Origin of the sequence: Micromonospora sp. NPDC047187 (assembly GCF_040643355.1) — a bacterium.
Taxonomy (GTDB): domain Bacteria; phylum Actinomycetota; class Actinomycetes; order Mycobacteriales; family Micromonosporaceae; genus Micromonospora; species Micromonospora salmantinae.
The window spans coordinates 57,031-114,701 of the sequence record NZ_JBEYUF010000019.1; the positions used below are offsets into that span (position 1 = coordinate 57,031).

Annotated in this window: 49 protein-coding genes and 1 pseudogene (2 of these 50 only partly in view); 28 read left to right on the top strand and 22 right to left on the bottom strand. The window is 72.2% G+C overall.

Annotated elements, in window-relative coordinates; translation table 11 throughout:
• Positions 1-891: the 5' portion of a glycerate kinase gene (locus tag ABZ794_RS25135; RefSeq protein WP_357517904.1), read on the bottom strand. It extends 249 nt beyond the left edge of the window; only the first 891 of its 1,140 coding nucleotides appear in the window; it begins with the start codon at positions 889-891; the stop codon falls past the left edge of the window.
• Positions 892-959: 68 nt separating this feature from the next.
• On the opposite strand from ABZ794_RS25135, the gene nadA reads away from it, so the two are divergent.
• The 6 genes from nadA (at position 960) to ABZ794_RS25165 (ending at position 11,310) form a co-directional block, all read left to right on the top strand.
• Positions 960-2,159 carry a quinolinate synthase NadA gene (nadA, locus tag ABZ794_RS25140; protein ID WP_210785098.1) on the top strand — a complete coding sequence of 400 codons (1,200 nt, stop codon included), beginning with the start codon at positions 960-962 and terminating at the stop codon, positions 2,157-2,159.
• A 212-nt stretch (positions 2,160-2,371) separates the two neighbouring features.
• Positions 2,372-3,727, top strand: coding sequence for a UDP-N-acetylglucosamine 1-carboxyvinyltransferase (gene murA, locus ABZ794_RS25145; RefSeq protein WP_110564159.1), 1,356 nt, complete (start codon positions 2,372-2,374; stop codon positions 3,725-3,727).
• Between the two features lie 112 nt (positions 3,728-3,839).
• Positions 3,840-4,433: a DUF3043 domain-containing protein gene (locus tag ABZ794_RS25150; RefSeq protein ID WP_091407492.1), complete on the top strand. Its 594-nt coding sequence runs from the start codon at positions 3,840-3,842 to the stop codon at positions 4,431-4,433.
• Between the two features lie 174 nt (positions 4,434-4,607).
• Positions 4,608-5,168 (top strand): XRE family transcriptional regulator, encoded by a 561-nt coding sequence (locus ABZ794_RS25155; protein WP_357517832.1) that lies wholly within the window; start codon positions 4,608-4,610, stop codon positions 5,166-5,168.
• A 383-nt stretch (positions 5,169-5,551) separates the two neighbouring features.
• Positions 5,552-10,267, top strand: coding sequence for a WG repeat-containing protein (locus ABZ794_RS25160; RefSeq protein ID WP_357517834.1), 4,716 nt, complete (start codon positions 5,552-5,554; stop codon positions 10,265-10,267).
• A 44-nt stretch (positions 10,268-10,311) separates the two neighbouring features.
• Positions 10,312-11,310 (top strand): aldo/keto reductase family protein, encoded by a 999-nt coding sequence (locus ABZ794_RS25165; protein WP_112589150.1) that lies wholly within the window; start codon positions 10,312-10,314, stop codon positions 11,308-11,310.
• Positions 11,311-11,412: 102 nt separating this feature from the next.
• Here ABZ794_RS25165 and ABZ794_RS25170 read toward each other — a convergent pair whose 3' ends face one another.
• Positions 11,413-12,207 carry a site-2 protease family protein gene (locus ABZ794_RS25170; RefSeq protein WP_357517836.1) on the bottom strand — a complete coding sequence of 265 codons (795 nt, stop codon included), beginning with the start codon at positions 12,205-12,207 and terminating at the stop codon, positions 11,413-11,415.
• Positions 12,207-12,407 (bottom strand): hypothetical protein, encoded by a 201-nt coding sequence (locus ABZ794_RS25175; protein WP_357517837.1) that lies wholly within the window; start codon positions 12,405-12,407, stop codon positions 12,207-12,209. Before ABZ794_RS25175 ends, ABZ794_RS25170 begins: the two co-directional genes overlap by 1 nt.
• 145 nt (positions 12,408-12,552) lie before the next feature.
• Here ABZ794_RS25175 and ABZ794_RS25180 point away from each other — a divergent pair, with 145 nt between their 5' ends.
• Complete coding sequence (locus ABZ794_RS25180) at positions 12,553-14,301, top strand: protein kinase (RefSeq protein WP_357517839.1); 1,749 nt, start codon at positions 12,553-12,555, stop codon at positions 14,299-14,301.
• 261 nt (positions 14,302-14,562) lie between these two features.
• Here the strand turns inward: ABZ794_RS25180 and ABZ794_RS25185 are convergent, their stop codons facing one another.
• Positions 14,563-14,793 (bottom strand): GntR family transcriptional regulator, encoded by a 231-nt coding sequence (locus ABZ794_RS25185; RefSeq protein ID WP_279518097.1) that lies wholly within the window; start codon positions 14,791-14,793, stop codon positions 14,563-14,565.
• A gap of 310 nt (positions 14,794-15,103) precedes the next feature.
• Between ABZ794_RS25185 and ABZ794_RS25190 the strand changes: the two genes are divergently transcribed.
• The 7 genes from ABZ794_RS25190 to ABZ794_RS25220 all read left to right on the top strand — a co-directional run bounded on the left by ABZ794_RS25190 (position 15,104) and on the right by ABZ794_RS25220 (position 21,762).
• Positions 15,104-15,322 (top strand): hypothetical protein, encoded by a 219-nt coding sequence (locus tag ABZ794_RS25190; protein WP_357517841.1) that lies wholly within the window; start codon positions 15,104-15,106, stop codon positions 15,320-15,322.
• Entirely contained in the window at positions 15,319-15,609 is a 291-nt protein-coding gene (locus ABZ794_RS25195) for a hypothetical protein (protein WP_357517842.1), read from the top strand. Before ABZ794_RS25190 ends, ABZ794_RS25195 begins: the two co-directional genes overlap by 4 nt.
• Before the next feature lie 359 nt (positions 15,610-15,968).
• A complete protein-coding gene (locus ABZ794_RS25200) occupies positions 15,969-16,607 on the top strand; it encodes a hypothetical protein (protein ID WP_357517844.1) in 639 nt (212 codons plus the stop codon).
• Positions 16,608-16,635: 28 nt separating this feature from the next.
• A complete protein-coding gene (locus ABZ794_RS25205; RefSeq protein ID WP_357517846.1) occupies positions 16,636-17,331 on the top strand; it encodes a hypothetical protein in 696 nt (231 codons plus the stop codon).
• Positions 17,332-17,707: 376 nt separating this feature from the next.
• Entirely contained in the window at positions 17,708-19,636 is a 1,929-nt protein-coding gene (locus ABZ794_RS25210) for a bifunctional adenosylcobinamide kinase/adenosylcobinamide-phosphate guanylyltransferase (protein WP_357517848.1), read from the top strand.
• Positions 19,626-20,399: an adenosylcobinamide-GDP ribazoletransferase gene (locus ABZ794_RS25215; RefSeq protein ID WP_357517850.1), complete on the top strand. Its 774-nt coding sequence runs from the start codon at positions 19,626-19,628 to the stop codon at positions 20,397-20,399. Before ABZ794_RS25210 ends, ABZ794_RS25215 begins: the two co-directional genes overlap by 11 nt.
• Positions 20,400-20,466: 67 nt before the next feature.
• Entirely contained in the window at positions 20,467-21,762 is a 1,296-nt protein-coding gene (locus tag ABZ794_RS25220; RefSeq protein ID WP_357517851.1) for a DUF2314 domain-containing protein, read from the top strand.
• A gap of 147 nt (positions 21,763-21,909) precedes the next feature.
• On the opposite strand, the gene gcvT is transcribed toward ABZ794_RS25220, so the two are convergent.
• On the bottom strand, positions 21,910-23,040 hold the full coding sequence (gcvT, locus tag ABZ794_RS25225; protein WP_357517853.1) for a glycine cleavage system aminomethyltransferase GcvT: 1,131 nt from the start codon (positions 23,038-23,040) through the stop codon (positions 21,910-21,912).
• Between the two features lie 163 nt (positions 23,041-23,203).
• Between gcvT and ABZ794_RS25230 the strand changes: the two genes are divergently transcribed.
• The gene (locus ABZ794_RS25230) at positions 23,204-24,778 is read left to right on the top strand and encodes a leucyl aminopeptidase (RefSeq protein WP_357517855.1); all 1,575 of its coding nucleotides are present in this window, start codon (positions 23,204-23,206) and stop codon (positions 24,776-24,778) included.
• A gap of 73 nt (positions 24,779-24,851) precedes the next feature.
• Here ABZ794_RS25230 and ABZ794_RS25235 read toward each other — a convergent pair whose 3' ends face one another.
• The gene (locus ABZ794_RS25235) at positions 24,852-25,181 is read right to left on the bottom strand and encodes a hypothetical protein (RefSeq protein WP_210787508.1); all 330 of its coding nucleotides are present in this window, start codon (positions 25,179-25,181) and stop codon (positions 24,852-24,854) included.
• Positions 25,182-25,359: 178 nt separating this feature from the next.
• On the opposite strand from ABZ794_RS25235, the gene lpdA reads away from it, so the two are divergent.
• Both lpdA and sucB read left to right on the top strand, forming a co-directional pair.
• Entirely contained in the window at positions 25,360-26,751 is a 1,392-nt protein-coding gene (gene lpdA, locus ABZ794_RS25240; protein WP_210787507.1) for a dihydrolipoyl dehydrogenase, read from the top strand.
• A 67-nt stretch (positions 26,752-26,818) separates the two neighbouring features.
• Positions 26,819-28,657: a 2-oxoglutarate dehydrogenase, E2 component, dihydrolipoamide succinyltransferase gene (gene sucB / locus ABZ794_RS25245; RefSeq protein WP_357517858.1), complete on the top strand. Its 1,839-nt coding sequence runs from the start codon at positions 26,819-26,821 to the stop codon at positions 28,655-28,657.
• A 63-nt stretch (positions 28,658-28,720) separates the two neighbouring features.
• Here the strand turns inward: sucB and ABZ794_RS25250 are convergent, their stop codons facing one another.
• Entirely contained in the window at positions 28,721-29,656 is a 936-nt protein-coding gene (locus ABZ794_RS25250) for an SDR family NAD(P)-dependent oxidoreductase (RefSeq protein ID WP_238690590.1), read from the bottom strand.
• 152 nt (positions 29,657-29,808) lie between these two features.
• Here ABZ794_RS25250 and ABZ794_RS25255 point away from each other — a divergent pair, with 152 nt between their 5' ends.
• Both ABZ794_RS25255 and ABZ794_RS25260 read left to right on the top strand, forming a co-directional pair.
• On the top strand, positions 29,809-31,146 hold the full coding sequence (locus ABZ794_RS25255; RefSeq protein ID WP_210787465.1) for a low temperature requirement protein A: 1,338 nt from the start codon (positions 29,809-29,811) through the stop codon (positions 31,144-31,146).
• 121 nt (positions 31,147-31,267) lie between these two features.
• Positions 31,268-31,750 (top strand): hemerythrin domain-containing protein, encoded by a 483-nt coding sequence (locus ABZ794_RS25260; RefSeq protein WP_357517860.1) that lies wholly within the window; start codon positions 31,268-31,270, stop codon positions 31,748-31,750.
• On the opposite strand, the gene ABZ794_RS25265 is transcribed toward ABZ794_RS25260, so the two are convergent.
• Entirely contained in the window at positions 31,747-32,133 is a 387-nt protein-coding gene (locus ABZ794_RS25265) for a MerR family transcriptional regulator (RefSeq protein ID WP_357517862.1), read from the bottom strand. The genes ABZ794_RS25260 and ABZ794_RS25265 overlap by 4 nt on opposite strands.
• A gap of 56 nt (positions 32,134-32,189) precedes the next feature.
• Between ABZ794_RS25265 and ABZ794_RS25270 the strand changes: the two genes are divergently transcribed.
• The gene (locus tag ABZ794_RS25270) at positions 32,190-33,188 is read left to right on the top strand and encodes an aldo/keto reductase (RefSeq protein WP_357517864.1); all 999 of its coding nucleotides are present in this window, start codon (positions 32,190-32,192) and stop codon (positions 33,186-33,188) included.
• Between the two features lie 30 nt (positions 33,189-33,218).
• Here ABZ794_RS25270 and ABZ794_RS25275 read toward each other — a convergent pair whose 3' ends face one another.
• Positions 33,219-34,070, bottom strand: a complete 852-nt coding sequence (locus tag ABZ794_RS25275) for an NmrA family NAD(P)-binding protein (RefSeq protein WP_357517865.1) — start codon at positions 34,068-34,070, stop codon at positions 33,219-33,221.
• Between the two features lie 311 nt (positions 34,071-34,381).
• Between ABZ794_RS25275 and ABZ794_RS25280 the strand changes: the two genes are divergently transcribed.
• Both ABZ794_RS25280 and ABZ794_RS25285 read left to right on the top strand, forming a co-directional pair.
• Entirely contained in the window at positions 34,382-35,284 is a 903-nt protein-coding gene (locus ABZ794_RS25280; RefSeq protein WP_238690587.1) for a TIGR01777 family oxidoreductase, read from the top strand.
• Positions 35,285-35,381: 97 nt separating this feature from the next.
• Positions 35,382-36,296, top strand: a complete 915-nt coding sequence (locus ABZ794_RS25285; RefSeq protein WP_357517867.1) for an LLM class flavin-dependent oxidoreductase — start codon at positions 35,382-35,384, stop codon at positions 36,294-36,296.
• Positions 36,297-36,394: 98 nt separating this feature from the next.
• Here the strand turns inward: ABZ794_RS25285 and ABZ794_RS25290 are convergent, their stop codons facing one another.
• Positions 36,395-37,618 (bottom strand): PHB depolymerase family esterase, encoded by a 1,224-nt coding sequence (locus ABZ794_RS25290; protein WP_238690585.1) that lies wholly within the window; start codon positions 37,616-37,618, stop codon positions 36,395-36,397.
• A gap of 217 nt (positions 37,619-37,835) precedes the next feature.
• On the opposite strand from ABZ794_RS25290, the gene ABZ794_RS25295 reads away from it, so the two are divergent.
• On the top strand, positions 37,836-39,668 hold the full coding sequence (locus tag ABZ794_RS25295) for a DUF2079 domain-containing protein (protein ID WP_357517869.1): 1,833 nt from the start codon (positions 37,836-37,838) through the stop codon (positions 39,666-39,668).
• Between the two features lie 69 nt (positions 39,669-39,737).
• Positions 39,738-40,379 carry a lipoyl(octanoyl) transferase LipB gene (gene lipB, locus ABZ794_RS25300; protein WP_210787391.1) on the top strand — a complete coding sequence of 214 codons (642 nt, stop codon included), beginning with the start codon at positions 39,738-39,740 and terminating at the stop codon, positions 40,377-40,379.
• Positions 40,380-40,419: 40 nt separating this feature from the next.
• On the opposite strand, the gene aspS is transcribed toward lipB, so the two are convergent.
• A complete protein-coding gene (aspS, locus tag ABZ794_RS25305; protein ID WP_357517872.1) occupies positions 40,420-41,706 on the bottom strand; it encodes an aspartate--tRNA(Asn) ligase in 1,287 nt (428 codons plus the stop codon).
• A gap of 453 nt (positions 41,707-42,159) precedes the next feature.
• Here aspS and lipA point away from each other — a divergent pair, with 453 nt between their 5' ends.
• Complete coding sequence (gene lipA / locus ABZ794_RS25310) at positions 42,160-43,155, top strand: lipoyl synthase (RefSeq protein WP_112589194.1); 996 nt, start codon at positions 42,160-42,162, stop codon at positions 43,153-43,155.
• 53 nt (positions 43,156-43,208) lie between these two features.
• Complete coding sequence (locus ABZ794_RS25315) at positions 43,209-44,915, top strand: hypothetical protein (protein WP_357517874.1); 1,707 nt, start codon at positions 43,209-43,211, stop codon at positions 44,913-44,915.
• Positions 44,916-45,010: 95 nt separating this feature from the next.
• Here ABZ794_RS25315 and ABZ794_RS25320 read toward each other — a convergent pair whose 3' ends face one another.
• Positions 45,011-47,902: an AAA family ATPase gene (locus ABZ794_RS25320; RefSeq protein ID WP_357517876.1), complete on the bottom strand. Its 2,892-nt coding sequence runs from the start codon at positions 47,900-47,902 to the stop codon at positions 45,011-45,013.
• A 185-nt stretch (positions 47,903-48,087) separates the two neighbouring features.
• Positions 48,088-48,258, bottom strand: coding sequence for a hypothetical protein (locus ABZ794_RS25325; protein WP_167362519.1), 171 nt, complete (start codon positions 48,256-48,258; stop codon positions 48,088-48,090).
• Between the two features lie 207 nt (positions 48,259-48,465).
• Here ABZ794_RS25325 and ABZ794_RS25330 point away from each other — a divergent pair, with 207 nt between their 5' ends.
• A complete protein-coding gene (locus ABZ794_RS25330) occupies positions 48,466-49,152 on the top strand; it encodes a DUF4191 domain-containing protein (protein ID WP_091407420.1) in 687 nt (228 codons plus the stop codon).
• Between the two features lie 228 nt (positions 49,153-49,380).
• Here ABZ794_RS25330 and ABZ794_RS25335 read toward each other — a convergent pair whose 3' ends face one another.
• On the bottom strand, positions 49,381-49,779 hold the full coding sequence (locus ABZ794_RS25335) for an RDD family protein (RefSeq protein ID WP_307850694.1): 399 nt from the start codon (positions 49,777-49,779) through the stop codon (positions 49,381-49,383).
• A 263-nt stretch (positions 49,780-50,042) separates the two neighbouring features.
• On the opposite strand from ABZ794_RS25335, the gene glnA reads away from it, so the two are divergent.
• A complete protein-coding gene (gene glnA / locus ABZ794_RS25340) occupies positions 50,043-51,467 on the top strand; it encodes a type I glutamate--ammonia ligase (protein WP_112671701.1) in 1,425 nt (474 codons plus the stop codon).
• Positions 51,468-51,548: 81 nt separating this feature from the next.
• On the opposite strand, the gene ABZ794_RS25345 is transcribed toward glnA, so the two are convergent.
• From ABZ794_RS25345 to ABZ794_RS25380, 8 genes and pseudogenes are all read right to left on the bottom strand, one after another.
• Positions 51,549-52,754, bottom strand: a complete 1,206-nt coding sequence (locus tag ABZ794_RS25345) for a site-specific integrase (RefSeq protein WP_357517878.1) — start codon at positions 52,752-52,754, stop codon at positions 51,549-51,551.
• Positions 52,755-52,757: 3 nt separating this feature from the next.
• Complete coding sequence (locus ABZ794_RS25350; protein WP_110565749.1) at positions 52,758-52,955, bottom strand: helix-turn-helix domain-containing protein; 198 nt, start codon at positions 52,953-52,955, stop codon at positions 52,758-52,760.
• Between the two features lie 83 nt (positions 52,956-53,038).
• Positions 53,039-54,505: a replication initiator gene (locus tag ABZ794_RS25355; protein WP_357517906.1), complete on the bottom strand. Its 1,467-nt coding sequence runs from the start codon at positions 54,503-54,505 to the stop codon at positions 53,039-53,041.
• A gap of 98 nt (positions 54,506-54,603) precedes the next feature.
• Entirely contained in the window at positions 54,604-55,668 is a 1,065-nt protein-coding gene (locus ABZ794_RS25360) for a hypothetical protein (RefSeq protein ID WP_357517880.1), read from the bottom strand.
• Between the two features lie 374 nt (positions 55,669-56,042).
• A pseudogene (locus ABZ794_RS25365) lies at positions 56,043-56,315 on the bottom strand (hypothetical protein); the annotation flags it as partial.
• A 26-nt stretch (positions 56,316-56,341) separates the two neighbouring features.
• Positions 56,342-56,758 carry a hypothetical protein gene (locus ABZ794_RS25370; RefSeq protein ID WP_357517882.1) on the bottom strand — a complete coding sequence of 139 codons (417 nt, stop codon included), beginning with the start codon at positions 56,756-56,758 and terminating at the stop codon, positions 56,342-56,344.
• 90 nt (positions 56,759-56,848) lie between these two features.
• Positions 56,849-57,181, bottom strand: coding sequence for a hypothetical protein (locus ABZ794_RS25375; RefSeq protein ID WP_357517884.1), 333 nt, complete (start codon positions 57,179-57,181; stop codon positions 56,849-56,851).
• Positions 57,178-57,671 carry the 3' portion of an FtsK/SpoIIIE domain-containing protein gene (locus ABZ794_RS25380; protein WP_357517886.1) on the bottom strand. The gene runs 292 nt beyond the window's last position, so only the last 494 of its 786 coding nucleotides appear in the window; the start codon falls outside the window, past its right edge — the gene reads right to left on this strand; it ends in the stop codon at positions 57,178-57,180. The genes ABZ794_RS25375 and ABZ794_RS25380 overlap by 4 nt, the downstream gene beginning before the upstream one ends.

Here is a 57,671-nt window from a genome sequence, read left to right on the forward strand (position 1 = left end):
CTGGTGGTCGAACGACCCCTCACCGGTGATCACCAGGTCGGCGGTGTCCAGCGCGGTGTCGAGTCGGGTGGCCCGGGTGACCAGACCGATCCCCGACTCGCAGTCGCCGCCCAGGGCGAGCAGCGCCGCGCCGATGCCACCGGCGGCCCCGCCCCCGGGCAGCGAGCCGAGCCCCGCCGGGCAGCCGGCCAGATCCCGTTCCAGCACCGCCGCGAACCGCTCCAGGGCGGCGTCGAGCAGCAGAACGTCGGCCCGGTCGGCGCCCTTCTGCGGGCCGAACACGTTGCTGGCGCCGTGCAGGCCGAGCAGGGGGTTGTCCACGTCGGTGGCCGCGACCAGCCGGACGCCGCGCAGCCGGGCCGCGCCGTCCAGCGCGTCGACCGCGGCGAGCGCCGCCCCGCCGTACGGCAGCGCGGCGCCGCCCTGGTCGAGGGGGGTCACGCCCAGCGCGGCGAGCATTCCGGCGCCGCCGTCGTTGGTGCCGGAGCCGCCCAGCCCGATCACCACAGCGCGGGCACCGCTCTCCACAGCGGCGGCCACCAACAGACCCAGCCCGTACGAGGTGGTGGTCTTCGGGTCGCGCTCGGCCGCGTAGAGCAGGTGCAGGCCGCACGCCTGTGCGCTCTCCAGGTAGGCGGTCGCGCCGTCGGCGGTGAGCAGGATCTCACCGGCTGCCGGGCGGCCCAGCGGATCGACGGTCGACACCGGCACCCGCCGGCCGCCGAGGGCCTCGGCGAGCACCTCCACGAAGCCCGGTCCGCCGTCCGCGAGGGGCCGGATCAGCAGATCGTCTCCGTCGGTGACGGTGCGCCAACCGGCGGCGACGGCGGCGGCCACCTCCGGTGCGGACAGGGTGCCGGCGAACTTGTCCGGGCAGAGCAGCACGCGCATGCCGAGCAGTGTGGCAGCCCACACCGAGCGAGGCTGCGTCGCGCTCGCGCTGTGGGACCATGGGCTACGTGACTTCGACCTGGGTGGAACCCTCCAACACGGCGACGGCTCTGCTGCTGCTCGGCCGGGGCAGCGACCCCGACACCGAGCGCGGCGTCGAGTGTCCGGGCGACCTGCCGGCGCCCAGCGATCCGGATCTGGTGGCCCGTGCCACCGCCGCGAAGGCGAAGCTGGGCAGCAAGGTCTTCGTGCTGGGGCACCACTACCAGCGCGACGAGGTGATCCAGTTCGCCGACGTGACGGGCGACTCGTTCAAGCTGGCCCGGGAGGCCGCGGCCCGTCCGGACGCGGAGTACATCGTCTTCTGCGGCGTGCACTTCATGGCCGAGAGCGCCGACATCCTCACCACCGACACCCAGCGGGTGATCCTGCCGGACCTCGCGGCGGGTTGCTCGATGGCGGACATGGCCGTGCTGGGCCAGGTCGAGGCCGCCTGGGACACGCTGACCGAGTTGGGCATCGCCGGCGAGACCGTGCCGGTGACGTACATGAACTCCTCGGCCGACATCAAGGGTTTCGTGGGCCGCAACGGCGGCGTGGTCTGCACCTCGTCCAACGCCAAGCGCGCCCTGGACTGGGCCTTCGAGCAGGGGTCGAAGGTGCTCTTCCTGCCGGATCAGCACCTGGGCCGCAACACCGCGGTGCTGGAGATGGGCCTGTCGCTGGACGACTGCGTGCTCTACGACCCGCACAAGCCCGGTGGCGGGCTCACGCCGGAGCAGTTGCGCGACGCCAAGATGATCCTGTGGCGGGGGCACTGCTCGGTGCACGGCCGGTTCACCCTGGAGAGCGTCAACGACGTACGGGAGCGGGTGCCCGGGGTCAACGTCCTGGTCCACCCGGAGTGCCGGCACGAGGTGGTCACGGCCTCCGACTACGTCGGGTCCACCGAATACATCATCAAGACCATCGAGGCGGCTCCGGCCGGCTCGGCGTGGGCGCTCGGCACCGAGCTGAACCTGGTCCGCCGGCTCGCGCTGGCGCACCCGGACAAGCAGATCATGTTCCTGGACAAGGCCGTCTGCTACTGCTCGACGATGAACCGGATCGATCTGCCGCACCTGGTCTGGGCCCTGGAGGAGCTGGTCGCGGGCCGGGTCGTCAACCAGATCACTGTCGACACCGACACCGCGCACCACGCCCGGGTGGCGCTTGATCAGATGCTCGCGTTGCCCGGCGCGGACACTCCGCCGCCGACGGTGCCCTGATCACGATCCGTAGCGCTCTTGGTACGCAAAAGTGCCGGATCACCGATTAATGCCACACACGCCGATGTGACCGAGTCCTTTTTCGTCACCGAGGGCTATGCTGCCCAAGCGACGACACACGCGGGCCGTTTCGACATGGCCGCATCCGGGGTAGCGACAACGTTCAGGCGCCCCACCATCAACACGGCAGCACCGACGCGCTGGAGGTTGCGTTGACCGACGACGTCCTGGTTGTGCACGGAGGTACTCCGCTCGAAGGGCGGATCCGCGTGCGCGGCGCGAAGAACCTGGTATCGAAGGCGATGGTCGCCGCGTTGCTCGGCGACAGCCCGAGCCGGCTGTTCGACGTGCCCAAGATCCGCGATGTCGAGGTGGTGCGAGGTCTGCTCGGCCTGCACGGCGTCAAGGTCACCGACGGCACCGAGGACGGCGAGCTCGTCTTCGACCCGGCGAACGTGGAGAGCGCCAGCACCGACCAGATCAACGTGCACGCCGGTTCCAGCCGGATCCCGATCCTGTTCTGCGGCCCGCTGCTGCACCGCCTCGGGCACGCGTTCATCCCGGATCTGGGTGGCTGCCACATCGGCCCGCGCCCGATCGACTTCCACCTCCAGGCGCTGCGCGAGTTCGGCGCCACTGTCGAAAAGCGGCCCGAGGGTCTGCACCTGTCCGCGCCGAACGGGCTGCACGGCACCAAGTTCGCGCTGCCGTACCCGAGCGTCGGCGCCACCGAGCAGGTGCTGCTGACCGCTGTGATGGCCGAGGGCGTCACCGAGCTGCGCAACGCCGCTGTGGAGCCGGAGATCATCGACCTGATCTGCATCCTGCAGAAGATGGGCGCGATCATCAAGGTCCACACCGACCGGGTGATCGAGATTCAGGGCGTGCCCAAGCTGCACGGCTACACCCACCGGCCGATCCCGGACCGGATCGAGGCGGCGAGCTGGGCGGCCGCCGCCCTGGCGACCCGTGGTCACGTCGAGGTGCTGGGCGCGCAGCAGGCCGACATGATGACCTTCCTGAACATCTTCCGATCGGTCGGCGGCGAGTACGAGGTCACCGACGCCCGCGCGCCGAAGCTGGGCGACCCCGGTCAAGAGGGCGGCATCCGCTTCTGGCACCCGGGTGGCGAGCTGAACGCTGTGGCGCTGGAGACCGACGTGCACCCCGGCTTCATGACCGACTGGCAGCAGCCGCTGGTCGTGGCGCTGACCCAGGCCCGCGGCCTGTCGATCGTCCACGAGACGGTCTACGAGCAGCGGCTGGGCTACACCGAGGCCCTCAACTCGATGGGCGCCAACATCCAGGTCTACCGGGACTGCCTCGGCGGCACCCCGTGCCGCTTCGGCCGGCGTAACTTCAAGCACTCCGCAGTGATCGCCGGGCCGAGCAAGCTGCACGCCGCCGACCTGGTCATCCCGGACCTGCGGGCCGGGTTCAGCCACCTGATCGCGGCACTCGCGGCCGAGGGCACCTCCCGGGTGTACGGCGTGGACCTGATCAACCGGGGCTACGAGGACTTCGAGGCGAAGCTCGCCGACCTGGGCGCGCACGCCGAGCGTCCGTAACCTCGGTCACCATCGTTCGGATACGACGGCTCCGGGTCGCGCTGCGACCTGGAGCCGTCGGCCGTTGTACCGCGATGTGCACCGGGCGCGGACCGTTGGCTACCCTTGCCGCGTGCCGTCGCTCTTTCGCCGCAAGTCCACCGACCTCGTCGACGAGGCCGTCACCTCGGTGACCCCCGAGGAGACCGCTGAGCGGTCCCGGGGTTACACCCCGGCCAAGGGTCGGGAGACGCCCAAGCGGCCGACCGTCGGCCGTCGCCCGGCCGGCCCCACGCGTCCCCTCACCAAGGAGGAGGAGCGGGAGCGTCGCCGTCAACTGCGCGCCGAGGCGGCGTCGGAGTTCCGCCGCGAGGGTGGCCCCCGCGACCGCGGCCCGGAGCGGCTGCTGGCCCGCAACGTGGTCGACTCCCGGCGTACCGTCGGCACCTGGTTCTTCGGCGGCGCGCTGATCGTGCTGGTCGGGTCGAACGCGGCAATGCCGCCGCTGGTCCGGCTGATCTCCAACGTGCTCTGGGGCGCGCTGGCGCTGGGTGTGGTCGTCGACTCGGTGCTGATCTGCCGCAAGATCAGCAAGTTGGTCCGGGAGCGCTTCCCGAAGACCGACCAGCGGATGGGCTCGCTCTTCCTCTACGCGGTCATGCGGTCGATCACCTTCCGGCGGATGCGCGCTCCGGCGCCCCAGGTCAAGCTGGGCGACAAGGTCTGACCCCCGGGCTCCGGCTCCCGCACCTCCAAGATCCGCGCAACATCAGCGAAACTGCTGCCTCAGGCATCTCCGAGGCAGCAGTTTCGCCGTAACTGCGCGGATCTTGTCGTGCGTTCAGCATGCTGAACCGGTCGTTGTTCGACAGACCGAACGTTTGACCAATGGAGCAAAGGCATGCCTTCGGAACCTGCTGCCCCCCTGGCCACCATCGCCGCCGCCCTGCGCCGGGAGCGGGATCGGGTCGGCATCTCGCTGACCGAGCTGGCCCGCCGGGCGGGGGTGGCCAAGTCCACCCTCTCTCAACTGGAGTCGGGCACCGGAAACCCGAGCGTGGAGACGCTCTGGGCGCTGGGCGTCGCGCTCGGTGTGCCGTTCAGCCGGCTGGTGGAACCCGTCGACGACGGCGTACGGGTCGTCCGGGCCGGGGACGGGCCGCACGTCCGCTCGGAGCAGGCCGACTTCAGCGGAACGCTGCTCAGCGCCGGTGCGGCGCACCTGCGCCGGGACGTCTACCTGATCAGGCTCGAACCCGGCGCGGTCCGAGCCGGGCAGGGACACACCCCGCGCAGTATCGAGCACGTGGTGGTCGCCGCCGGCCGGCTGCGGGTGGGGCCCGAGGCGGCACCGGTCGAACTCGACCCCGGCGACTACGCCACGTTCCCCGGCGACGCCCCGCACCGTTACGAGGCGCTCGCTCCCGGTACGTTCGCCGTCCTCATCATGGAACACCCCTGAACGAGGACGGCGATCCCGCCACAGCCGGGTGGTCTTCGAGTGCGGTATGGTCGGAGGCCAGATTCGCTTATAGGACCAAATGTCCGAAACCAATGGGATAACGTTTGCGCCGGTGGGCGGCACCACAGTGGCGGTGAGCGAGCCCACGCCGTTACCCTCCATCCGCAGCCACGGCCTGCCGGAGCGGCGATCTGACCGGCATGTGCGGCCCCAGCGCGACAATTTGCAACGAGGTGACAACGCGTGAGCGAGCGGACGCGAGCCGGCCACCGGGGCGTGGCAGGCGGCGACCGGACGCCCAGCGGTCACCCGGCGGCGGCTGCGGACACCTCACCCCCGTCGAGAATCGGCCCGGCGGCCGGGTGCGGCGACGGGCTCGACGGATGAACGGCCGCTACACCGACCGGTGGTCAGACCCGAACGAACCGTCCTGGGTGGTCGAGCCGACCACCGAGTGGCACCCCCAGTTCCCCGGCCAGCGTTACGCCGGCGACATCGGCATGCCGCACCAGCCGCCACCGCGCGGCCGCGCGACGGTGTCCGGTCGCGCCGAGGTGCCACCGCTGGCGCCCACCCGCCCGGACGGCACCTACCTCGGCCGGTCCTGGTCCGACGAACCACCGGCGGAACACGCACCTCAGGGCCGTTCCTGGGTGGACGACGAGCCGGGCGAGGCAGCTGCCTACGGCCGACTCCGCGGCGACGAGCGCTCGGCGGACACGCCCGCCTACGGCCGGCCCGACAACGCCGACTCCCGCCACTACGACCACGAGCCGTACCGTCGTCCGCTGCCGGAGCCACCCCGCCGCGACGACCGCCGCTCGCCCGAGTCGGACCGACGTACCGCCTGGTCCGACCGACGCCCCGCCGACGAGCGGGGGCCCGCGCGGGAGGCCGCCTGGCACCGGGACCAGCCCACCCCCGAGCGGTACGACAGCCGCCGTCCCCGGCAGGAGCCCACCGAGCGGGATCGGGGTTACCGGGGCTCTCCGCCGGTCTCCCCCGCGCCCCGGCCCGAACCTGGCTGGGTGTCGGAGCCGGACGACACACCACGTCGGCGCGGCACACCGGAACGACCGGCCGCCGGTTACGAACGGCACACCGGCGACGGGTACGGCGTCCGACCCACCCGCGACCCTGACGGTCGCATCGCCGACGCGGTCGACCCGTGGGCACCCGTGGACGGCCGCACGCGATACCGCGCCGACGGGTACCCGGACCGGGCCGCCGACGACCTGCGCCGCCCGGAGCCGCGTTACCGCGCGGACGAGGGGAACGGCGCAGCGCCCTCACCCAACGGTGGACGGCGGCGTCGCCCCGAGGCGGACCTGCCCGACCAGCCGCGCCTCGACGACGACCGGCGGCGGCCCGACACCGAGCCGCACCGGCAGCAGCCCCGTGAGGCGGCGGCCCGCGCCGAGGCGTACCCGGACCGGCGACCCCGCGAGCAGACCCGCCCGGACACCTACCGCGACAACGGGTACCGCGAGGACGCGCCTCGTGAGGACGCCTACCGCGAGCCCCGGCCACAGCCGGGCCAACGGTCGGACGGCAGTCTGCCCTGGCCAGCACCGGGTCCGGTGCGCCAGGACCGCAGCCCGGACCGCACCCGGGAGCCCGGCCACCGCACCGATCCGCACCGCACCACGGACCCGCACCGCACCACCGACCCGCACCGCACCGACCCACACGGCAGCCCCGACCCGCACCGCCCGACCGAGCCGCATCGCAGCACGGACCCGCACCGCAGCCCCGACCCGTACCGCAGCGCCGAGCCGGGCATCGCGTCGCGGCCGGCCGCCCGGCCCGACCGGCCGGCGGCCACGCCGTCCCGGCCAGACGAGCGCCCGGCGGCCACTCCGGCACGGTACGACGAGCGACAGGTACGTCCGGCCGCGACGGCGCCGCCCGCCTCCGGCCGTGCCATGCCGGTCCCACCGGTCTCCCCGGAGCGACCGGTGTCGCCAGCACCCGTGTCCCCCGGCTGGGACCGACCGGTGTCATCCGCCCCGGCCGCCCCGGAGCGACCGGTGTCGCCGGCACCCGACTCCCCCGGCTGGGACCGACCGGTGTCGCCAGCACCCGTCTCCCCCGGCTGGGACCGGCCGGTGTCGGCCGCCCCCGTCTCCCCCGCCTCCGACCGGCCCGTCTCCGGGCCACCCGCCGCGCGCCTGCGGCTGGAGTACCTGCCCGCGCCGGTGGACCCGCCCGGCGCCGACGAACGCTCGGATGCCCCGCCAGCATCGGGCCGCCGGTCGCTGGCCGAACCGCCACCGGCGTCCGGCGCGCATCCCGCCCCGCCGCGTTACCCCGGCCCGGACACCAGGGACCGTCCGGCGGACCAACGGCGCGGCGAGGAGCCGGACCCGGACCGCCGTAGGGTCGGCGACCCGTTGGCCGGCACCCCACCGACCGACCGCCGCCCGACCTCCCCCGACCGCTCGCCCCCGGCGGAGCGGCCGCACCCCGCCGATCGCCCGGCCGCGCAGCAGCGCCCGTACTCGCCGGAGCGACTGGCCCCGACGGCGGACGCGCGCCCGTCGGTGGCCCCGCCACCCACCTGGCAGGCACCGCCGCCACCGGCGACCCGTCCCGACCCGACCCCGGCCGACCCGACCCCGGAGGTTCCGGCTCCGGCGGCCCCGCAGCCACCGGCGGCGGAAGTCGCGCCGGCGCTCCCGCCGGCCCCCGGTACGCCGCGCCGCTACGTACCCCCAGCGCCCTCGGAAGAGCCGGTGGCGGCCGTTCACGAGCCGGACGACGTTCCGGGCACCCGCGGGCCGGAGGCGTGGTTCAGCCCCGCTCAGCCCGCCGAATCCGACCAGGCCGAGCCGGCGACGGACCAGCGGTCGTTCGACCCGGTCGACGACGAGTCGACGGTCGGCGACCCCGACCTCTCCGCGACACCGGTCGCACCGGACGCGCAGACGTCGACGGCCGACATCCACCTCGACGTGGCCGACGGGCACACCAGCGGGTCGACACCAGACGAGGCGTTCGACCCGGTCTCCGGGCCGCCCGCCCACCCCGTCTCCGGTGCCCCTCGGCTCTGGGCGGACGACCTGGACGACGACCCGCAGCCCGCTTTCGACACGGGAGCGCTGGACGGCGACCAGCCCGTCTCCGGCGCACCTGTCGTCGCGATGCCCCACCAGCGGACCGAAGCCGACCTCGAAGCCGAGGGCGAGGCCGACCAGCAGCCAGTCGCCGATTCGCCCGGCGAGGACACCGATCCGGTCGAGTACGACCCGACGGACGAACTCACGCCGCCCGACGAGCCGACGGACGCGATCGACGATGCGAGCGCGGGCCCGCCGGACGGCTCGCGATTCGACGACTGGCGGGACGACGCGGCGCAGCACGTCACGGCTGCGGACGACACGAGCCGGCCCGTCTCGGCACCGCCGGTCCCGGTCACGCCGGTCTCCGCACCTCCGGCACCGCCGGTATCCGCCCCGCCCGCAGCCCCCGTCTCCGCGCCGCCAGCATCCGCCGCGGCGCCCGTCTCCACACCGCCAGCGCCGACCGCAGCCCCGGTGTCCGCACCGCCCGCGTCAGCGCAGCCGTACTCCGTAGCGCCCGTCTCCGCGCCGCCAGCCGCCACGCCCATGACCGCACCGCCGGCCTCGACCCCGCCGCCCGCCGCAGCGCCCGTCTCCGGGCCGCCGGCTTCGGTGGTGCCGACGTCCGGGCCACCCGCCTCCGCTGTACCCGGCCCGAGGAGCGGCTCGGACGGGGAGAACGAGCCGGTGTCCGCGCCACCACCCGACGACGCACCGCCGGTGGTGACCCGCCCGTCGCTGGCCGACCCGGGCGACCCGGAGCAGGTGCTGGCCGCGTACCGGTGGCGGTTGGACCCGGTCACCCTGCGCGAGGAGCTGACGGAGCCGGACGACCTGCGGGCCATTCGGCGGCGGCTGACCGAGAAGTTGGGCTCGGCGGTCGACAACCGTGCCCGCGCCCGGCTGCTCAGCCTGCGGGCGGTGGCCTCGCGGATTCTCGGCGACCTGGACGACGCGCTGGCCGACGGTCGGCTCGCCCTCACCTACGCAGAGGCCACCGGCGAGCTGCGCCGGACCGCGCTGGCCCAGGCCCGGCTGGCCCACGTGCTGCGCTGGCGCGGCGACTTCGCCGAGGCCGACCAGCTCTTCGCCCAGGCCAACTCGGTCGAGTTGCCCGACCGGCTGCGGGCCGCGCTGCACGAGCACGCCGGACGGTCGTGTTACGACCAGGGGCGGCTCATGGAGGCCTGCGAGCACTTCGAGAAGGCGCTCGACCTGCGCGGCGCGGGCGACGCCGAACTGCTGGACCGGGTCCGGGTGGCCCTCGACGCGGTCACCGTCCGGGCCGAGGCGGATGGCTTCGGGGCGTACCCCCGGGGTCGGGACGAGGTGCTCGACCGGGACCGACCCCCGTTGCCGGACCGGGACGGGTCGCTGTGGGGTTACACCAGCCAGGACGGCGACGTGGTCGTCCCCGCCCGGTACGCCGAGGCGCAGCCCTTCCACGACGGGTTGGCCTGGGTCCGCCGGCCGGACACCGACCGCTGGTCGCTGATCAACCTGCTCGGTACGACGGTGATCCCGCCGTCCTTCCGGGCCGCACAGCCGTTCAGCGACGGCCTGGCCTGGGTGGTCGGCGAGGGTGGTTGGACGGCGATCGACGCGACCGGGGCAGTGCAGGTCGCGCCCAACTTCGCCGAGGTACGACCGTTCCGGCGTGGGCTGGCCGCGGTACGGCGCGAGGGGTGGGGGGCGGTCGACCGGACCGGTCGGGTCATCGTGCCCACCCGCTACCACGGCTTCGTCACCGAGTTGGCCGATGGCCAGCAGATCGACGGTTTCACCGACGAGGGGCTCGCCGTGGTCGACGTCGGGGGTCGGCGGGGCGTGGTGGACCGCACCGGCACGGTGCTGGTCCCGCCGGCGCACCGGATGCTGGTCGTCCACCCGGTGGCGTTCCTGATCGAGAGCGACAACGGGCGGTGGGGCGCGCTGGACCGGCGCGGCGTGCCGCTCATCGATCCGGTGCACCGCGATCGCACCGAGGTGCTGGAGGACATCGACCGGCTACTCACCGACGCCAACCCGGTGCTCTGAGTCACCGGTCGCCGGTGTTGATCCACTGGAGCTAGGGTCGGTGCATGGAATTCCGACACCTGGGCCGTTCCGGCCTGATGGTCAGCGAGATCTCGTACGGCAACTGGATCACCCACGGTTCGCAGGTCGAGGAGGACGCGGCGTTCGCCTGCGTCCGGGCCGCCCTCGATGCGGGGATCACGACCTTCGACACCGCCGACGTGTACGCCGGCACGCGCGCCGAGGACGTGCTCGGCCGGGCGCTGCAGAACGAGCGCCGCGAGGGCCTGGAGATCTTCACCAAGGTCTACTGGCCGACCGGGCCCGGCCGCAACGACCGTGGCCTGTCCCGCAAGCACATCATGGAGTCGATCAACGGCTCGCTGCGCCGGCTGCGTACCGACTACGTGGACCTCTACCAGGCCCACCGGTACGACTACAGCACGCCACTGGAAGAGACGATGGAGGCGTTCGCCGACGTCGTGCACTCCGGCAAGGCGCACTACATCGGGGTCTCCGAGTGGACCGCCGAGCAGCTGCGCGCCGCGCACCCGCTCGCCCGGGAGCTGCACATCCCGCTGGTCTCCAACCAACCTCAGTATTCGATGCTCTGGCGGGTCATCGAGACCGAGGTCGTACCGGCCAGCGAGGAGCTGGGCATCGGGCAGATCGTCTGGTCGCCGATGGCCCAGGGTGTGCTCTCCGGCAAGTACCTGCCGGGCCAGCCGCCGCCGGCCGGTTCCCGGGCCACCGACGAGAAGTCGGGCGCGGGCTTCATCTCCCGGTTCATGAACGACGACGTGCTCACCCGGGTCCAGCAGCTCAAGCCCCTCGCGGAGCAGGCCGGGCTCACCATGGCCCAGCTCGCCGTCGCGTGGGTGTTGCAGAACCCGAACGTCTCGTCGGCGATCATCGGCGCGTCCCGCCCCGAGCAGGTGCACGACAACGTGAAGGCGGCCGGGGTGAAGCTCGACGCCGAACTGCTCAAGGCGATCGACGACATCATCGAGCCGATCACCGAGCGGGACGCGGCGAAGACCGAGTCCCCCGCGCAGCGTCCCTGACGTCGTTCCGGCCCGGCCGGCGCGAGAGTTTCGCGCCGACCGGGCCGGGTCAGGTCAGGTCCGTCTGGTCGCCGGGTCAGGTCAACTGCGCCCGGTCGCCGGTCACTGCCAGAAGCGGATCAGCTCCAGGCCGGTGGCGTAGAGCCACGACGGCAGACCGAGCAGGTCACCGACCGCGAAGACCGCGTCGAAGAACCAGCCGCCGATGGGCGGGTTCCACAGCAGCGCGAAGAGCAGGATGAAGCCGTACGGCGCGAACAGGTCGTACATCTTGCGCCACTGCGGGTTGAGCCACGGCTGGATCATGTTGCCGCCGTCCAGGCCGGGCACCGGCAGCAGATTCAGCACACTGGCGGTGAGCTGGAGGAAGGCGAGCAGCGCCACCCCGGCCCAGAACTCCACCGGACCATCCGACTGGGTGCCGAACCGCACCGCCGCCACCAGCACCAGCGTGAACAGCACGTTGGTCGCCGGGCCGGCGAGGCTGACCAGGGTGTGCCGCAGTCGACCCGGGATGGCGTGCCGGTCCACCCAGACCGCGCCACCCGGCAGGCCGATGCCGCCGAGCAGCACCACCACCACCGGCAGCACGATCGACAGCAACGGGTGGGTGTACTTCAACGGGTTGAGCGTCAGGTAGCCGCGATGGGCGATGTCCCGGTCGCCGGCCCGGTAGGCCACCACCGCGTGGGCGTACTCGTGCAGGCAGAGCGACACCAGCCAGCCGGACACCACGAACAGGAACACGTTGAACCGGACGCTGCCGTACCCGTTCCAGGTCAGCACCCCGCTGACCGCGAAGAGCGCGACCAGGCCGAGGAAGACCGGGCTGGGCCGGAACGCCGCCTTGGGCACGCCGAGGACCAGCCCGTCACCGCCCGGGCGGTCGTAGGCCATCACTCGGCCGTGGGCATCAGGCTCATCCGGTACTCCACCCGGTCGTCCTCCACGAGCGCGACCGAGGTGACGCCGGACGCCGCGAGCTCCCGCCAGGTCTGACCGATCCAGGATTCGGCGTCGGCCTGGCTGCCGAACGACTCCGCCGGTCCCTCGACCGTCTGACCGTCCGTGCCCTCGTACCGCCAGCTCCACGCCATGCCGCGTCTCCCCTCGCCGCTGAAGTCCCCGTGGGACGAACCCTCGCCAGCGTAGTCGGCCCGGCGCGCAACGGCCGCTCGCTCGCCCCGGCGGGGGCCCACGGGGTGGATCAATCCGATCGACGCCGGCCGGTACGGTGGCTTGGTGCTGACACGGGGAGTGCTGCTCGGCGACCGGTACCGGCTGGGCGAGCGGGTGGCGACGGGTGGGATGGGCGCGGTCTGGCGCGGCACTGACGTGCTGCTGGAACGCGAGGTCGCCGTGAAGGTGCTGCTGCCGTCGCTGGTCGCCGATCCGGAGTTCACCGCCCGCTTCCGGGCCGAGGCGCGGATGCTGGCCGCGCTGCGGCACCCCGGCGTGGTGCCGGTGCACGACGTGGGGCAGGCCACGCTCGACGACGGCAGCCAGGTCGACTACCTGGTGATGGAGTACGTCGACGGCGAACCGTTGTCCGCCCGGGTGCGCGCGGTCACGCGGCTGGATCCGGCCACCACCATGTCGGTGCTGGCCCAGGCCGCCGACGCGCTGCACACCGCCCACCTCGCCGGCATCGTGCACCGGGACGTGAAGCCGGGCAACCTGCTGGTCAAGGACGACGGCACTGTGGTGCTCGTCGACTTCGGCATCGCCCGGTCCCGCACCATGGCCGGGCTCACCGCCGCGAACATGGTGCTCGGCACCGCCTCGTACATGTCTCCCGAGCAGGCCACCGGGCAGCCGGTCTCGGCCGCCACCGACATCTACGCGCTCGGCGCGGTGGCGTACTTCTGCCTTGCCGGGCAGCCGCCCTTCCACGGTGACAACCCCCTCGCGGTGGCGCTGCGGCACGCCCAGGAGGACCCGGCGGCGCTACCGGCGGACACCCCACCGGCGGTTGCCGCAGTGGTGAGCCGCGCGCTGGCCAAGCGTCCGGAGGACCGGTTCGGCAGCGCCGCCGAGTTGGCCGCTGCCGCCGCCGACGCCCGCGACGCGACTCTGGCGAGCATTCCGGTCTCGGCCCGCCCACCGTGGGCGCTGGCCGTACCCACTCCGGGCCTCGCGGCCCCCGCAGTTCCCCCCACGCCGCCGGCCGGCTTGGCTGCCGCGCCGGTGTCGGCTGGGCCCGCCGCGCCGCGCCCGCCGGCGAGCGTCGCGCCCGAACCGACGACCGAGCCGAAGCCGACCCGGGAGGACGCGCTCGGAAGCGGGCCGTCGAGCCGACGCCGTGCACTGCTTGTCGGGGCCGGCGCGGTCGTCCTCGTCGCGGTGGCCGTGGTGGCCGTGATCGCGCTGCGACCCGGAGCCGACCCGGATGCAGCGGACCGTCCACCCGCGCTGGCCGGCGAGTCGGCGGCGGCCGCCGACGCTCCGCTGCCGCCCGGAGACGCGACCACCACCGGGCCGCGGCCCAGCGCGACGCCGGGCGCCAGCCGCACCGCGACGGCCGACCCGGCCGGGTCCCCCACCGACGCGACGACCAGCGGCGATCCCGCCCGCACCGGGGCACCGGGCGGCACGCCGACCGGTACGGCCAGCAGCCGACCGACGCCCACCCGCACCCCGTCGAGCCGGCCCAACCCGTACACGGCGGCACAGGCGTGCGGCAGCGGCTACCAGGTGATCGACTCGGCGACGCTGACCGGCGGGGACGGGCAGCGCAAGGGCCGGGTCTTCCTGCTGTACCACGCGGGCACCGGCACCAACTGCGTGGTGACCCTGAAGGACACCGCGGTCGGCGCGAAGTCGGCCGCCTCGGCGTACCTGGAGGTGCAGGGGCGGGCACGCAGCACCGACAGCGGGTCCTTTGACTACTACGCCGGGCCGGTCCGGGCCAGCGCCGCCGGGACGTGCGTCAAGTGGGGCGGCTCCACCGGTGGGGTCAGTTACGGCAGCGGGTTCGAACACTGCGACTGAACGACGGGCCGGCAGGCACCGCCACCCCGGGCGGCCTTAAGGTACGGATAGGTTTTGTGCAGATATGGCCTCGGCTAACGGTCCGCCGTTCCGGCTGGTCGCGACTCCGCGCTTTGCAGTTTCCCCAGTTCAGGGGCCATTTCTGCAAGCCCTGGCGCGTCAACTCACGCCTCCCTAGCTGCCGGGCCTCCGGCGCACCTCCGGATGCTCGCCGGACTTCCGCCCCGGCAGTCGCCGTACGGGGTAGAGGTACCAGCCGGCCTAGCGCTCCGCGACGAACGTCCCGCGACCGGTGAACGTGACGACCAGTCCGCGCTCGCGCAGCAGCCGCACCGCCGCTCGGACCGTCCCGCGAGCCACGCCGTATTCCTGCTGGAGCGTCGATTCACTCGGGAGCGGCTGGCGCGGCTTCAACTTCCCGCTCTCGATCTGCTTGGCGAGGGCATCCGCGAGCTGAACGTAAAACGGCACCGGGGACATCTCGTCAACCATGATCGGCAGCCTATGGACGGCCCATACGGGTTGAGCGTTGGGTACGGGCTGCCTGAGCTAGACGGACTATACAGGATGTACAGGTTGGTCTACGGTCGGTTGCAGAAAGGCGACGGATTGTAGGAGGCCAGGTGCGAAGAGTCCGATTTGACGATTACCTGCTGTCAGTGGCGATGACCCTCGCCCGCCGTCACCGCCCGGCGTGGAGCTGGGTTCGTTGGCGCTACGTCTGCCGCTGCGGCGCGCAGCTTCCCTGCCGATCCCGCCACCGCATCCCGATCAACCGGGGGCACTGGCCGGGTGAGGGCCGATGACGCAACACGGGCCGGTCCTGCCCCTCTGGCTGTGTGAGACGTGCGAGCTGCCGTGGCCCTGCGTCGTCCGCCGCGAGGAGCTGTTGGGTGAGTACGCCGACGCCTCATTCACGCTCGCGGTCTACATGGGCACGCTCCTGCTGTCCGCTGAGCGGGACATGAGCTGGGCTCCGCCGAGCACCCTCCGCCTCCGCTTCTTGGGGTGGGTGCCGTGACCACACTCAACATCGGGGACCTGCTGCTGATTGGGCCGGCGTGCTCGCCACAGTTCACCGGGACCCGGGCGCTGCGGCTCCGGCTGGTGTCCGTCGGAGAGGTCGACCCGTACAACGGCTGGATGTGGTTGGCGGGCTACGTCCTCGATCCGAAGGGCAACGCCACCGACAAGCGGGAGGTCTACGTCCAGCGCGCCGGCATCGGGGTTGCAGATAGGGCTCCCGCTCCAACGCTCGCGGGCCGGAGGCTGCCCACCCAGCCTCGCCCCAGGCCCACCCGCGCCTGAGCCGCCTAGGGCCACGAGAGACACCGCAGCCCTCGCCCGGTCGACCCCGAGCGGGACTGGTGTGCGGACCGGGCTAGCTGGCCTCTGCGATCCGGCGGAGAGCGGCAGAGACGGTGAGAATCTTTTTAGCTCCCACCCGGCTGGCCTTGTCGACTTCTCCTCGGAGTTGATCTTTTCGGGACCGACCATCGACCAACTTGATGTCAACGGGAACCGTTTCATCAAGGTTTCTGGAACAAGACTCGGGATCCAGCGTGTCACTAGCCGGGACGGTCCTGCTCGTTCCTACGATCGGACGCGCCGGCTGTGGGTTGGGTCGCCCACGGGGAAGGGCCGCGCACACCAGTCACGGGAGAGCTGTGGACATCAACGCCAAGCGGAAGCTCCGGACCGCCTTCATGAACTGGCTGTTCGAGACCACCGGCGGCAGCGAGTGGGACGACCAAGATGCATCGGAATTTCGTGTGCCTGACGGTTGGACAGGTGAGCCGCCAACTGAGCAGGACGTTGAGGATGCGGTGCGCTACCTGGAGGGCGAACATCTGGTCAAGGCCCACTGGACCTTTGACGGCCCAATGGCGATCCAGCTTACGCACGCGGGGATCCGGGAGATGGAGCAGCTGCTTTCGGAGCCGAACGAGCGCACCGAGCACTTCGTGCCGTTGGTCAACATCACCAACATCCACGGCTCGGTGATCGGCTCGCAGATCCAGCAGGGCAGTCCAGGCGCGACGCAGACCGGGCATATCGAGGTCAACCAGCGGGACAACGTGGAGGCTTTTATCACCGCCGCGCGGAAGGTCCTGGGGAGCGACAGCCTAGACGCCGACGCACGGGCGCGGGCGGAGGCGGATCTCGCAATCATGAGCCGCGAGCTGGAAAGCGCGACTCCTCGGTGGCCGATCCTCCACGCGTTTGGCACATCCGTCCGCGACGCTCTGGCCACGGCGGCCGGCACCGCTGCTGCCGCTGGCGTTCTAAGCCTTCCCTGGCCGTAGGTCGACGAGGCTTGCCGGGAGGGGTCACATGGACACGTCGGAAGCCATCACCCTGCTGATCGCGGTCGTGGGCGCAGGAACCGCCATCGTGGCGGCGCTCTTCGCCGGATCTCAGGCAGTCGCAGCAACCCACCAGGCTCGGTACGCCCAAGAGCAACTGAACCTCGCCGAGCAGGTCCGCAAGGACCAGGCCCAACCGTACGTCTTTGCTGACCTCCGCCCGGACGAGCAAGAGCCGGTGAAGGTCATGTTGGTCATCCAAAACACGGGCTCGACGGTAGCCAAGAACGTCCGAGTGAAGTTCGATCCGCCCCTGTCCTCCGTAGCAATGCCCGAGTTCGCCGACGAGATGGAGGTGCTCAACAGCCCCATCGCAACAATCCCGCCCGGCCGAGCGCTCAAGTGGTTCTTTGACATCAGCTTCCAACTCTTTGGAGCGCCGGACGCTCCTCGCCGCTACAACGTCACGATCAACGCCGATGGCCCTTTCGGTCCGGTAGAGGAGTTGGTCTACGACATCGACCTCAACGACATCGGGCGGAGCGACGCGGCTGCTCCCTTGGGCAAAAAGATTGCGGATGAACTTGAGAAGGCACGGAAGGCTCTGGAGGGGATTGCCAAAGGCAATCGCAGCGCTCCGAATCTGCCTCACTGGATAACGCACCCGCCTTCGCCACGGCCAGAGCCGCCGACGGAAGGCGATGCGGAGCCGCCTCAGGGGTGACATGCGCTGCACCCCCGACCATCTGGGATCGAGGGTACGAGCGGCTAGCCAATGTTAGGTGCGGACGTTGCGTCGGCGAACGTCAGAACCAGCTTCTGCCCGGGCGGGCCAACGTCGTACGTGGTCACCACCTTCGCGCTGACCAGCGTGACGTTCAGTTGGCCTCTCCTCGGGTCAGGTGAAGAGTTCATCGCGCGAATGTCGGGAGCGTGAGTCGGAGGGGTGCAGGGACGGCTGGTCTGCAATCGGTACACGCCGGGGTATTGGCTCCCGGAAACGACCCTCTGGCCTGCAACGGACGCAGGACGGGCTTTCGAGCTTCGAGAGGGCTGGGGCGACGTGCCCAGACACAAGGCGCGCGAACTAAGGTACGGGCATGTCCGTAGACGGGTGGAACACGGTCCTGGTGCTCGGCGGTATCCGGTCCGGCAAGTCCGAGTTCGCCGAGTCCCTGGTCACCGACGCGCCGGTGGTCCGCTACGTCGCCACCGCGCCCGAGGGCGACCCGGAGGACACCGAGTGGGCGACCCGGCTGGCGGCGCACCGCGCCCGACGGCCGGGCAGCTGGACCACCGAGGAGACCACCGAGGACCCGCGCCGGCTGGCCGACGTGCTCGAGTCCGCCGAGCCCAACGAGATGCTGCTCGTCGACGACCTGGGCGGCTGGGTGACGGTGCTGCTCGACCCGGACCACCAGCCCGCCGACGACGTGGCGACCATCACCGAGCTGGCCGAGGCGATCCGCGGGTGTGCCGCCCGGGTGGTGCTGGTGAGCCCCGAGGTGGGGCTGTCGCTGGTGCCGACCACCCCGCTGGGCCGGGCGTTCACCGACGCGTTGGGCGCGGCCAACCGCGCGGTCGCCGACGCCTGCGACGCGGTCGTACTGGTCGTCGCCGGCCAGCCGGTCTGGCTCAAGCCGGCCACCACCGCGACCGAACCGTCCGTTCCCGCCACCGCGACCGCGCCGACGGCTGCCGCCACCGCACCGGTCGTGGCGAGCCTGGCCGACAGCGAGCCCACCCCCGAGGTGCAGCTGCCCGACGTGCTGACTCCCACGCCGCCGGCCGCCCCGACCGGGGAGCCGGGCAACCCGTGGGCCGCGCCGACAATGGCGCTGCCGATGGTGTCCACCGGGCTGGTCATCCAGCCCGGCATGGAGCTGCCGATGCCCGACGAGTACGCCGGCCCGCAGGCGGTCGACCGGCTGGCCACGCTGGACGTACCGGGTGCCGGGCTGGGCGTGCTGGACCGGGTGGTGGGCTTCGCCGCCGCCACCCAGGGCACCTCGACCCCCGCCGCCTGGGGCTCGGTTCGGGTGCTGCTGCTGCACGGCGACCACGCCGGCGGGGCGGCGGCCGGCACCGTCGCCGGTGACTCGGCGCGCCGCGCCGCACAGGCCCGCGCCGGCCAGGGCGCGTTGGCGCGGCTGGCCGCCGAGAGCGGCGCGAGTCTCCAGGTGGTGGACACTCCGGCCTCCGCGCCGATCGAAGACCAGCCGGCCCTCGCGCCGGAACAGGTGGAGTCCGCGCTGCGCTACGGCTGGCGGTTGGCCGAGCAGGCCGCCGACGCCGGCGTACAACTGCTGGTGCTCGGCGCGTGCGGCGCCGGCACCGAGGCGGCGGCCGCGGCGGTGCTCGCGGCGACAGCGGGCGCGGAGCCGCCCGCCGTGCTGGGCCGGGTGATCACCGACTCCGGCGAGATCGACGACGCGGCGTGGATGATCCGCTGCGCGGCGGTACGCGATGCGCTGCACCGCACCCGACGCTCGTCGCGCGGCGCCAAGGACATCCTGGCCGAACTGGGCGGTGGCGACGTGGCGGTGGCCACCGGTGTGCTGCTCGGCGCGACCGCCCGCCGGGTGCCGGTGCTGCTCGACGGGCCGGTCGGGTTGGCCGCCGGCATGGTGAGCCGTGACCTGGCCGGGCAGGCCCGGCACTGGTGCCTGCTGGCCGACCACGGCGGGCACCCCGCCGTGCGGCTCGCCGCCGACGTACTGGGCCTCACCCCGCTGCTCGACCTGCGGATGGATCTCGGCGAGGGCGCGAACGCGCTGGTCGCGCTGCCGCTGCTGCGCTCGGTGCTGGCGCTGTCCGCCGCGCTGCCGGTGCACCCGTCGCTGGCCGGCACCGACGACACCGACCCGGCCGCCGACGAGCCGGAGTCCACCGACCCGAGCTACGCCGACCCGGCTCTCACCGAGCCCGACTCGACCGAGCCCGACTTCGCCGAGCCGGAGCCGGCCGGGCCGGGCCCGGCCAGCACGGGGGCGGACGAGCAGCCGGCGTCTGGCTGGCGTGCCGGCTGAGCCACGGCTGCTCGCGGGAGCCCGGCTGGCGGTCACCACGTTCACCACGCTGCCGGTGCGGGCCGGGCGCATCGACCGCCCGGTCGCCGGCACGGCGATGGCCCTCGCCCCGGTGGTCGGCGCGCTGCTCGGCGCCCTGCTGGCCGGTGTGCTGCTGCTGGCCGGGGCGCTCGCCCCACCGCTGGTGGCGGCCGGTGTGACAGTCGGCGTCGCCGCGCTGCTCACCAGGGGGCTGCACCTGGACGGGCTGGCCGACACCGTGGACGCGCTCGGCTCGTACCGCCGGGGCGCTGCCGCCCTGGAGATCATGAAGAAGCCGGACGTCGGCCCGTTCGGGGTGGTCGCCCTGGTGGTCGTACTCCTGGTGCAGGCCGCGGCGCTCGCCGACCTCGCCGGTCGGTCCTGGCCGGCATGCGTCGCGGCGGTGGTCGCGGCGACCGCGGCCGGGCGACTCGGTGTCACTGTGGCCTGCCGGCGGGGAGTGCCGGCGGCCCGGCCCGACGGGCTGGGCGCGCTGGTCGCCGGCACGGTCGGCCCGGTCGCGGTGGCCGCCGGCGCGATCGCCGTCGTGCTGCTTGCGGTGCCCGCGGTGCCGGGCCGTCCGTGGCAGGGGCCGCTGGCCGTCGTCGCCGCGATCGCCGTCGCGCTACCGCTGCTCAACCACGTGGTACGCCGCCTCGGCGGGATCACCGGCGACGTCCTCGGCGCGACCGTCGAGGTGGTCACCACGCTGGTCTACCTGGGTCTGGTGCTGTCCGGCTGAACCGGGCCCGGCGGGCCGGGTAGCGTTCGGCTCGACAACACCGGCGCGGCCACCGGGGGATCCCACAATGCTCATCACGGACGACTTCCTGCCCGTACCGGTGCCGGAGTCGCTCAGCGCGACCTACCTGGTGCCGATGGCGGGGCTACCGAAGGTCAGTGCGAAGACAGCGGTGACGGCCCTGACCGGCCGACTGGCCGAGCCGGTGCACGGGCTGGCCCGGCAGATGCTCGACAGCCCGCTGATGAGCGTCGACACCCGGCCGATCGCCGAGTTCCCCGAGCTGCCACCGGACCTGCTCACCGCGTTCGGTGCCACCAAGGAGCAGCTGGACCGGCTGGCGGCGGCGACGCACCTGGTGGTCGTACAGGCCGAGTACCGGCCCGGTTGGCCACCCGCGCACGAGTGGACCGCCCGGGCGGTCGCCGCCGCCGTGGCGGAATCCGTCGACAGCGACGTGGTGGACGTCTTCGGCCTCCAGTTCCTCGACCCGGCGACCGCGCTGCGCTCCCTCCCCGACGAGCAGGGCCGCATCCGGCTTGTCGACTGGGTGCTGGTGCCGTACTCCTCGGACACCGAGGGCCTGTGGTTCACCACCAAGGGCCTGCGCCGCTTCGGTCTGCTGGAGTTGCAGACCCAGGGGGTGCCCGACCACCTCACCCGCGCCTGGGGTGCGGTGATGACCGGGGCGGCCCGCCGACTGCTGCGGGACTGGACCGACGGGCTCACCGGCGAGGAGGTGCCGGCGTTCGTGCAACTGCCGGTGCTGGCCACGGTCACCGGGCACGACATCGCGGTGGCGTACGGCAACCCGGAGCAGCACGGCGCCACCGCCCCGGTGCTGCTCCGCCTCGAACTGGACCCGGCGACCGACCCGGAGGCCGACTCGTTCCTCAGCCTGCGCCCGCCGGCCGGGCACCCCGGCCCGGACGGGCGTTACTACGCCGCCGCCTGCGCGACCCTGTTCTCCGGGATCCAGCCGGACGTGCGCTACGCCCGCTCGGGTGACGCGATGAGCCGTGCGGTCGCCACCGCCCGGGCCGCGCTGGATGACGCGCGGGCCCGGTTCGTCGCCGGCCTTCTCCCCACCGAGTCGCAACTGGTGGTCAAGTACGGCCTGCCCGGAGACGACGGCCCGGAGTACGTCTGGGCGGGCGTCACCTCGTGGGAGGCCCCGGAACGCATCGTCGGCGTGAGCGCCAGCGACGCGAACACCGACCAGAGCGTGCGCATCGGCGCCCCGGTGGTCGTGGAGGCGTCCGACGTGGTCGACTGGGCCGTCCTGGACGCCACAGGCGTCATAGAGGGCGGCTGGACCCAAGCAGTCCTGGACTCAGGCGAACCCCCAACCCCCTCCCGCTAACCCCCCACCCCCGCCCCCGTCCCCGGGCCGCCCACCCGCGTTGATCATGAAGTTATTGCCATCGCCGTCGGCGTGTCGTGGCAATAACTTCATGATCAACCAGGTCTGGGGACTGAGGCCGGAGGCCGGTGGGTGGGTGGGGTGGGGTTACTTCACTGAGGGGGTTACGAAGGGGGGTTTGGTCAGCTTCAGGGGGGCTCGGCGGCCTCGGATGTCGATCTCGACCTCGTCGCCGTCGGTCAGGTTGGCGTCGGTGTTCAGCAGGGCCAGTGCGATGCCCTGTTTGCGGGTTGGCGAGAAGGTGCCGCTGGTCACCTCACCCACCTGGGTGTCGCCTACGTGCAGGGTCATGCCGGGCCGCGGGATGGCCCGGTCGACGGCCACCAGGCCGCGCAGCGTACGCCGGGGGCCGGCGGCCTTCTCGGCGAGCAGCGCGTCGCGGCCCCAGAATGCCGGCTTGTCCCAGCCGACCGCCCAGCCGGAGCGGGCCTGCACCGGGCTGATGTCCAGGGAGAGGTCCTGCCCGTGCAGCGGGTAACCCATCTCGGTCCGCAGCGTGTCCCGGGCGGCCAGCCCGCAGGCGCGCAGGTGGAACGCCGCGCCGGCGGCGAAGAGCGCGTCCCAGACGGCGACCGCGTGCTCCGCCGGCACCACCAGCTCGTAGCCCAGCTCACCCGTGTAGCCGGTACGGCAGACGGTCAGCTCCACCCCGGCCAGGCTCGCGGCGGAGAAGCTCATGTAGCCGTGTTCGGTGGGCAGGTCCAGGGCGGCCAGTAGCTCCGCCGAGCGGGGGCCCTGCACGGCCAGCACCGCGTACGCCTCGTGCTCGTCGGTGACGGTCACCTGCGCGGGAGCGGCGGCGCGCAACCGGCGCACCACCTCGGCGGTGTTCGCCGCGTTCGGGATGAGGAAGACGTGGTCGTCGGCGTAGAGGTAGGCGATGATGTCGTCCACCACGCCGCCGGTGGCGTCGTCGCAGCAGAGCGTGTACTGCGCCCGGCCCGGGCCGATCCGGCCGAGGTCGTTGCTGAGGCAGGAGTTGACGAAGTCGGCCGCACCGGGGCCGCTCACCCGGGCCTTGCCCAGGTGTGACACGTCGAAGACCCCGACCGCCGTACGCACCGCGGTGTGTTCCTTGAGCACTCCGCCGCCGGCGTACTCCATGGGCATCTCCCAGCCCCCGAAGGGGGCGAACTTGGCTCCGGCGGCGGTGTGCCGCTCGTGCAGCGGGGAACGGCGCAGCCGGGTCGCGGCGGCGTCGGAGGTCACGTCGGTCATGGGTGGCAACTTACCGGGGGCAACGTCGCTGGTTAGCATCGGCGGGAGCCCGCTGGCGCTGTCGGCGGGACAGCCATGACGTCCGGCGGGTAGGTTCCGCCGGAGACCTTCACCGCTGGTACGCGACGCCCGCGACCGGCCCGGCCCGCCCGGAGTAGCTTCAGTGACTTCACCCCGCACCACCAACCTGAGCCTGGTCGACACCGACCCGGCCGAGCTCGCCGTCGACGCGATCGTGATCGGCGTGCACAGCCAGACCGGAGAGCAGGGCGCCACCAGCGGCCTCGCCGGCACCCTGCTGCTCGCCAGCGGCGCGGAGAGCATCGCGGCCGCGTTCGACGGCAAGCTGACCGAGACCCTCGCGCTGCTCGGCGCGACCGGCGGGCCGGGTGAGGTCATCAAGCTGGCCACGCTGGGCACCGTGACCGCCCCGCTGGTCACCGCGGTCGGGCTCGGCCCGGAGCCGTCGGGTGCCGCACCGGCCCCGGAGACGCTGCGTCGGGCCGCCGGTGCGGCGATCCGGGCCCTGGCGGGCGCACCCACTGTCGCGCTGGCGCTGCCGCTGCCGGACGACGCGGACGCGTCGGCCGAGCTGCGCGCGGTCGCCGAGGGGGCGCTGCTGGGTGGGTACCGGTTCGCCGGTTACAAGACCCGGCCGCAGCCGACCCGGCGCGAGCCGGTGGCCGAGGTGCTCATCGCGGTGCCGGACGCCGGCGACGCGGGCGCCCAGGCGGAGGTCGCCCGGGCGCAGGCGGTGGCGGGCGCGGTACGGCTCAGCCGGGACTGGGTGAACACCGCGCCGAACGAGCTGCGTCCGCCGTCGTTCGCCGACGCGGTCGCCAGCGCGGCGCGCGAGGCGGGCCTCGGCGTCGAGGTGCTCGACGAGGCGGCGCTGGCCGCCGGCGGGTACGGCGGCATCGTCGCGGTGGGGCAGGGCTCGGAGGCCCCGCCGCGGCTGGTGAAGCTGACCTACACCCCGCAGGACGGCGGCAACGGCAAGCGGGTCGCACTGGTCGGCAAGGGCATCACCTTCGACACCGGCGGCATCTCGATCAAGCCGGCGCAGGGCATGTGGGAGATGAAGTCCGACATGGCGGGCGCCGCCGCGGTGGGCGCGGCCATGCTGGCGATCGCCGCGCTGAAGCCGACGGTGGCGGTCAGCGCGTACCTGCCGATGGCGGAGAACATGCCGTCGGGCACCAGCTACCGGCCGGGTGACGTGATCACCATGTTCAACGGCAAGCGGGTCGAGGTGCTCAACACCGACGCCGAGGGCCGGATGATCCTGGGCGACGCCATCGCCCGCGCCTGCGCGGACGGCACCGACTACCTGTTCGAGACCTCCACGCTGACCGGCGGCCAGGTCATCGCGCTGGGCAAGCGGATGGCCGGCGTGATGGGCACCCCGCAGCTGTGCGACCGGGTGAAGGTGGCCGGCGACGCCGTCGGCGAGCCGGCCTGGCCGATGCCGCTGCCCGACGACGTCCGTAAGGGCATGGAGTCGGATGTGGCGGACATCTCCCAGGTCAACGCCGGGATGGACCGGGCCGGCCACATGCTGCAGGGCGGTGTGTTCCTGCGCGAGTTCGTGACCGACGACGTGGCCTGGGCGCACATCGACATCGCCGGGCCGGGCTACCACTCGGGCGAGCCGATCGGCTACTGGACCAAGGGCGGCACTGGGGTTCCGGTCCGCACGCTGGTGCAGCTCGTCGAGGATGTCGCCACCAACGGCTGACGGGACATCCGAAAGGGGCCCCTGCTCAAGGGGGCCCCTTTCGCGTGGCTCAGTGCCGCTCGGGTCGCGTGGCTCAGTGCCGCTCGGGGCGACGTTTGCGGCGCTCGTTGAAGTCGCGCATCCGCTGCGGGTAGCCCATCAGCCGGACGTCGTACACCGGGATGCCCATCCGGTACGCGAAGCGCCGGGCTCCGTCCGGGCCGTCGATGCGCCGGCGGGTCCACTCCCCGTCGTCGGCGATCAGGATGACAGTGGTCTCCGTCACCGTCGTACGGGGTTCGATGTACGCCTCGACGCCGCGCCGACTCCGGATGAAGTTCTCCAAATGCTCCAGATCGCCGCGACTGGCGGCACGGTCATGGCTCGGCACAGCCGCCTGTTTGCGGCGCCGGAACAAGCCCACCGGATCTCTCCCCCACGTTGCGTCATCGACGACGGTGCCAAGGGTACGTGTCGATGACGTGTCGTTGGGCACCTCGGTACGCACCCTGTGCCCAGTGGTGACAAGATGACCGAGGTGGGGTGTGTCCGTGTTACACCTCTGTGACCCCCGATGCAGCGACGCGACCTGGGAGTTGGACGTGAGCGAGCCGAACGAAGCGACCTTCGACATTGTCATTCTCGGAGGTGGCAGCGGCGGCTACGCGACCGCGCTGCGCGCCGTCCAGCTGGGCCTGAAGGTCGCGCTGGTCGAGAAGGGCAAACTCGGCGGCACCTGCCTGCACAACGGTTGCATCCCGACGAAGGCCCTGCTGCACGCCGCCGAGATCGCCGACCAGGCCCGCGAGTCGGAGCAGTTCGGCGTGAAGGCCGAGCTGATCGGCATCGACATGGCCGGGGTCAACGCGTACAAGGACGGTGTGATCTCCCGCCTGTACAAGGGCCTGCAGGGCCTGGTGAGCGGTTCGAAGAACATCACCTTCGTGGCCGGCGCCGGCAAGCTGGTCGGCAAGAACGTGGTCGAGGTGGACGGCAAGCGTTACACCGGCCGCAACATCGTCCTGGCCTCCGGCTCGTACGCGAAGAGCCTGCCCGGCCTGGAGGTCGACGGCGAGCGGATCATCACCAGCGACCACGCCCTCACGATGGACCGGGTGCCGTCGTCGGTGATCGTGCTCGGTGGCGGCGTGATCGGCGTCGAGTTCGCCAGCGTGTGGAAGTCCTTCGGTGTGGACGTGACGATCGTCGAGGCGCTGCCCCGGCTGGTCGCCGCCGAGGACGAGGAGTCGTCCAAGGCGCTGGAGCGGGCGTTCCGCAAGCGGAAGATCAACTTCAAGGTCGGCAAGCCGTTCGAGAAGGTCGAGAAGACCGACAGCGGCGTCAAGCTGACCATCTCCGGCGGCGAGACGGTCGAGGCGGAGCTGTTGCTGGTCGCCGTCGGTCGCGGCCCGAACACCGCCAACCTCGGGTACGAGGAGCAGGGCGTCAAGATGGACCGTGGCTACGTGCTGACCGACGAGCGGCTGCGCACCAGCGTGCCGAACGTCTACGCGGTCGGTGACATCGTGCCCGGCCTCCAGCTCGCGCACCGCGGCTTCCAGCAGGGCATCTTCGTGGCCGAGGAGATCGCCGGGCAGACCCCCGCCGTGATCGACGAGGTCGGCATCCCGCGCGTCACCTACTGCGACCCGGAGCTGGCGTCGGTGGGTCTCACCGAAGCCAAGGCCAAGGAGCAGTACGGCGCCGACAAGGTCAAGACGTACAACTACAACCTGGGTGGCAACGGCAAGAGCCAGATCCTCAAGACCACCGGCTTCGTGAAGCTGGTCCGGGTCGAGGACGGCCCGGTGGTCGGCGTGCACATGATCGGCGCCCGGGTGGGTGAGCTGATCGGTGAGGCGCAGCTCATCTACAACTGGGAGGCCTACCCGGCGGAGGTCGCCCAGCTCGTGCACGCCCACCCGACCCAGAACGAGGCCCTGGGCGAGGCGCACCTGGCCCTCGCCGGCAAGCCGCTGCACGCGCACGCCTGATCATCCAAAACCGCGGCGTCCGGCGACGGGCGAAGATCCCACCAGGGGAATGAAGGAGTCTCAGAAAATGCCGGTATCGGTCACCATGCCCCGGCTCGGCGAGAGCGTCACCGAGGGCACCGTCACTCGCTGGCTCAAGCAGGAGGGCGACACGGTCGAGGTCGACGAGCCCCTGCTCGAGGTCTCCACCGACAAGGTCGACACCGAGATCCCGTCACCCGCCGCCGGCGTGCTGAGCCGGATCGTGGTCGGCGAGGACGAGACCGCCGAGGTCGGCAGCGAGCTGGCCGTCATCGCCGGTGAGGGCGAGTCGACCGGCGGTGGCGAGGCCGCCCCGCAGGAGCAGGCCCCGGCGGAGTCGGTCGAGCCGGCCGCCGAGCCGACGGCCGCCGCCGAGGGCACCGCCGACGAGGTGGCCCAGGACGAGGCCCCGGCCGAGGCGCCCGCTCCGGCCGCCGCCTCGTCGGGCGAGGGCACCGCGGTGAAGATGCCCGCCCTGGGCGAGAGCGTCACCGAGGGTACTGTCACCCGCTGGCTGAAGCAGGTCGGCGAGACCATCGAGGTCGACGAGCCGCTGCTGGAGGTCTCCACCGACAAGGTGGACACCGAGATCCCGTCGCCGGTCGCCGGCACGGTGCTGGAGATCAAGGTCGCCGAGGACGAGACGGCCGCAGTCGGCGCCGACCTGGCGATCATCGGCGTCGCCGGCGGGGCCTCCGCCCCGGCGCAGCCCGAGCCGAAGCCCGAGCCGAAGGCGGAGGCCAAGCCGGCGCCGAAGGCCGAGCCGAAGCCGGAGCCGAAGGTCGAGGAGCCGACCCCCGGCATGTCGTACAACGAGCCCGCCGCGGAGACCGAGAGCTCGGCGCAGCCGGCGAAGACCGAGCAGGCCGCGCAGCCGGCCTCGTCGACCTCGACGCCGCCGCGCCCGTCCGCCCCGGCACCGGGTGCCGGCGAGGAGGCCGCCGGGTACGTGACCCCGCTGGTGCGCAAGCTGGCCAGTGAGCACGGCGTCGACCTGGCCGCGCTCAACGGCACCGGCGTGGGTGGTCGGATCCGCAAGCAGGACGTGCTGGAGGCCGCCGAGAAGGCGAAGGCCGCCAAGGCCGCTCCGGCTCCGGCGGCCGCTCCCGCCGCCGCCGCGCCCCAGGCCAAGCCGGCCGCGAAGCCGCAGCCGAGCGGCAAGCGGGGCACCACCGAGAAGCTTCCCCGGATCCGCAAGGCCATCGCCAAGCGGTTGCACGAGTCGCTGCACGAGATGGCGCAGCTCACCACGGTGGTCGAGGTGGACGTCACCCGGATCGCCAAGCTGCGGGCGCAGGCGAAGGACTCGTTCGTGCAGCGGCACGGCGTGAAGCTGTCCTTCCTGCCGTTCTTCGCGCTCGCCGCCATCGAGGCGCTGCAGACGCACCCGATCGTCCAGGCGAGCATGGACCTGGAAGGTGGCACGATCACCTACCCGGCGGCCGAGCACCTCGGCATCGCCGTGGACACCGAGCGGGGTCTGCTGACGCCGGTCATCCACAACGCCGGCGACCTCAACCTGGGCGGCATCGCCAAGCGGGTCGCCGACCTGGCCGAGCGGACCCGGACCAACAAGATCAGCCCGGACGAGCTGGCCGGGGCGACCTTCACGCTGACCAACACGGGCAGCCGGGGCGCGCTCTTCGACACCCCGATCGTGCCGTCGCCCCAGTCGGCGATGCTCGGCACCGGTGCCGTGGTCAAGCGGCCGGTCGTGGTCAACGACCCGGAGCTGGGCGAGGTCGTCGCGATCCGGTCGATGGTCTACCTGGCCATGTCCTACGACCACCGGCTGATCGACGGCGCCGACGCCGCTCGCTTCCTGACCACTGTCAAGGAGCGGCTGGAGGCCGGCAACTTCGAGTCGGAGCTGGGCCTGGCCTGATCCACCCGCAACGCCGAAAGGGCACCCCGGTCGTCGACCGGGGTGCCCTTTCGGCTGCGGTCCTCAGCTCTTGAGCAGCGCGGTCGAGACCTTCCAGAGCTGCTCGGCGGCCTCCGGGTCCAGCGCGTAGTCGGCGACACCCGACCGCCCGCCGGGCTGGGCGGGGGCGGCCTCCTGACAGTCCTCGAAGTAACGCCCGCCCACGCCGTCGAGCAGCGGCGAGGCCGCGACCAGCACGGAGGTGGCGGCACCCTGTTCGACGGACTTCCAGGCCGCCGCGTTGCCGGCGCGCAGCCGGTCCAGTTCCTCCTGGCTCACGTATCGCTGGAGGTTGGTCCGGATCGCGCCGGGCATCAGCGAGTTGGCCGTGATGCCGTCGTCGGCCCAGCGCCGGGACGCCTCCACGGCGAACAGCACGTTCGCCGTCTTCGACTGCCCGTACGCCTGCCACGGCTCGTACTCCCGCTTGTCGTACTGAATGTCCTCGAAGACCACCGGTGAGCGCAGGTGGGCGGCGGAGCTGACCGAGACGATCCTGGCCCCGTCGCCGGCGGCGAGTGCCGGGCGCAGCCCGGTGGCGAGCGCGAAGTGCCCCAGGTGGTTGGTGGCGAACTGCATCTCCCAGCCCTGCGGGGTGCGGGACAGGGGTGCGGCCATGATGCCGGCGTTGTTGACCAGGATGTGCAGCGGGCCGTCCCAGTTGGCCACGAAGTCGGCGACCGAACCCTGGTCGGCGAGGTCGAGCGGGGCGACCAGGACGCGGTCGTTGCCGGTGGTGCCGGTGATGTCGTTGGCGGCCTGCTGACCCGCGTCGGGGTTGCGGACGGCCACTGTGACCTCCGCGCCGGCGCTGGCCAGGGCGCGGGCGGTCTCGACGCCGATCCCGGAGGACCCGCCGGTGACGATCGCCCGCCGCCCGACGAGGTCCACGCCCCGGATCACGTCCATGGCGGTGGAGTGATGGGCGAACGAAGTGGTGATCGGGTTGTTGGTCGTCATTGTCCATCCTTGTCCGGGGTGGGCGGACCGACCGACCCGCTGCGAGGGGCCGTGGGCCCGGTGTTTCCCCGACCGGGGCCGGAGGTAACGCCGGACCCGTCGCCATCGCCGTTCGGGCCTCCGACCAGCCCGGACGCTGCCAGAGTGGGATCGTGGGCGGCTACCGGCGGGGTGGACAGCTGGGTCCGGCCGTCCCGATCGCCCCGGGCGCCCGGGTGGACAAGTTCGAGGTCTTCTTCGACCTGGTCTTCGTCTTCTCGTTCTTCATCATCACCCGGGCCACCGCCGCGAACATCTCCAGCCGGCAACTGCTGCACGCCGGCCTGGTGCTCGCGGTGCTCTGGTGGATCTGGGTGGTGCACAGCCTGGTCGCCACCCGGGTCCGGCTCGGCGAGGGCTACGTCCCGGTGCTCATGGTGATCGCGATGGTCGCCCTGTTCGCGTTCGCGCTGGCACTGCCACAGGCGTTCAACGACCCGAAGGGAAGCGCCGCCGGCCCGATGCTGGTGGCGATCAGTTACGTCGTGGCCCGCGGCATCCACTGGATCCTGTATCAGCACGTGGTGCGGGACAGCCCGCAGGAGCGGCGGCAACTGCGGCGGTTCGCGCCGGAGCTGGCGGTGAGCATCGTGCTGCTGTTGGCCGCCGCGCTCATCCCGCCGCAGATCAGCGACCCCGACCGGGCCGCCCTGGTCCGCGACGGGCTGTGGATCACCGTGGTGGTGGTGCAGTACGCCACCGGCTTCATCGTCGGGACCTGGGGCTGGGGGGTGACCAGCGCCGAGCACTGGACGGAGCGCTACGACCTCATCCTGATCATCGCGCTGGGCGAGTCGATCATCTCCACGGGCGTCGGCGGCAACCTGCTCGGCAAGCCGGTCACCTGGCCGGCGGTGGCCGCCGCCGCGCTCGGCATCGTGGTCACCGCCGCCCTCTGGTGGGCGCACTTCGACTTCATCGGGCCGGCCGCCCGGATCGCCCTGCACGCGGCGGAGGGCGCTCCCCGGGTGGCGATGGCTCGCGACGCGTACGCGTATCTCTACCTGCCGATGATCGCCGGGGTGATCCTCTTCTCGATCGGCAACGAGGAGGTCCTGCACAAGATCACCGACCCGTCCGGCGGGATCGCCGAGAAGGTCGAGGGACCGGCGGTGCCGATGCTCTTCGGCGGGTTGATCTGCTACTTCGCCGTCAACCTGCTCTTCCAGTTACGCACCCTGCACACCGTCACGTGGACCCGCGTCGGCGTCATCCTGGCGCTCACGGCGGCCCTCCCGATCGGCCAGCACCTGCCGGCGCTGGGCGCGCTCACTCTCGCGACGGTGATCTGCGTGGCGCTGGTGGCCGTGGAGGTGATGGTGATGGCGCAATCCCGGCACGCCCTGCGGGCCGCCGTCTTCCAGGAGCGGACCACCCATGAGGCCCACGAGGCCGCCTGGCGGGCCCGCTGGCACGACGTCCGGGAGACCGACGAGCCGACCACTCCGTGACCGCGGCGTTCCCGGGTTGAGGGCGTGACCGGTCGGCCCTAGACTTCGGCGCAGCGTCGCAGTGCACCCGGCCCGAAGGCCGCCGTGGGCATGGAGGCGCGGGGGACAGCATGGGACGAACGTGCACCCAACCGGTTCACCGGCCGGCCGGCTCGCCGCCGTCGGCAATCAGATGATCGAGATCCACCTCTGGCTCAGCGCGGAGCTGGCCCGGCTGCAGGCAAGCCTCGACGCCCCGTCCCGGGACCTGCGGGCGCACTGCCTCACCTTCTGCGCCGCGCTCGGCCGACACCACACCGGCGAGGACGCGGGCGCGTTCCGGTTGCTGGCCGAGGAGGCCCCCGAGCTGCGCCCGGTCATCGACAACCTGATCACCGATCACGAGGTGGTGGCGGGAATCCTGGAACGGGTCGAGGCACTGCTGGGCGGCGACGCGGCGGTGCCGGTCGCCCAGGTGCGCGCCGAGCTGGGCGGGTTGGCCGCCCTGCTGGAGTCGCACTTCCGCTACGAGGAGAAGCGGCTGGTCACCGCCCTGAACGCGCTCACCGGTCGAACCGGAACGACCGAGGAACTGCTCGGCCTGACCGCGCCCGGTCCCCCTTAGCCTGCCTCCGACCCCGGTGCGGTGCCGGGTAGTCGCTCGTAGAAGCGGATCTTCTCCCGCAGGTGGTCGTACTGGCGCTGGAGCAGGCGCATCTGCTCCTCGACCTGCGCCGCGTGGTGGCACAGCAACTCGTGCCGCTCGTCGGTGGTGTGCTCGCCGTCGCGAGCCAGTTGCGTGTAGCGGCGCATCTGCGCGATCGGCATCCCGGTGTCGCGCAGGCAGCGGAACAGCACCAGCCAGCCGAGGTCGTCGTCGGTGAAGACCCGCTGCCCGCCCGCCGTGCGCTCCACGTCCGCGAGCAGGCCGATCTTCTCGTAGTACCGCAGAGTGTCCAGGCTGAAGCCGCTGCGGCGGGCGGCCTCCGAGGGGGCGTAACCGCTCATGTCGCGAGATGGTAGTGCTTGACCTGGAGCGCGCTCCAGGTTGGAGGCTGGTGACCATGACGACGACACGGACGCTGGGGCGCAGCGGCATCACTGTGAGCGCGATCGGAATGGGGTGCTGGGCCATTGGCGGCCCGCTCTGGGGTGACGACGGGCAGCCGTTCGGCTGGGGTGAGGTGGACGACGACGAGTCGATCCGCACCATCCACCGGGCGCTCGATCTCGGGGTGACCCTGTTCGACACCGCCAGCAACTACGGCGCCGGGCACAGCGAGCGGATTCTCGGTCAGGCCCTGGGCGGGCGGCGGGACAGCGTGGTGATCGCCACCAAGTTCGGCAACGTCAGCGAGGAGAGCACCCGGCGGGCGCTCGGCACCGACGCCAGCCCGGCCTTCGCGGTGCGCAGCCTGGAAGACTCGCTCCGCCGGCTCGGCACCGACTACGTCGACCTCTACCAACTGCACATCAACGCACTGCCGGCGCCCGCCGCGCTCGACCTGGTCGACACCCTGGAGGCCCTGGTCGCCCAGGGCAAGATCCGGGCGTACGGCTGGAGCACCGACGACCCGGCCTCGGCGGAGGCGTTCGCGGCCGCCGGCCCGCACTGCGCCGCGATCCAGCACGACGAGTCGGTGCTGCGCGACAACGCGGCGGTGCTGGCGGTGTGCGACAAGCACGACCTGGCCAGCCTCAACCGTGGGCCGCTGGCGATGGGGCTGCTCACCGGGTCGACCCGGGCGGTCGGGGCGGACGATGTGCGCGGACGGGCACCGGAGTGGCTGGAGTGGTTCACCGACGGCCGGCCGACGCCACGCTGGACGGCCCGGGTCGACCAGGTCCGCGCGGCGCTCACCGCCGACGGGCGCACCCTCGCGCAGGGCGCGCTCGGCTGGCTGCTGGCGCGCAGCCCCCGTACCGTGCCGATCCCCGGCCTGCGCACGGTGGCCCAGGCCGACGAGAACCTGGCCACCCTGGCGCTCGGCCCGCTGAGTGCCGAGTCGTACGCCGAGGTGGAGCGACTGCTCGCCGACCTGCGTCCGGCCCACGCGGCCTGACCGCCGGGCCGGTCCACGCCCCGGGCGTCGTCACCGGAAGTCGTCCGCGTGCTCGGCGGCCCACTGCCGGAACGTGCGCCCGGGGCGTCCGGTCACCTGCTCGACGTCCGGGGCGACCCAGGCGTTGCCGTCGAGATACCGCCCCATCTCCAGGAACCACTCGATCACCTCGGCGGGATAGTGGTCCTTCCAGTACTCGCGGGCCTGCTGCGGGGTCAGTTCGTCGAAGCGCACCGGACGGCCGATCGCCTCGCCGATCATCCGGACCGCGTCCCGGCGACGGACCGGCTCCGGCCCCGTCGGTTGGTACACCCGGCCAGCGTGGCCGTCCTCGGTCAGCGCGGCCACGATGACCGCGGCGATGTCCGCCTCGTGGACCAGCGCGCTGTTCCAGTCCCCGAACGGCGCCCGCACCACCCCCGCGGTGCGGATGCCGGCCGCCCACTCGCGGGTGTTAGCCATGAACTCGCCCGGGAAGACGTGCGTCCATTCCAGGCCCGAGTTCTCGACGGCCCGGTGCAGCGGCCGGTGGGGCGCCTCGAGCGGGTCGTCGTCGGCCCGGCTCGGATCGTTGTGGCCGAGGTGGGTGACCCGGCGGACGCCAGCCTTACGGGCCAGCTGCAGAATCTCCACACCAGTGCCCAGCGGCCCGTACCCGTCCATCGCGACCAGGTGCATCAGCGTCACGCCGCGCAGCGCCGCGACCAGCGTGTGGGGCCTGGCGAAGTCGCCCGCCACCACCTCCACCTGGCCGGGAAGCGCGGTTGCCGCCGGCGACGTGGGATCGCGGGTCAGCGCGCGGACGTCGTGGCCGGCGCTGACCAGTTGCCGGACCACGCTTCCTCCGACGGTCCCGGTCGCTCCGGTCACCAGGATCGGCATGGTTCCTCCTCAGGGATCGCCCGACGGCGGGCACGGCGAGCCGACCCCACCAAACGGGAGCGCTCTCGGATGACTCATGGTCAGCGAGATCGATGCCACAAGCAATCGCGAACACCGCATTCACGTTTGCTCTGACCTGCGGAAACGTGCTGACCGTCGACAGCGCGCGGCAACCGTTTTCGGCCCCGGGAACATTCGTTGACCTGGGCTTTCCTGCCGCACACGGGGTTCCGCGCAAGTTCGTTCGCCGAAACGCCCACCTTCGGCAGCCCCATGCATCCACCGGTGGCGTTCTGGACGAAGATGGGGGTATGCGGATCCTTCTGGCCGGCGCGTCCGGCTTCCTTGGCACCCGACTGGCCGACCTGCTCGTCCGCGACGGGCACGAGGTCACCCGGTTGGTCCGTCGGGCGCCGGGCGGGCCGCAGGAGCGACGGTGGGACCCGGCCGCCGGGCAGCTCGACCCGGCCGTGGTCGCCGAGGTCGACGCCGTGGTCAACCTGGCCGGCGCGGGCGTCGGCGACAAACGCTGGAACGACGACTACCGGCGGTTGATCCGCACCAGCCGGGTGGACACCACCACCACGCTGGCGACCACCATCGCCGGGCTCCCCGTCGCGGACCGACCCCGGGTGCTGCTCAACTCGTCGGCCGTCGGTTGGTACGGCAACACGGGCGACCGGGCGGTCGAGGAGGACGCGCCGGCCGGCGAGGGCTTCCTGGCCGACGTCTGCCGGGTGTGGGAGGCCGCGACCCGGCCGGCCGAGGACGCCGGGGTACGCGTGGTCCGGCTGCGTACCGGTCTGCCGCTGCACCGCGAGGGCGGGCTGCTCAAGCCGCAACTGCTGCCGTTCAAGCTGGGCATCGCCGGCCGGCTGGGCAGTGGCCGGCAGTGGCTGCCGTGGATCTCGATGGCCGACTGGCTGGACGCGACCCGCTTCCTGCTCGACAGCGACGACATCGCCGGCCCGGTCAACGTGGTGGGGCCGAACCCGGTCACCAACGCCGAGTTCACCAGCGAGCTGGCCCGGCAACTGCACCGCCCGGCGATCATCCCGATCCCCGCGCTGGCGCTCAAGGTGGTGCTCGGCGGCTTCTCCCACGAGGCCCTCACCAGCACCAGAGTCCTCCCCGGAGTCCTAACGAGAGCCGCCTACCCCTACCACCACCAAACCCTCCCCCAAGCCCTCCAAGCAGCCCTAACAACCCCCTAACCCCCACCCCGCCCTGCCTACCCCCGGTGGTTCGGCCCTTGGCAGAATCGGCTGTCGGCGGGTCGTCGGTGGGCCAGCGTGGGCCGATGCTGGACCAATGGCGATTTTCTCCCTCCAGGCCACCCCGACCGACGCGGCGAGCTGGGCCGAGCTGGCCCGTCGGGCCGAGACCGCCGGCTTCGACGCTCTGCTCGCCGCGGACCACCCCGGCGACGTGACGTCACCGTTCGTGGCGCTTGCCGCCGCCGCCCCGGTCACCTCGACGATCGGCCTCGGCTCGTACGTGTCGAACCTCGGCGTACGGGAACCGATGCTGCTCGCGGCCGACGTGGCCACCCTTGATCTGATCTCCGGCGGACGGGCCCGGCTCGGTGTCGGCGCCGGTCACACCCCGGCGGAGTGGCGCGCGGTAGGCCGGGAACGCCCCGACGTGGCCGGCCGGGTCCGCCGTTGCGTGGCCGTCGCCGAGGCGGTACGCGCCCTGCTCGACGGCGCCTCGGTCACCGTCGACTCGGCCGAGCTGACGATGCGCGAGGCGATGCTGCGCGAACCCCGGCCGGTGCAGGACCGGATCCCGCTGACGATGGGTACGGCGAACTCGACGCTGCTGCGCTGGGCCGGCGCGCACGCCGACGTGGTCGGGCTGACCGGGTTCGGACGTACCCTCGCCGACGGCCACCAGCATGAGGCGCGCTGGCGGGCCGACCAGATCGAGGCACAGCTGGCCTGTGTGGCCGCCGGCGCGGCCGGCCGGACCGACCCGCCGGCGTTGGAGGCGCTGGTCCAGACGGTGGTGGTCACCGACGACGCGGAGGCTGCCGCCGCGGAACAGGCCCGGCGCAACGGCATGACCGCCGCCGAACTGCTGGCCACCCCGTTCGTGCTGATCGGCACTGTGGGCGAGATCATCACGGCGGTCGCCGAGCACGAACGGCGCTGGGGGGTGACCCGGTTCGTGGTCCGCAGCGACGCGCTGGATCCGCTCGCGCCGGTCCTGGCCCGCCTGACCTGATCCCCCACCGACAGCCCTGTCGATCAAGAGGTTTGCGTCAGATTCCGGCTTCCGGACGACGCAAACCTCTTGATCAACAGGGGCAAGCGGGGTGGGGGTCAGCAGCCGATTACCCAGTGGTTGGGGGCGGTTTGCTTGAGGGCGCTGGTGTAGAAGGTGTTGTAGAGGCCCATGCGCTGGTTGGAGCCGTTGGCGTAGGCGTAGCCGCCGGACTGGTACGCCCGACCGGCCGCCACGTGCGCGTAGTTGCTGGCCGTCACACAGGTCGGCGGCGTGGTCGGGGTGGCCGTCGGGGTCGGCGTGGGGGTGACCGTCGGGGTCGGGGTCGGGGTCGGGTTGGTCCCGCCGCCGTTCAGACCGAAGAAGAGCGCGTCACGGTACGTCGAGCAGATGGTGTCCAGGAAGTACGCGCCCGCGGTGCCGCACTGCTCGGCCGCCGAGCCCGGGTCGACGGGGGTGCCGTGGCCCATCCCGGAGATCCGGTAGAGCCGCACGTCGTCGTTGCCGTACACCTCGAGGCTGGTGTTGCCGGGCAGCGACGAGGTGCTGGTCGGGGTCTGCGACACGCCCCGCACGTTGGTCCACTGGTCGCGGGACTCGGTGCCGTTGAGCGGTACGACCGTGTAGTCCGAGGTGCCGTGCCAGATGGCCACCCGGGGGCGCGGGCCGGTGTAGCCGGAGTACGCGCCACGCACCAGGTCGCCCCACGCGGCCGGGGTCTTGTCCGCACCCGGGCTCATGCAGCTGAACGCGTTGACCATGCTGGTGGCGCAACGGTACGGGATCCCCGCGATGATCGATCCGGCCGCGAAGACGTCCGGGTAGGTGGCCAGCATGACCGCGCTCATCGCCCCGCCCGCGGAGAGCCCGCTGACGTAGACCCGGGAGCCGTTCACCCCGTAGTTCGTCTTGGCGTGGTCGACCATCTGCTTGATCGACAGCGCCTCACCCTGACCTCGGGTGGTGTCCCCCGCCTCGAAGAAGTTGAAGCAGGAGTTGGCGTTGTTGCCGGCGGGCTGCTGGGCGACGATCAGGGCGAACTTCCACTGGTCGGCGTACTTCTGCCAGCCGGAGTTGGCGAAGTAGCCGGAGGCGTTCTGCGTGCATCCGTGCAGCAGGACGACGGCCGGGGAGTTGGCCGGCAGGCCGTCCGGCCGGTAGGCGTACATGGCGAGGTTGCCGGGGTTGGAGCCGAACCCGGTGACCTGGGTGAGGGTGGCGGCCTGGGCGGGTGCGGCGACGGCGACCGCGCCCGCTACGGCGAGGGCGAGCCCGGCGACCACACCGAGCAGCCGGGTGAGGGTGGATGAGGAGCGGCGCACGGCGGCCTCCTGGAGGGCGGACTGTGAACTGGGTCACTGTCGGGTTGCCGTGACGTTACGACGACGTGTCGGCGCTATGACATGGGGCACACTCACACATTCACGACGGACGCTGTGTACGCCGGACCGTCGCCGTGGCGGACCTATTCCATCCCCAACGGTCCCGTCCTTGCAGGTCTGACCGGCCCGTCCAGGTCCGGTTGGTAACGTCCGCTGCGTGCCGTCCTCCCCGTCGCTGGCCACCGGGCCCGCACCCGTGTCACCGCCGCGCACCGTCCGGGACCGCCGGGCCGACCTGATCGTCGTGCTGGTGGCGCTCGCGCTCGCCGTCTGGGTGACCAGTGGGCTGTGGCGGGACCCGAACGTCCGCACCATCACCGCCAACTCCAGCGACCAGGCGCTGTTCGAATGGCTGCTGGCCTTCGGTGGGCACGCGGTCACCCACTGGGACAACCCGCTCTTCACCTACCTGATCAACGTCCCGGACGGCGTGAACCTCGCGGTCAACACGACGATCACGGTGTACGCGGTGGCCTTCGCCCCGCTCACGTACCTGATCGGGCCGCCGGCGACGTTCCTGGTGATCCTCACCCTGAACCTCCTCGCCACCGCGCTGGTCTGGTACTGGCTGCTCTCCCGGCACCTGGTCCGCAGCCGGCTGGCCGCCGGGGTCGGCGCCCTGTTCATCGCCTACTCCCCCGGCATGGTGTCGCACGCCAACGCGCACCTGAACTGGACCGCCGGTTGGCTGGTGCCGCTGCTGATCTGGCGGCTGTTCGCGCTACGCCGCCCCGGGCACTGGCTGCGCGACGGGGTGATCCTCGGCGTGCTGGTCGCGGTGGCCTTCTCGATCGCCGCCGAGGGGCTCTTCTTCACCGCGCTGGCGCTGGGGGTGTTCGTCGCCATCTGGGCGCTGCACCCGGCCAACCGGGTGGAGGCCCGCGCCGCGCTGCCCACCTTCCTGCGCGGGCTCGGGGTGACCGCAGTGGTCGCCGGCGTGCTGCTGTCGTACCCCCTGTGGTTGCACTTCGCCGGGCCACAGCGGTTCCACGGCACCGGCTTCGACCCGGTGATCCACTCGGAGGACATCGCGGCGTTCGCCGCCTTCCCGCGCCGCTCGCTGGCCGGCGAGGCGGGGTTGGGCACCTCGCTGGCGCCGAACCCGACCGAGGAGAACTCGTTCTTCGGCATCCCGCTGCTGGTGCTCACCGTGATCTGTTTCGTCGTGCTCTGGCGGCGGGCCGACCCGCACCGCCGGGCCACCCTCTGGGCGCTGGGCGCCCTCGCTCTGATCTTCACGGTGCTCTCCTTCGGGCCGGTCGCCAAGGTCGACGGCCGACGCACCGAACTGCCCATGCCGTTCGACCTGGTCGGACAACTGCCGGTGGTGAACGCCGCACTGCCGGCCCGGCTGGCGCTGGTGGTCGCGCCCGTGGTCGGGCTGTTGCTGGCGTACGTCGTCGACCAGTTGCGCGCCGCACCACCCCGGCACCGCTCCACGGAACTGGCCTGGCTGCTGGGTTTCGCGGTGGCCCTGCTGCCGCTGCTGCCCACCCCGCTGCTGACCGACGAGCGGGAGCCGATCCCGCGCTTCATCACCTCCGGCACCTGGCGGGACTACGTGTCACCCGACGGGGTGCTGACCCCGGTGCCGCTGACCGTGGACATCTACCCGGACGGCCAGCGCTGGCAGGCGTACGCGTTGTCGCACCGCCAGGGCGAGTTCGCCATCCCGGGCGGCTTCTTCCTCGGGCCCGGCGGGCCGGACGGGCGAGGTCGGATCGGTCCGGTGCCGCGCACGCTGAGCGCGTTGATGGACCAGGCCGGCCGCACCGGGCTGGTCCCCATCGTCACCGACGGAACGATCCGGGAGGTCCAGTCGGACCTGCGGCACTGGCGCATCGAGACGGTGGTGCTCGCCGACGAGGTGCACGGCGCGAAGTTCGAGGTCGACGAGGAGGCGCTGCTGCGTACCGGCACCGCCCTGTTCGGCGAGCCGCAACGGGTCGACGACGTCTGGCTCTGGCGCATTCCACCGGCCGACCAGTAGGCAGGTGATCTTCCCCGGTGAGGCGGCTCACCAGGGATGATCGCCTCTGACGGGACTAGGCTGGTTGCCGTGACGACGACGACCCCAGGCCTGACGGCCGTCCGTGCCGGCCTGCTCGACTACCAGGCCGCCTGGGACGAGCAGCGGCGCCTGCACGAATCGGTGGTGGCCGGCGAGCGCGGCGACACGGTGCTGCTGCTGGAGCATCCGAGCGTCTACACCGCTGGCAAGCGCACCGAACCGTGGGACCGGCCCATGGACGGCACTCCGGTCGTCGACGTGGACCGTGGCGGCAAGATCACCTGGCATGGGCCGGGGCAGCTCGTCGGTTACCCGATCCTGCGCCTGCCCGACCCGGTGGACGTGGTCGCCTACGTGCGCCGGACCGAAGAGCTGCTCATCGACGTGTGCGCCGAGTTCGGGCTGACCGCCGGCCGGGTCGAGGGGCGCAGCGGGGTCTGGGTGCCCGAGGACGACCGGGGGCCGGCCCGCAAGGTGGCGGCCATCGGCATCCGGGTGGCCCGGGGCGTCACCCTGCACGGCTTCTCGATCAACTGCGACTGCGACCTGACGTACTTCGACCGGATCGTGCCGTGCGGCATCCGGGACGCGGGCGTCACCTCGCTCACCGCCGAGCTGGGCCGCCCGATCAGCGTCGCCGACGTGCTGCCGGTGGTCGAGCGCCGGCTTTCCACCCTCATCGAGGTCTGAGCTGCGGGCCCCCGGCGGCGACGCCGGGGGCCCGCCTCGCTCATGGCGTCAGTCGGTGCAGGTCACGCGGGAACGCGGTGACCTCCCGGATGTTGGCCGCGCCGACCAGCCGGGCCACGAACCGTTCCAGGCCGACGGCGAAGCCACCGTGCGGTGGCATGCCGTGCCGGAACGCGTCCAGGTAGCCGACGTACGGCTCGACCGGCTCACCCCGGGCCGCCAACGCCGCCAGGTAGTCGGCGTGCCGGTGCAGCCGCTGCCCGCCGGTGACCAGCTCCAGACCACGGAAGAGCAGGTCAAAACCGTTCGAGTACGCGGGCCGCGCCGGGTCCGGGTGGGTGTAGAAGGGACGCTTCGCCATCGGGTAGCCGGTGACGAAGAGGAAGTCCGACCCGTGTTCGCGCCGGGCCCACTCCCCCAGCGCCCGTTCGTGGGCCGGCGCGAGGTCCGGCTCGTCGGCGGGCGCGCCGGCGATCGTCAGCGCCTCGGTGAAGTGCACCGCCGGGATCTCCGCCGGCACCTGCGGCGGCGTGACGCCGAGCGTCGCCAGGGCGCTGCCGGCCCGCCCACTCACCGCGTCCAGCATCCCGGCCACGCTGTCGCGCAGCACCCGCATCACGTCCCGGTGGTCGGTGACGAAGCCCAGTTCCGCGTCGAGCGACGTGTACTGGGCGAGGTGCCGGACGGTGTCGTGCGGTTCGGCCCGGAAGACCGGCCCCACCTCGTAGACACGTTCGAAGACGCCGACCATCAGCTGCTTGTAGAACTGCGGCGACTGGGCCAGGTACGCGGGTCGGCCGAACCAGTCCAGCGCGAACACGTTCGCCCCGCTCTCGGTGCTGGAGCTGACCACCTTCGGCGTGTGGACCTCCACGAAGTCCTGGGCGTCGAGTGCGGCCCGGAACCCCGCCACCGCGGCCGCCGAGATCCGCAGCGCGGCCGACCGGGCGGGGTGCCGCAGCGCGGTGGGCGCGTTGTCGAGCTGGGTGGGCAGGCTCGCGGTGAGCGCCGGCCGGTACAGGTCGAACGGTGGCGGCACGGCGGGCGGCCCGAGGAGACGTACCGTCGGGTCGGTCAGCTCGACCCCGGCGGGCGCCGTGCCGTTCGCGGTGGCCGTCGCGGTGACCTCGACGACCGTCTCCTCGGTGAGTTTCTCCAGCTCGGCGCGGACGGCCGGGTCGGTGACGACCACCTGGGCCAGGCCGGTGGCGTCCCGCACGATCAGGAAGGCCACCGACTTGAGCAGTCGGCGGCGGTGCACCCAGCCGGCGATCCGCACTGTCGTGCCGATCCTGGCGGGCAGTTGCTGGGACAGGGTTCGTTGCATGGCGTGCTGCTCCTCGGTCGATCGCCACGCCGTCGCCGCCCCGGGGTGGCGAAAGCGTCGCATCAGCCCCAGGGAGGTGTGGGCGAGCGGGAACCTCGCGGTGCCACCACACCTTCGCCCCCGCCGGAGCGGGGGCCTCGTTCGTCGCCTGATGACCGGGGCCAGCCGGGCGGGCTCTACTGGGCGCGAGGGACCCGCGGCCGTTCTTCCCGCAGCTCGGGAGGGTCTTCGCGCCCCGGTGCCAGACCGCCTCTCAGCACCGGCGGCTCTCTGCACTGGCGGGTCGGGGGCTACTCGGCTCCGTCGTCGCTGTTGCCGGCGACCGTAGCACCGGGTTCCCCGGTCTGTGACGCCCTTTTCCGACCGGCCGGTGTCCGGCGTCACAACGTTCGGGGCGTGACGCCGGTCGCCTGACGCACATAGACACCCGCCGTCCGGCGTAGGCTCATTTTCGTGACGATCGAGCACTCCGCGCCGACGACCGGCCAGGCAGCGCGCACCGCAACGGCGGCCCCCGAGGGGCGGCGTCTGCTGCGGATCGAGGCGCGTAACGCCGAGACGCCGATCGAGCGCAAACCGCCATGGATCAAGGTCAAGGCTAAGATGGGCCCGGAGTACACCCAGCTGCGCGGGCTCGTCTCGCGCGAAGGGCTGCACACCGTCTGCCAGGAGGCCGGCTGCCCCAACATCTACGAGTGTTGGGAAGACCGGGAGGCCACCTTCCTCATCGGTGGTGACCAGTGCACCCGGCGCTGCGACTTCTGCCAGATCGACACCGGCAAGCCGGCCGAGTTCGACGCCGACGAGCCGCGTCGCGTCGCCGAGTCGGTGGTCTCGATGGGGCTGCGGTACGCCACCATCACCGGTGTCGCCCGTGACGACCTGCCCGACGGCGGCGCCTGGCTGTACGCCGAGACCGTCCGACAGATCCACGCCCTGCAGCCCGGCTGCGGCGTCGAGCTGCTGATCCCGGACTTCAACGCCGTCCCCGAGCAGTTGGCCGAGGTCTTCAGCTCCCGTCCCGAGGTGCTGGCCCACAACGTGGAGACCGTGCCGCGCATCTTCAAGCGCATCCGGCCGGCGTTCCGCTACGACCGCTCGCTGGACGTGATCCGGCAGGCCCGCGCCGACGGCCTGGTCACCAAGAGCAACCTCATCCTGGGCATGGGCGAGGAGCGGGCCGAGGTCTCGCAGGCGCTGCGCGACCTGCACGAGGCCGGCTGTGAGCTGATCACCATCACCCAGTACCTGCGCCCCTCGCCCCGGCACCACCCGGTGACCCGCTGGGTCAAGCCGGAGGAGTTCGTGGAGCTGCGCGAGGAGGCCGAGGAGATCGGCTTCGCCGGGGTGATGAGCGGGCCGCTGGTGCGTTCGTCGTACCGGGCCGGCCGGCTCTACAAGCAGGCCATCGACGCCCGCGCCGCCGCCTCGGTCGCCACCGCCGGCTGACTCCGCCGGCAGCGCCGCACTGCCGTTCGGCGTCCGGGTGTCATGATCCTGTGATGACCGTCGGCGTACGCGAGCAGCCGCGCGGCGCGGACTCGCCCCGCCCGCGACCCGGCGCACGTCCCGGTCTGGTCGGTTGGCTCACCGGGTTGGCGGTGCTCGCCGGAGTGGGTTACCGGCTCTGGCTGCTGCTGCACGCCGCCCCGCCGACCAACAGCGACGAGGCCACCATGGGGTTGGCCGCGCTGCACATCGCGCGGGGTGAGGGCTTCCCGGTCTGGTTCTACGGCCAGCAGTACATGGGCACGCTGGAGGCGTACCTGGCCGCGCCGGTGTTCGCCCTGGCCGGTGGGCCGTCGCTGCTCGGGCTGCGGTTGCCCACGCTGGCCCTGTACGCGCTGTTCCTGCTGCTGGCCTGGCGGTTGACGCTGCGGCTGACCGGGGACCGGTGGTTCGGGCTGCTGATGGTGGCGCTGCTGGCCCTCGGTTCCGACCGGATCGTCAAGAACCAGCTGATCGCCGGCGGCGGCTACCCCGAGATGAACGCGGCCGGGGCGGCGCTGGCGGTGCTCGCCGTGGATCTGGCCACCGGTCGACCGGGGCGGCGATCGGCCGGCTCCGGGGAACCCGACGGGCGGACGACCGGGCGACCCGGCCGGCGGCTGGCGCGCTGGGCCGCGTGGGGGTTCCTGGCCGGGCTGATGCTCTGGGTCGATCCGCTCGTGTTGCCGTACGTCGCGGCGACCGGCGCGATCCTCGTCGGGTTCTGCCGCCGGGAGCTGTACGGTGCCGCCGGGGCGCTGCTCGCGGCGGCGGCAGTGCTGGGGGCGGCCCCGCTGCTGCTGCACAGCCTGTCGACCGGGCGCAACCCGCTGCACGCCGTGCTCGCGGCCAGCGGTGCGAACGCCAGCGCGGGCTGGCCGGACCGGCTGCACGGCGGCCTGGTGCTCGGCCCCGGGCTGGGCATGGGCTTCTGCGCTCCCGGCCAGTGCGCCACCTGGCAACTGTGGTGGGCGCTGGCCCTGCCGCTGCTGCTGGCCATCGCCGCCGCCACCGCCTGGCGGGCCCTGCGCACCTCCGACGCCGCTGACCCCGCCGCTGTCGGCCCGGACGCGGTGTCGCCCCGGGTGGCGGCGGCGGCCCGGCTGGCGCTCGTGCTGGCGGCGGTGGCCACCCTCGGCGCGTACACAGTGAGCAGTTCCGCCGGGCTCACCCCGGTGGAGAGTTCCCGCTACCTGTCCTGCCTGCTCATCTCCCTGCCGGCGCTGCTCTGGCCGGTGTGGACGGTGGCCCGGCACGGGCTGCGTCCGGCGGCGACCGGCCGGCGGGGCGTCGGGTCGACGCTGGCCCGGTCGGTCGCTGTGGTGCTGCTCGCCGCCACGCTGGGCACCGCCGCCCACGCCACCTGGCGGGCGGCGGAGACCGTCCCGGCGACCCGGGCCGCCGAGGCCCGGCACACCGAGTTGGTGAGCACCCTGCGGCAACTCGGCGTACGGCACGTGCGCGCCGGCTACTGGACCTGCAACCGGCTCACCTTCACCAGCGCGGAGCAGGTGGTCTGCGCGGTCGTCGACGACACCCTGCGCCCCGGTTTCGACCGCTACCCCGCGTACCGGCGGGAGGTGGACAGCGCGGCGGCACCGGCCTGGGTCGCGCCGGCCGGCTCACCCCTGGCGGGGGTGCTCGACGAGCGGCAGCGAGTCACGCCGGGCAGCCTCGAACTGGTCACCATCGAGGGCTGGCGCATCTACCTGCCGCGCTGACCTCGGCGGCCCACGTCAGCGCGGCGGCCTCGGTGCGCGTCCCGACGGCTTCGGTGCGCGGCCCGCCGGTCTCGGTGCGGGAGCCTCGGTGCGCGTCAGCGCGGCGCGGCGGCCTCGGTGAGCAGGCCGAGGCGGTGGGCCAGGGCGGCGGCCTCCACCCGGTTGGTCACACCCAGCTTCGCGATGATCCGGGAGACGTGCACGCTTGCCGTCTTCGGCGAGATGAACAGCCGCTTGGCGATCCGGCTGTTGCTGTACCCCTCGGCAACCAGGCGCAGCACCTCCCGCTCCCGGGCGGTCAGCAGGTCCGCGCCGGCCCCGCCACCGGCGCGCAGGCCGACCCGCCGCGCCAGGGTGGCGGCCGCCTCGACCAGCGGGGCCGCACCCAGCCGCCGGCCGATCTCGGTGGCCTCGGTGACCACCGCCGCCGTCTCGTCGCGTTCCCCGGCTGCGGCGGTCGCCTCGGCCAGCGCCAGCAGCGCTCTGCCCAACGGGTAGGGCTGTCCGTCGGCCCGCCACGCGTCGACCGCCGCACGCCACGCCGGCAGCGCCTGGTCGCCCACCGCGAGCAGCGCGGTGACCTGGGCGGCGTACGCGCGGGCGGCCGGGTGCCGCGCCGGCAGGTCGGTGGCGAGCGCCGCCACCGCGACGGCCAACTCCCGGTCACCCACCCGCGCCGCGGTACGCGCGGCGGCGCTGAGCACCGGCCAACCCTCCCGGGGCAGCTGCGGCAGGCTCTCGTCGGCCACCGCGACGCGGGCCGCCCGTACCGCCTCGACCTTGTCGTCCGCGGCCAGCGCCGCCTCGATCGCCAGTTCGTGCAGAGGCAGGCGGTGGTTCGGCCACAGGTACGGTCGATTGAGGAAGGTGAGCGCCCGGTCGACCAGTTCGTCGGCGCCCGGGTGGGCGCGGGCCAGCCGCAGCCCGGCGCCCAACTGGAGCCAGTGCAGACCGGTGACACCGGACAGGTCGATGCGGGCGGCCTCCGCGCAGACCGCCTCGGCCTCGTCCCACCGACCCAACGCGATGAGCGCCTCGGCCCGGTTGGAGAGCAGGTACGCCCCGGTGGAGCGGCTGATCCCCACCCGTCTCGCCTCGGCCACACCGGCCTCGGCGGCCTGTGCGGACTCGGCGTAGCGGCCCAACTCGCAGAGCATGTCCGACTCGAACACCATGGCGAGCACCAGGGTCGGCGCGTCCCCAGCCGCACGGGCAGCGGCGGCCGCCTCGCCCAGCTCGGCCAGCCCGCCGGTCAGGTCCCGCTCGCCGTGGCAGAGCAACGCGATCCGCGTCGACAGCAGGGCCACGTGTTCTCCGAGCGCCTCGGCGTCGGTGGCGGCCTCGGCTGCCACCCGGGCCGCCTTCCGCGGGTCGATCTTGACCAGGTGGGTGGCGATGTCGGCGAGCAGCCGGACCCGCTCCGCGCCGGGCGGGCCACCGGCCGCCAGCCGGTACGCCTCATCCAGCTCGCGGCTGCCGTCGCTCTTGCCGAGCAGGGCCATCAGTCGACCGCGCTGGTCCAGCAGGCGGGCGGCGCGCAGCGGCGCGGCGTCGGCGTCCACCTCGGCCAGCCCGGCCCGGGTCAGGGTGATGGCCCGGCTGAAGTCGCCTGCGGTCACCGCGGCGTCCAGGGTCTGCTCCAGCAACGCGAGGTGGTCCATGCCGAGCAGGTCGGCGGCGTCCGGCACCAGTTCCCACAACTCCAGCGCCCGCTCCAGCAGTCGGCGTTGCTCGGCGTACGCGTACCGGTCGGCGGCGGCGCACGCGGCGGCTCGTGCGGCGACGAGGGCGCGCGGGTGGTCGTGCGCGGCGTGCCAGTGGTGGGCGATCTCGGCCGGGGCCCGGCCCGCGGCGACCAGATGTGGCTGGGCCTCGATGGCGGCGGCGAAGCGGGCGTGCAGCCGGGCGTGCTCACCGGGCAACAACTCGTCGTGTACGGCCTCGCGGACCAGCGCGTGTCGGAACTCGTAGTCACCGTCCCGGTCGGCCACCACCAGCTGGGCGGCGACGGCGGCGCGTAACGCGTCCTCCAGCTCGGTTTCGGGCAGCCCGGCGACCTCGGCGAGCAGGTCGTGGGCGAAACGGGTGCCGCCGGCGGCCGCGATCCGCAACACCCGCTGCGCCGGCTCGGGCAGCCGGTCCACCCGGGCCAGCAGCAGGTCACGCAGCGTCTCGGGGAGCGCCGCGCAGCCGATCGGGTCACCGGCGACGGCCAACTCCTCGATGAAGAAGGGGTTGCCCTGGGTGCGGTCGTGAACATCGTCGACGGCGCGGGCGAGCGGCTCGGCGCCGAGCAGGTCGGCGAGGATCGCGGCGGTGCCGTCGCGGTCCAGGCGAGCCAGCTCGACCCGCTCCACACCCCGGGCCCGATCCAGCTCGGCGAGGAACGGACGCAGCGGGTGCCCTCGCTGCAACTCGTCGGTGCGGTAGGTGCAGACCAGCAGCAGCCGGCCCGGCCTCGCCGCGCGGACGAGGAAACCGATGAGGTCGCGGGTGGAACGGTCGGCCCAGTGCAGGTCTTCGATGATCAGGACCAGCGGGCGAGCATCGGCCAGCCGCTGGAACAGCTCGGCGACCAGGTCGAACAGGTAGCCGCGCGGGGCGTCGCTGAGCGGGACGGCACGCGGGGTGGTCAGCGCCGCGGAGGCGCGGCCCAGCTCCGGCAGGAGCGGAGCGAACTCCGCCTCGTAGCCGGCGAAGACCTCGGGGCCGTCGGCGCGGAGCACCGCCCGCAACGCGGCGGCGAACGGCGCGAACGGCAGACCCGCCTCGCCCAACTCCAGGCACTGGCCGACGAGCACCCGCGCCGCGCCGTCGGTGGCCCAGCCCGCGAACTCCTCCAGCAGCCGGGTCTTACCCACACCCGCCTCGCCGCCGACGAGCACTGTGGTCGGCTCCCCGGCCCGCGCCCGGCCCAGCGCGTCCCGTAGTGCCGCGGTCTCGCGGTGGCGCCCGACGAGGACTGAGCTGGCGGCGCGTACGGTCACGTGTTCGAGCATGCCATGGCGCCCCGCCCCGCCGGCCCCGCCGATCGGCCGGTGGCCGGGCGGCGGGGTCGGATCGGGTCGAGCGGCCAGCCCGACGGGTGCCGTGGACGTGGCAGCCACGCCGGGCGCGCTGGGCGTGGCGGCCGCGCTGGGTGCGGCGGGCGTGGCGGCCGCGCTGGGCGCGGTCACCGGCGGGCGTCGCCGGTGCGACCAGCCTGCCTGCGCCGGCCCAACCACCCGCGGCTGACCGGACGGGACAGCGACCGGGCGAGCCGGTCCGCGGCCGCGTCGGCGCGCAGCTCGGCGGCGTGGGTACGGTGCAGGGTGAGCAGGAAATCCGCGTCGTTGCCGAACATGTCGGGCTCCTTCGTGGTGTCGTCGTCTTCTGCTGACGACTCTTCGCGCGAAGGCCCCACCCGGGCATGGGCACGGCGCCTCATCTTCCCCGCCCACAGCCTCCTTACCCGGCCGCTCGGGGCGCGTACGGCGACGTAAGGTACTCAGCTGCCCCGGCACCCGGACGCGGATCAACCGGGTCGGCGGCGACCACTAGACTCTGCGGCATGGCAAAGCCCCAGGAGAAGGTCTCGTTCGGCCAACGGCTGAAGCAGATCGGGATGGTGTTCCAGTTCACCGCCAAGCAGGACCGGTGGTTCGCGCCGCTGGTCGCCGCCGCGGTGCTCATCCCGCTCGCCCTCACCGTGGTCGCGGTCATCCTCTGGAGCTGGATCTGGCTGCCGATCGGCATCCTGTTCGTCCTGCTCGCGGTGCTGATCGTGCTCAACCTGCGGTCCAACAAGGCGATGATGAACGCCGCCGAGGGGCAACCCGGCGCGGCGGCGCAGATCATGGAGAACATGCGTGGCGACTGGCGGGTGACCCCGGCGGTCAGCTCGACCACCCAGATGGACATGGTCCACCTGGTGATCGGCCGCCCGGGCGTGATCCTGCTGGCCGAGGGCAACCCGCAGCGGGTGCGCGGTCTGCTCGGCCAGGAGAAGCGGCGGCTGTCCAAGGTGATCGGCTCCGCTCCCCTGCACGACTACGTGATCGGGCAGGAGGAGGGCGAGCTGCCGATCCGCAAGCTGCGGACGACGCTGCTGCGCCTGCCCCGCGCCCTCTCCGGCAAGGACGTCAACTCGCTGGACAAGCGACTCAAGGCGCTCACCGCCCGGCCACAGATGCCCAAGGGCGCGATCCCGAAGAACATGCGGCCGCCAGGCGCCTTCCGCCAGTCGCGGGGCCGCTGACCCCTCAGGTGTACGCGTAAAGGAGCCGGACCCACGTGGGTCCGGCTCTTTTACGGACACCCTCATGTGCACCCGTCCCGACGCGCTGCCCACCTCTGGCCACCCTCGCCATGATCGTGCTCGAGCCTGGATGTAGTGGCCTCGCGCGCGGCGGATGCCACCAGATCGTGGATCGAGTGCGATCTTGCGGTTCGTGCGGCCCCGGACCGGCCTAGGGAGGGGTCGGCGTCAGCCTCGGGGGGCGTCGACGATGACCGAGCCGGCGATTCGGTCGTGCAGGCCGCGCCGGTGCTCGTCCATGATCAGTGCGGGGACGACGAGGGCCAGCAGCAGGCCACGGATCAGCCCCCGGAGCACGCCGATCCGGCCACCGTCGCGCCAGCTCACACAGCGGATCTTGGTGATGTACATGCCCGGAGTCTGGGCGAACAGGCCGAGGAAGATGCCGTACTCCAGGACGAGCACCAGCACCGGCGCCCAGCCGTCGCGTACCGGGTCGGCGAAGAAGTTGGACACCAGCAGGCAGAGCACCCAGTCGATGATCAGCGCACCGAACCGCCGACCGAGGCTCGGCGCGGTGAAGGTGGGGTCGGTGGCCGGCGCTGCCGGGAGGTGCGGATTGGTCACAGCGGTCAAGGGTATCCGCGCCGGGATGAGGGCTTGCCGGGTGCCGTCGCCGCTGTGTGCCGATTCAGGCCAAAGGCATCAGATGTCATTACACTGGCACAGTCGGTACGGCGTTCCTGGCGGGCCGGAGGCGCGGACCGGGGCGTCGCTGACGCTCCGCGAGGGACGTAACACGGCAGAAACAACGGAGACACGGCCGGGCAACCCCCCGGCCCTAGCGTCGCCAGAAGCCTAGCCACCCCGTGGACGTGCCAGGAGGATGTGTGTTCGCCAATCCCGAGGAACTGCTGCGATACCTCAAGAACGAGGACGTGAAGTTCGTCGACGTTCGTTTCTGTGACCTGCCCGGCGTGATGCAGCACTTCAATCTGCCGGTCGAGTCCGTCAACGACGACCTCTTCACCGACGGCCTCGCGTTCGACGGTTCGTCGATCCGCGGTTTCCAGGCGATCCACGAGTCGGACATGCTCCTGCTCCCGGATGTCGCCACCGCGTTCATCGACCCGTTCCGCGCACAGAAGACGCTCGCGCTCAACTTCTTCATCCACGACCCGTTCACCCGCGAGGCCTACAGCCGCGACCCGCGCAACGTCGCGAAGAAGGCCGAGGCGTACCTCGCGGCCAGCGGCATCGCCGACACCGCGTACTTCGGCGCCGAGGCGGAGTTCTACATCTTCGACTCGATCCGCCACGAGACCTCGGCGCACCAGTCGTTCTACTACATCGACTCGATCGAGGGCGCCTGGAACACCGGCCGCGAAGAGCCGGGCGGCAACCGCGGCTACAAGACCGCGTACAAGGGCGGCTACTTCCCCGTCCCGCCGGTCGACCACTACGCCGACCTGCGTGACTCGATCGTGCGCCGCCTGGTCGACACCGGCTTCAACGTGGAGCGCTCGCACCACGAGGTGGGCACCGCCGGCCAGTCCGAGATCAACTACCGGTTCTCCACCCTGCTGCACGCCGGTGACCAGCTCCAGCTCTTCAAGTACATCGTGAAGAACGAGGCCTGGGCCAACGGCAAGACCGCGACGTTCATGCCCAAGCCGCTCTTCGGCGACAACGGCTCCGGCATGCACACCCACCAGAGCCTCTGGCTCAACGGCGAGCCGCTGTTCTACGACGAGACCGGCTACGCCGGCCTGTCCGACATGGCCCGCTGGTACATCGGCGGTCTGCTGCACCACGCGCCGTCGCTGCTGGCCTTCACCAACCCGACGATCAACTCGTACCGCCGTCTGGTGCCGGGCTTCGAGGCGCCGGTCAACCTGGTCTACTCGCAGCGCAACCGGTCCGCCTGCACCCGCATCCCGGTGACCGGCGCGAACCCGAAGGCCAAGCGCGTCGAGTTCCGCGTCCCGGACCCGTCGGCCAACGTCTACCTGGCCTTCTCGGCCATGATGATGGCCGGCCTCGACGGCATCAAGAGCAAGATCGAGCCGCCGACGCCGATCGACAAGGACCTCTACGACCTCCCGCCGGAGGAGTGGGGCGACGTCAAGCAGGTGCCGGGCTCGCTGTCGGCAGTGCTCGACTCGCTCGAGGCCGACCACGACTACCTGCTCGACGGCGGCGTCTTCACCCCCGACCTGATCTCCACCTGGGTCGACTGGAAGCGCGCCAACGAGGTCGACCCGGTGCGTCTGCGCCCGACCCCGCACGAGTTCGCCATGTACTACGACTGCTGAGCCTGATCAAGGCTCTGACCTGCACCAACAGGATCACTACTGATCTTGGGCACAGGTTGGGTACAACCTCACGGACGGCGGTCATGCCCGGCTCACAGCCGGCGTGGCCGCCGTTTCGTGTTGGCCGAGCGCACCGTCGATGAGCAGCCGGGTCCGGTCGAGCACGTCCGGCCACTCGTGCACGTAGGTGTTGAGCGTGACCGTCGGCGTGCTGTGCCCCAACGCGAGCTGCACCGTCTTCACCGACGCGCCCGCGTGGATCAGGACCGTCGCGTAGTAGTGCCGTAGTCCGTGAATCCCCCACCGCGCCGGCAGGCCGACCGCTTCCCGGGCGCTCGCCCACGTCCGCGAGAAGGTCGCCGCGTTGACTGGCTCGCCGCCGACACCCCGGAACAGCAGGCGTGCTGCCCGGCGGACCGGCCGGCGACGGTCCGTGTCGTCGTCGACCTCGACCGCGTCGCACCCGTCGGCCAGGTGCTGACGCAGCGCCACCGCCACGACATCAGGCAGCTCGACGGTGCGGGCGCTGGTGCTGGTCTTGACCGGTCCGAGGAACGGCTGACGGCCCTTGAGCACCTTGAGTTGACGACGGACGTGCACCTCCCGCACGTCGAAGTCGATGTCTTCCACCTCCAAGCCGAGGATTTCACCCAGGCGCAGCCCGCAACCGGCCGCGAGATAGACCGTCGCGGCCAACCGGGCCGGCAGCAGACGCGCCAGGTCGTGCACCTGCTCCGCCGTGGGAAGGACCCGGCTCCCCCGGCCGACCGGCGGAAGCCGAATGCCCTTGTCGCACGGGCTGGCCGAGATCAGCCGGTCCCGCACCGCCATGGCGAACATCGAACTGAGGTAGGTGTAGACCACCCGCAGCGTGGTCGGAGCGAGGACCGTCGACCGGTCCCGTACCCATCCCTGGATGTGGCTCGGACGGACATCCTTGATCTGCTGCGCGCCCAGTCCCGGCAGCACGTGGAGCCGGACAGCGTGCTCCACCCGGACGGTTGTGCTGTCGGTGTGGAGTTGGGCGTCCCGCCACAGCGAGGCGAGGGCCGCAACGGTGATGCGGCCCGCCCGGTCATCGATGTACTGGCCCCGGCTCAGGTCGGCGCGCACGTTGGCGTCGTGGCGGTCGGCATCCACCTTCCGCTCGAACAACTGCGTACGCGTCTCGCCGAGGTTGTCCGTCCAGCGGACCCGCCACCGCTTGCCCCGCCCATGCCGTTTCGACGGCAGCCGCGAGCCGTCAGCCGCCCGCCCGTTCAGGTACCACAGGTCATCGACGGGCATGGCCTACGCCGCCTGCTCCGCGACCCAGGACCGCACATCCTGCGGGTCGTACCTCAGGTGCCGTCCGACCTTGGCCGCCGGTGGCCCGAAACGGCGGTGCCGCCATTGGTAGAGGGTGCCGACCGGCACGCCGAGGAAGGCGGAGACGTCCTCCACCGTCCACAGCCGGTCGACAGCGCTTGTCTGCCTCTGGGTGCTCATCGGTCCAGTGCTCCATTCCACGACTGCGATGGCCGACTGTCGGCCTATTAGGTGTCAAGGTGGGCTTGACGCTGGATCGCGCGTCAGGCGACGAGGGTCTGTAAGTACTCGCGTGCCGCGTCCTGGTGCTCTCGGGCCATCGCGGCGGAGGCGTTGGCGAGCATTGCGTCAGCGGTGGTGTGCCAGCCGGCGCCCACGAATTGCAGGAAGTTGACCACCAGCGTGGTCGGCTCGGTGGCAGCCGCGGCTTCCTGCGGGCCGCTGCTCTGGGTGCGGCGGAACACGATGCGTTGGTTGCGCAGCAGGGCGAAGGTGATCGAGTAGCGGCGGGACTTGGTGAGGAAGTGGCCGCCGAAGCCGAGCATGTGCGCCCAGCGGCGCAGCCGTCGCCAGTCGCGGGGCGTGCCGAGCATCCAGCACGCGTCGATCAGGCGCTCGGCGTGGCTGCCGGCCGGGTCGGCGTAGATGTCGATGGTGTCGCCGGTCAGCCGGTTGGAGGCGTGGCCGGTGACCTCGGTCGACTTGGTGGCGTATTTGGCCAGGTAGGCGGCAACCTGCGCGTCGGTCACCTCGCCCCTGCCTGCCACCGTGATCACCTTGGTCAGCACCTGAGTGCCCCAGGTGATCGGCCAGCCGGCGGGGCGGGCGGGGTGGTCGGCGGTGGTGAAGCCGACGGTGGCGGCGGCGTGGTCGACGGCGGCCACCAGGTCGGCGGCGTCGAGCTGCGGCGGGGCCGGCACGATGGCGTCCGGATCGTCGGGGTCGCGGCCGTCGAGGCGGATGATGGCGTGGAAGTGCACGACGCCGCGCCGTTGCATCTCGGCGGCCTTGCCGAACGACAGCCGCACCGGGGACACCCACCGGGTCTTACCGGTACGCGGTGAGGTCACGGGGATGTCGGGGATGCCGCGAGCGGTAGCCAGCCGGTGCATGTAGCGGTTGATGGCGATGGTGGTGCGCCGCCATAGTTCCCCGGCGGTCAGGTTCCAGACCGCTTGCGCGTCGTGGTCGTAGCAGTCGAGGCACAGCGGCGTGCCCAACCGGGCGTCGGTGTCCTCGTGGCGGGCGAAGCAGACAAGCCGCACGCCGTGCGGGCAGACCGTCAGTTCCCGGCGAGCGTGGCACGGCTCCGGCCGGCAGTCGCAGGCGGTCCGGCGGGTGCAGGTGTGCCGCTTGACGAAGCGGGTGTGCACCTCGCCGAAGGACGGGGCGGTGAAGGTCGGGAACACCGCCGGGTGGTGCGCCACCTGCTCGGGCACGCCTTTGCCGCCGACGAGGCCGGCGCGCACGACCTGGTAGGCGTCGCGTTGGTAGAGCTTGGAGCAGGTCGGGCACACGGCGGCGCGGCGGTTGCCGCACGGCTTGTAGATGACGCCGTCGGGCATGTCGGCCGTTGACCGCTCCGTGAGCAGACGGCCGGTGGCGGCCTCGACGGTGACCATGGTGCCGACCAGTCGGACCGGGCGGGTGCAGCCAGCGGCCGGGCGGACGTGGCGCAGCCAACCGGCGAAGTCGGGTTGCGTCAGCCGGGCAGCCGCCTGGAGCCGGATATCGGCGGACGTGGCGTACCAGGGCGGGGCGGCCGGCTCGGCGCACGGGGCCGTACCCGAAGCAGGTGCTTCGGGTACGACGGTCAGCGTCGAGACGGTCAACGGGTCGCCTTCACGGCGCGTCCGTTGGCGGGCTGGACGGGTCGGTTGCTGGTGTTGGGGTCGAGGTCCAGGACCGCGAGGGCTTGCGTGGCCTCATCCGAGGTCACCTTGAGGCGGACGGCCAGTTGGCCCGGGGTGATCGGCGTGCCGTGCTCGGTGCGGTACTGCTTCGCGACGCGGGTCGCTCGGGCGAGCAGGTCCGGGGCCACGATCGGCAGCGGAAGTTGGGCAGCGTCAGACGCGGTGACAGGAGTGTCAGTGGTGGACGGTGCCAACGTCGGTGCCGGGGCGGTTTCGGGCTTGCTCGGTCGGGGACGGGCGGGGCGGACGGTCGCATCAAGTGCGGGCGTCGAGGGCTCCGGGATGACGGCCGGTCGCGGTGCGGTGATCCGGTCGACCAGTTGCGCCGGGGTCGGGACCTCGGGCCGGGCCAGCGTCGGTGCCGGTTCGGCGGGTTCGGTAGCGGGAATGATGGGCAGCTCGGGCCGGCCGGGCGTCGGTGCCGGGACGGCGGGAACGGTCACTGTTGGGGTTGGCGTCTCGGCGGGTGCCGGGAACCTTGGTGTGGTGCCGGTGACGGCGGTTAGGGTTCGGCCGCTTTCCCGGCGGAGCAGAGCGCGCATGTGCACGGCCAGGCCAGCGACGGCCGGGGGCAGTGCCCCGACGATCGCGGCCAGGACCACGCGCCAGGGTTCGACGTTGGTGGACATGGTGTCTAGCAGGTGGTACGCCGACTGGGCAGCGATGCCAATGCCAGCCGCACCGTAGGTGTTCTTCTTGGCGAATGCGGCGACCCGTGCGGGCACGGGAGCCATCCACAGCACCAGGGCGACGACCACGTAGCCGTCGACCGCGATGGGCATCAGCCAGGCCAGGGCGAGGCTGACAGAGGTGCCGGGGACCGTGATGCGGGCGGTGAAGCCGGCGAGTTCGGCCAGCGCGATCCAGGTGGAGGCGGACAGGCCGAATGACGCGGCCAGCACCGCCCACGAGGCGATCGACGCCAACCGGGGCTCACCGGCCACCAGCCGGGTAGAGGTTGGAGTCGGGTTGGTGGTCACGCCGTGGCCCTCCCGTCAGTGAGGCCGAACAAAGCCGGCTCCTCGGCGGAAGGCAGCGACGTGGGTTGGGCCGCCCTGCGGGTTGCCGTCCGGTTGGTCCGGGCGGTCTTGAGGTTGTGCAGGTCGGCGAACTGGTCAGGCGTCAGGATGCTGAGCGCCTGCTTGTCCTCGCCGCGCCGCCGGTACAGCAGCGGGCGAACCGTGGCGTTGGTCGGGCAGTCCGTCACCCCGTCGGGGTAGCGGAAGCCGCAGCCGGGGCACAGTGACGGTGCCGGGCTACCGGGGTAGTGATCGGCGAACACCTGCGCGAGGATCGCCACCGTGACGCCGAGGCCGGCGCGGATGAGGCGCTCGTCCAGGGCGACCCGATCGGCGCGATCGCCGTAGCGCATCTGCACCGCCTGCCGGGACACACCCAGCCGGTCGGCGATCTCCGTCCAGGAGTACCGGTACGGAGGCTGCCGCAGACCGGTGACAGCGAGCCGGGTCACGGCGTCCACGTCGGTGGACAGCGCCGCGAGCGACCGCAGCGCCTCGATGTCGCCGGCAGCGACCCGACGGGCATACGCCCGCAGGATGCGCCGCACGAACGCGTCGAACTCAGTGGTTTCCACCGAGCGCTTGGCGCGCGTGGTGCGGGTGCGCATCAAGCCGGGCTTGACGGTGTTCTTGTTCATGCCGCACCACCGTTGGTGCGGTCCCACGCGTCGGCCGCCGCGTTGAGGACGGCGATGACAGCGTCGGCGGTCTGGCCCTTGGCGTCGTTGAAGTCGTAGGCGTTGTCGAGCCCGTCGTAGTACTGGCCGCTGGCGAACCGGCAGGCCAAGTACCAGTCCAGGTAGGTCAACGCCGCCTCGAAGTCGGCGAACTCCGGGGCGTCGAACATCTGGGCCGGGGCGTCGACCGGGCCGCCGTAGCAGACCATGCCGACCGCGCCGACCAGACAGGCCGGGGGCGTGAACGACCCCGACGTAGCGTCGTAGTAGGCGCCCTGCGTCCAGCCGTGGCGGGACAGGTACAGGGCGGCGTCCCGCAGCGTGCGGGCCGGGGTGGTCACCTGCTCGGCGACCGTGTTTTGGGTAGCGTGCATGACGGCAGCTCCTTCCGGGCTGTTGATGGGGCGGGTCGGCGGCGTCCGGGGTGCTTTCCTAGGGCTGATCCCGGTGCTGTCGGCCCGTTTCTATGGGGTTCGGCGCTGGGGGCGGACCATCCGCCGCAGGGCCGCGTCGAACTCGGTGACGATCCGCATCAGGTGCGCCCGGGCGTTGGTGTCGCCGGCCGCGAGGCTGATGCGCGTGTGGATCTCGGCGTGCTGGCTGCCGTCAGCGGCCAGCACACGGGTCAGGACCACCACACCGTGACCGGGAACCCGCAGGGTCATCGGCTGGCCTCGGTGCTCGCCCATCCCGCAGAGGTGGCCACGGGCGCACCAGTCCGGGTGAAGGCGGTGGTCGTCGTCGGTGGCAGGCCAGGTTGGCGACGTGGCCGTCCGGGGTCGGATACGGATACTCATGCCGCACGCCCCTTGCGGTCAGCCCGCAGGCGGGCGGCGTAGGTCGCGATCCGGGCGCAGGCCGCGTCATCGAGGTACGCGGCTTTGATCAGTTGCGGGGTGCCGCCCTCGGCGATGAGCAGGCCCGCGCCGGGATTGGTCGGGCTGATCGTGTTGGACGACCAGCCGCGGTCTGCCCACCCGTGGCCCAACACGATGTCGGAGGACACGTTGGTGGTGCACCGGAAGGCGCACCGCCAGGCGAACAGATCCCGCAGACTCGTCGGGATGATGTCGGACGACGGGCGTTGCGTCGCCGCGACGACGATGATGCCGACCGCCCGGCCCCGGGCCACCAGGTCCCGCAGTAGCCCCGCGAAGTCCTCCCGGGTCTTCTTGTCCCCGACCGTGGCCGAGAAATAGGCGATCTCATCGATGGCGACGAGGATCGGGCTGAACACGTCATCGCGTTGGGTCTTCCGGCGGCCAGCAGCTTCCAGGTAGGCGTACC

What these genes read in the sequence shown, in the direction of transcription:
- ABZ794_RS25155 (WP_357517832.1), top strand. Translation starts at nt 4,608, where the DNA reads ATGCCTTCGGAACCTGCTGCCCCCCTGGCCACCATCGCCGCCGCCCTG.
- ABZ794_RS25160 (WP_357517834.1), top strand. Translation starts at nt 5,552, where the DNA reads ATGAACGGCCGCTACACCGACCGGTGGTCAGACCCGAACGAACCGTCC.
- ABZ794_RS25165 (WP_112589150.1), top strand. Translation starts at nt 10,312, where the DNA reads ATGGAATTCCGACACCTGGGCCGTTCCGGCCTGATGGTCAGCGAGATC.
- ABZ794_RS25170 (WP_357517836.1), bottom strand. Translation starts at nt 12,207, where the DNA reads ATGGCCTACGACCGCCCGGGCGGTGACGGGCTGGTCCTCGGCGTGCCC.
- ABZ794_RS25175 (WP_357517837.1), bottom strand. Translation starts at nt 12,407, where the DNA reads ATGGCGTGGAGCTGGCGGTACGAGGGCACGGACGGTCAGACGGTCGAG.
- ABZ794_RS25185 (WP_279518097.1), bottom strand. Translation starts at nt 14,793, where the DNA reads ATGGTTGACGAGATGTCCCCGGTGCCGTTTTACGTTCAGCTCGCGGAT.
- ABZ794_RS25190 (WP_357517841.1), top strand. Translation starts at nt 15,104, where the DNA reads ATGACGCAACACGGGCCGGTCCTGCCCCTCTGGCTGTGTGAGACGTGC.
- ABZ794_RS25205 (WP_357517846.1), top strand. Translation starts at nt 16,636, where the DNA reads ATGGACACGTCGGAAGCCATCACCCTGCTGATCGCGGTCGTGGGCGCA.
- ABZ794_RS25210 (WP_357517848.1), top strand. Translation starts at nt 17,708, where the DNA reads ATGTCCGTAGACGGGTGGAACACGGTCCTGGTGCTCGGCGGTATCCGG.
- ABZ794_RS25220 (WP_357517851.1), top strand. Translation starts at nt 20,467, where the DNA reads ATGCTCATCACGGACGACTTCCTGCCCGTACCGGTGCCGGAGTCGCTC.
- gcvT (WP_357517853.1), bottom strand. Translation starts at nt 23,040, where the DNA reads ATGACCGACGTGACCTCCGACGCCGCCGCGACCCGGCTGCGCCGTTCC.
- sucB (WP_357517858.1), top strand. Translation starts at nt 26,819, where the DNA reads ATGCCGGTATCGGTCACCATGCCCCGGCTCGGCGAGAGCGTCACCGAG.
- ABZ794_RS25250 (WP_238690590.1), bottom strand. Translation starts at nt 29,656, where the DNA reads ATGACGACCAACAACCCGATCACCACTTCGTTCGCCCATCACTCCACC.
- ABZ794_RS25265 (WP_357517862.1), bottom strand. Translation starts at nt 32,133, where the DNA reads ATGAGCGGTTACGCCCCCTCGGAGGCCGCCCGCCGCAGCGGCTTCAGC.
- ABZ794_RS25270 (WP_357517864.1), top strand. Translation starts at nt 32,190, where the DNA reads ATGACGACGACACGGACGCTGGGGCGCAGCGGCATCACTGTGAGCGCG.
- ABZ794_RS25275 (WP_357517865.1), bottom strand. Translation starts at nt 34,070, where the DNA reads ATGCCGATCCTGGTGACCGGAGCGACCGGGACCGTCGGAGGAAGCGTG.
- ABZ794_RS25280 (WP_238690587.1), top strand. Translation starts at nt 34,382, where the DNA reads ATGCGGATCCTTCTGGCCGGCGCGTCCGGCTTCCTTGGCACCCGACTG.
- ABZ794_RS25285 (WP_357517867.1), top strand. Translation starts at nt 35,382, where the DNA reads ATGGCGATTTTCTCCCTCCAGGCCACCCCGACCGACGCGGCGAGCTGG.
- aspS (WP_357517872.1), bottom strand. Translation starts at nt 41,706, where the DNA reads ATGCAACGAACCCTGTCCCAGCAACTGCCCGCCAGGATCGGCACGACA.
- ABZ794_RS25315 (WP_357517874.1), top strand. Translation starts at nt 43,209, where the DNA reads ATGACCGTCGGCGTACGCGAGCAGCCGCGCGGCGCGGACTCGCCCCGC.
- ABZ794_RS25325 (WP_167362519.1), bottom strand. Translation starts at nt 48,258, where the DNA reads ATGTTCGGCAACGACGCGGATTTCCTGCTCACCCTGCACCGTACCCAC.
- ABZ794_RS25330 (WP_091407420.1), top strand. Translation starts at nt 48,466, where the DNA reads ATGGCAAAGCCCCAGGAGAAGGTCTCGTTCGGCCAACGGCTGAAGCAG.
- ABZ794_RS25345 (WP_357517878.1), bottom strand. Translation starts at nt 52,754, where the DNA reads ATGCCCGTCGATGACCTGTGGTACCTGAACGGGCGGGCGGCTGACGGC.
- ABZ794_RS25350 (WP_110565749.1), bottom strand. Translation starts at nt 52,955, where the DNA reads ATGAGCACCCAGAGGCAGACAAGCGCTGTCGACCGGCTGTGGACGGTG.
- ABZ794_RS25370 (WP_357517882.1), bottom strand. Translation starts at nt 56,758, where the DNA reads ATGCACGCTACCCAAAACACGGTCGCCGAGCAGGTGACCACCCCGGCC.
- ABZ794_RS25375 (WP_357517884.1), bottom strand. Translation starts at nt 57,181, where the DNA reads ATGAGTATCCGTATCCGACCCCGGACGGCCACGTCGCCAACCTGGCCT.